Origin of the sequence: Erwinia sp. Eh17-17 (assembly GCF_039675725.1) — a bacterium.
In the GTDB taxonomy this organism is placed as follows: Bacteria; Pseudomonadota; Gammaproteobacteria; order Enterobacterales; family Enterobacteriaceae; genus Erwinia.
The window spans coordinates 287,083-344,227 of the sequence record NZ_JBDFQT010000004.1; the positions used below are offsets into that span (position 1 = coordinate 287,083).

General features: G+C 54.1%; 51 protein-coding genes, 1 tRNA gene and 1 pseudogene. 26 read left to right on the plus strand and 27 right to left on the minus strand.

The annotated features are described in order from the left end of the window. Positions 1-308: 308 nt before the first annotated feature. The 8 genes from dppF to ABEH87_RS13775 all read right to left on the minus strand — a co-directional run bounded on the left by dppF (position 309) and on the right by ABEH87_RS13775 (position 9,638). Positions 309-1,310, minus strand: a complete 1,002-nt coding sequence (dppF, locus tag ABEH87_RS13740; protein ID WP_346576937.1) for a dipeptide ABC transporter ATP-binding subunit DppF — start codon at positions 1,308-1,310, stop codon at positions 309-311. After that, positions 1,300-2,286 carry a dipeptide ABC transporter ATP-binding protein gene (dppD, locus tag ABEH87_RS13745; RefSeq protein ID WP_346576938.1) on the minus strand — a complete coding sequence of 329 codons (987 nt, stop codon included), beginning with the start codon at positions 2,284-2,286 and terminating at the stop codon, positions 1,300-1,302. Before dppD ends, dppF begins: the two co-directional genes overlap by 11 nt. Positions 2,287-2,294: 8 nt before the next feature. Then, positions 2,295-3,197, minus strand: a complete 903-nt coding sequence (gene dppC / locus ABEH87_RS13750) for a dipeptide ABC transporter permease DppC (protein WP_346576939.1) — start codon at positions 3,195-3,197, stop codon at positions 2,295-2,297. Between the two features lie 9 nt (positions 3,198-3,206). Further along, entirely contained in the window at positions 3,207-4,226 is a 1,020-nt protein-coding gene (gene dppB, locus ABEH87_RS13755; RefSeq protein ID WP_346576940.1) for a dipeptide ABC transporter permease DppB, read from the minus strand. 133 nt (positions 4,227-4,359) lie between these two features. Further along, complete coding sequence (dppA, locus tag ABEH87_RS13760; protein WP_346576941.1) at positions 4,360-5,970, minus strand: dipeptide ABC transporter periplasmic-binding protein DppA; 1,611 nt, start codon at positions 5,968-5,970, stop codon at positions 4,360-4,362. Positions 5,971-6,672: 702 nt separating this feature from the next. After that, on the minus strand, positions 6,673-8,340 hold the full coding sequence (gene eptB / locus ABEH87_RS13765; protein WP_346576942.1) for a kdo(2)-lipid A phosphoethanolamine 7''-transferase: 1,668 nt from the start codon (positions 8,338-8,340) through the stop codon (positions 6,673-6,675). A gap of 322 nt (positions 8,341-8,662) precedes the next feature. Beyond that, complete coding sequence (locus tag ABEH87_RS13770; protein ID WP_346576943.1) at positions 8,663-9,091, minus strand: organic hydroperoxide resistance protein; 429 nt, start codon at positions 9,089-9,091, stop codon at positions 8,663-8,665. An 88-nt stretch (positions 9,092-9,179) separates the two neighbouring features. Then, a complete protein-coding gene (locus ABEH87_RS13775; protein WP_346576944.1) occupies positions 9,180-9,638 on the minus strand; it encodes a MarR family transcriptional regulator in 459 nt (152 codons plus the stop codon). Positions 9,639-9,700: 62 nt separating this feature from the next. On the opposite strand from ABEH87_RS13775, the gene ABEH87_RS13780 reads away from it, so the two are divergent. After that, complete coding sequence (locus tag ABEH87_RS13780; RefSeq protein ID WP_346576945.1) at positions 9,701-10,285, plus strand: HD domain-containing protein; 585 nt, start codon at positions 9,701-9,703, stop codon at positions 10,283-10,285. A 130-nt stretch (positions 10,286-10,415) separates the two neighbouring features. Then, the gene (locus ABEH87_RS13785; protein WP_346576946.1) at positions 10,416-11,087 is read left to right on the plus strand and encodes a hypothetical protein; all 672 of its coding nucleotides are present in this window, start codon (positions 10,416-10,418) and stop codon (positions 11,085-11,087) included. On the opposite strand, the gene ABEH87_RS13790 is transcribed toward ABEH87_RS13785, so the two are convergent. Further along, the gene (locus tag ABEH87_RS13790) at positions 11,049-11,513 is read right to left on the minus strand and encodes a CaiF/GrlA family transcriptional regulator (protein WP_346576947.1); all 465 of its coding nucleotides are present in this window, start codon (positions 11,511-11,513) and stop codon (positions 11,049-11,051) included. The genes ABEH87_RS13785 and ABEH87_RS13790 overlap by 39 nt on opposite strands. A gap of 73 nt (positions 11,514-11,586) precedes the next feature. Then, complete coding sequence (locus ABEH87_RS13795; protein WP_346576948.1) at positions 11,587-14,778, minus strand: autotransporter outer membrane beta-barrel domain-containing protein; 3,192 nt, start codon at positions 14,776-14,778, stop codon at positions 11,587-11,589. A gap of 782 nt (positions 14,779-15,560) precedes the next feature. Here ABEH87_RS13795 and ABEH87_RS13800 point away from each other — a divergent pair. From ABEH87_RS13800 to ABEH87_RS13820, 5 genes are read left to right on the plus strand one after another with little or no spacing between them, the layout of a single operon-like run. Next, positions 15,561-16,664 carry an ABC transporter ATP-binding protein gene (locus ABEH87_RS13800; protein ID WP_346576949.1) on the plus strand — a complete coding sequence of 368 codons (1,104 nt, stop codon included), beginning with the start codon at positions 15,561-15,563 and terminating at the stop codon, positions 16,662-16,664. 28 nt (positions 16,665-16,692) lie between these two features. Beyond that, the gene (locus ABEH87_RS13805) at positions 16,693-17,973 is read left to right on the plus strand and encodes an ABC transporter substrate-binding protein (protein WP_346576950.1); all 1,281 of its coding nucleotides are present in this window, start codon (positions 16,693-16,695) and stop codon (positions 17,971-17,973) included. Positions 17,974-17,983: 10 nt separating this feature from the next. Then, positions 17,984-18,895 (plus strand): sugar ABC transporter permease, encoded by a 912-nt coding sequence (locus ABEH87_RS13810; protein ID WP_346576951.1) that lies wholly within the window; start codon positions 17,984-17,986, stop codon positions 18,893-18,895. Next, entirely contained in the window at positions 18,892-19,731 is an 840-nt protein-coding gene (locus ABEH87_RS13815) for a carbohydrate ABC transporter permease (RefSeq protein WP_346576952.1), read from the plus strand. The genes ABEH87_RS13810 and ABEH87_RS13815 overlap by 4 nt, the downstream gene beginning before the upstream one ends. Before the next feature lie 11 nt (positions 19,732-19,742). Continuing rightward, a complete protein-coding gene (locus tag ABEH87_RS13820; RefSeq protein WP_346577150.1) occupies positions 19,743-20,708 on the plus strand; it encodes a metallophosphoesterase in 966 nt (321 codons plus the stop codon). 116 nt (positions 20,709-20,824) lie between these two features. On the opposite strand, the gene ABEH87_RS13825 is transcribed toward ABEH87_RS13820, so the two are convergent. From ABEH87_RS13825 to ABEH87_RS13835, 3 genes are all read right to left on the minus strand, one after another. Next, positions 20,825-21,505, minus strand: coding sequence for an oligogalacturonate-specific porin KdgM family protein (locus ABEH87_RS13825; protein ID WP_346576953.1), 681 nt, complete (start codon positions 21,503-21,505; stop codon positions 20,825-20,827). A 26-nt stretch (positions 21,506-21,531) separates the two neighbouring features. After that, the gene (locus ABEH87_RS13830) at positions 21,532-23,607 is read right to left on the minus strand and encodes a right-handed parallel beta-helix repeat-containing protein (protein WP_346576954.1); all 2,076 of its coding nucleotides are present in this window, start codon (positions 23,605-23,607) and stop codon (positions 21,532-21,534) included. Between the two features lie 86 nt (positions 23,608-23,693). Further along, entirely contained in the window at positions 23,694-25,268 is a 1,575-nt protein-coding gene (locus ABEH87_RS13835; RefSeq protein ID WP_346576955.1) for an MFS transporter, read from the minus strand. A 516-nt stretch (positions 25,269-25,784) separates the two neighbouring features. Between ABEH87_RS13835 and ABEH87_RS13840 the strand changes: the two genes are divergently transcribed. Then, positions 25,785-26,966, plus strand: a complete 1,182-nt coding sequence (locus ABEH87_RS13840; RefSeq protein WP_346576956.1) for an oligogalacturonate lyase family protein — start codon at positions 25,785-25,787, stop codon at positions 26,964-26,966. A gap of 3 nt (positions 26,967-26,969) precedes the next feature. Next, a complete protein-coding gene (locus tag ABEH87_RS13845; RefSeq protein WP_346576957.1) occupies positions 26,970-27,290 on the plus strand; it encodes a cupin domain-containing protein in 321 nt (106 codons plus the stop codon). A gap of 72 nt (positions 27,291-27,362) precedes the next feature. On the opposite strand, the gene ABEH87_RS13850 is transcribed toward ABEH87_RS13845, so the two are convergent. Together ABEH87_RS13850 and kduD are read right to left on the minus strand one after the other, a co-directional pair. Next, positions 27,363-28,001 (minus strand): RpiB/LacA/LacB family sugar-phosphate isomerase, encoded by a 639-nt coding sequence (locus ABEH87_RS13850; protein WP_062743994.1) that lies wholly within the window; start codon positions 27,999-28,001, stop codon positions 27,363-27,365. A 58-nt stretch (positions 28,002-28,059) separates the two neighbouring features. Then, positions 28,060-28,821 carry a 2-dehydro-3-deoxy-D-gluconate 5-dehydrogenase KduD gene (gene kduD / locus ABEH87_RS13855; RefSeq protein ID WP_346576958.1) on the minus strand — a complete coding sequence of 254 codons (762 nt, stop codon included), beginning with the start codon at positions 28,819-28,821 and terminating at the stop codon, positions 28,060-28,062. Between the two features lie 336 nt (positions 28,822-29,157). Between kduD and ABEH87_RS13860 the strand changes: the two genes are divergently transcribed. Together ABEH87_RS13860 and ABEH87_RS13865 are read left to right on the plus strand one after the other, a co-directional pair. Then, the gene (locus ABEH87_RS13860) at positions 29,158-30,369 is read left to right on the plus strand and encodes an aromatic amino acid transport family protein (protein WP_346576959.1); all 1,212 of its coding nucleotides are present in this window, start codon (positions 29,158-29,160) and stop codon (positions 30,367-30,369) included. Positions 30,370-30,480: 111 nt separating this feature from the next. Further along, a complete protein-coding gene (locus ABEH87_RS13865) occupies positions 30,481-30,963 on the plus strand; it encodes an anti-virulence regulator CigR family protein (protein WP_346576960.1) in 483 nt (160 codons plus the stop codon). Between the two features lie 60 nt (positions 30,964-31,023). Here ABEH87_RS13865 and ABEH87_RS13870 read toward each other — a convergent pair whose 3' ends face one another. From ABEH87_RS13870 to ABEH87_RS13900, 7 genes and pseudogenes are all read right to left on the minus strand, one after another. After that, entirely contained in the window at positions 31,024-32,058 is a 1,035-nt protein-coding gene (locus tag ABEH87_RS13870; RefSeq protein ID WP_346576961.1) for a hypothetical protein, read from the minus strand. A gap of 104 nt (positions 32,059-32,162) precedes the next feature. Continuing rightward, positions 32,163-32,570, minus strand: a complete 408-nt coding sequence (locus tag ABEH87_RS13875) for a type II toxin-antitoxin system HicB family antitoxin (RefSeq protein WP_346576962.1) — start codon at positions 32,568-32,570, stop codon at positions 32,163-32,165. 131 nt (positions 32,571-32,701) lie between these two features. Next, positions 32,702-33,070, minus strand: a complete 369-nt coding sequence (locus tag ABEH87_RS13880; protein ID WP_346576963.1) for a SymE family type I addiction module toxin — start codon at positions 33,068-33,070, stop codon at positions 32,702-32,704. Between the two features lie 322 nt (positions 33,071-33,392). Further along, a complete protein-coding gene (locus ABEH87_RS13885) occupies positions 33,393-35,354 on the minus strand; it encodes an RNA-binding domain-containing protein (protein ID WP_346576964.1) in 1,962 nt (653 codons plus the stop codon). A gap of 641 nt (positions 35,355-35,995) precedes the next feature. Then, complete coding sequence (locus ABEH87_RS13890) at positions 35,996-36,643, minus strand: hypothetical protein (protein ID WP_346576965.1); 648 nt, start codon at positions 36,641-36,643, stop codon at positions 35,996-35,998. Positions 36,644-36,912: 269 nt separating this feature from the next. After that, positions 36,913-37,242: pseudogene (locus tag ABEH87_RS13895) on the minus strand (winged helix-turn-helix domain-containing protein); the annotation flags it as partial. Positions 37,243-37,282: 40 nt separating this feature from the next. Then, a tRNA-Sec gene (locus ABEH87_RS13900) sits at positions 37,283-37,377 on the minus strand. 170 nt (positions 37,378-37,547) lie between these two features. Between ABEH87_RS13900 and ABEH87_RS13905 the strand changes: the two genes are divergently transcribed. The 3 genes from ABEH87_RS13905 to ABEH87_RS13915 all read left to right on the plus strand — a co-directional run bounded on the left by ABEH87_RS13905 (position 37,548) and on the right by ABEH87_RS13915 (position 39,649). Then, the gene (locus ABEH87_RS13905) at positions 37,548-38,090 is read left to right on the plus strand and encodes an isochorismatase family protein (protein WP_346576966.1); all 543 of its coding nucleotides are present in this window, start codon (positions 37,548-37,550) and stop codon (positions 38,088-38,090) included. A gap of 1 nt (position 38,091) precedes the next feature. Then, positions 38,092-39,012 (plus strand): helix-turn-helix domain-containing protein, encoded by a 921-nt coding sequence (locus ABEH87_RS13910; RefSeq protein ID WP_346576967.1) that lies wholly within the window; start codon positions 38,092-38,094, stop codon positions 39,010-39,012. A gap of 199 nt (positions 39,013-39,211) precedes the next feature. After that, the gene (locus ABEH87_RS13915; protein WP_346576968.1) at positions 39,212-39,649 is read left to right on the plus strand and encodes a SemiSWEET family transporter; all 438 of its coding nucleotides are present in this window, start codon (positions 39,212-39,214) and stop codon (positions 39,647-39,649) included. On the opposite strand, the gene ABEH87_RS13920 is transcribed toward ABEH87_RS13915, so the two are convergent. Further along, on the minus strand, positions 39,642-40,637 hold the full coding sequence (locus tag ABEH87_RS13920; protein WP_346576969.1) for an acyltransferase: 996 nt from the start codon (positions 40,635-40,637) through the stop codon (positions 39,642-39,644). The two genes, ABEH87_RS13915 and ABEH87_RS13920, sit on opposite strands and share 8 nt — an antisense overlap. Before the next feature lie 230 nt (positions 40,638-40,867). Here ABEH87_RS13920 and glyQ point away from each other — a divergent pair, with 230 nt between their 5' ends. Together glyQ and glyS are read left to right on the plus strand one after the other, a co-directional pair. After that, positions 40,868-41,779, plus strand: a complete 912-nt coding sequence (glyQ, locus tag ABEH87_RS13925; protein WP_154753307.1) for a glycine--tRNA ligase subunit alpha — start codon at positions 40,868-40,870, stop codon at positions 41,777-41,779. A gap of 9 nt (positions 41,780-41,788) precedes the next feature. Then, positions 41,789-43,858: a glycine--tRNA ligase subunit beta gene (gene glyS, locus ABEH87_RS13930; RefSeq protein ID WP_346576970.1), complete on the plus strand. Its 2,070-nt coding sequence runs from the start codon at positions 41,789-41,791 to the stop codon at positions 43,856-43,858. 59 nt (positions 43,859-43,917) lie between these two features. Here glyS and ABEH87_RS13935 read toward each other — a convergent pair whose 3' ends face one another. Continuing rightward, on the minus strand, positions 43,918-44,211 hold the full coding sequence (locus ABEH87_RS13935) for an HTH-type transcriptional regulator (RefSeq protein WP_346576971.1): 294 nt from the start codon (positions 44,209-44,211) through the stop codon (positions 43,918-43,920). Positions 44,212-44,461: 250 nt separating this feature from the next. Further along, positions 44,462-44,728: a hypothetical protein gene (locus ABEH87_RS13940; protein ID WP_346576972.1), complete on the minus strand. Its 267-nt coding sequence runs from the start codon at positions 44,726-44,728 to the stop codon at positions 44,462-44,464. Between the two features lie 251 nt (positions 44,729-44,979). Here ABEH87_RS13940 and ABEH87_RS13945 point away from each other — a divergent pair, with 251 nt between their 5' ends. The 8 genes from ABEH87_RS13945 (at position 44,980) to ABEH87_RS13980 (ending at position 53,985) form a co-directional block, all read left to right on the plus strand. Beyond that, complete coding sequence (locus ABEH87_RS13945; RefSeq protein ID WP_346576973.1) at positions 44,980-45,696, plus strand: DUF3053 domain-containing protein; 717 nt, start codon at positions 44,980-44,982, stop codon at positions 45,694-45,696. 462 nt (positions 45,697-46,158) lie between these two features. Then, on the plus strand, positions 46,159-48,087 hold the full coding sequence (locus ABEH87_RS13950) for a PTS mannitol transporter subunit IICBA (protein WP_346576974.1): 1,929 nt from the start codon (positions 46,159-46,161) through the stop codon (positions 48,085-48,087). A 99-nt stretch (positions 48,088-48,186) separates the two neighbouring features. Further along, positions 48,187-49,335 carry a mannitol-1-phosphate 5-dehydrogenase gene (mtlD, locus tag ABEH87_RS13955; RefSeq protein ID WP_346576975.1) on the plus strand — a complete coding sequence of 383 codons (1,149 nt, stop codon included), beginning with the start codon at positions 48,187-48,189 and terminating at the stop codon, positions 49,333-49,335. An 80-nt stretch (positions 49,336-49,415) separates the two neighbouring features. Then, complete coding sequence (mtlR, locus tag ABEH87_RS13960; protein WP_346576977.1) at positions 49,416-49,961, plus strand: mannitol operon repressor MtlR; 546 nt, start codon at positions 49,416-49,418, stop codon at positions 49,959-49,961. A gap of 72 nt (positions 49,962-50,033) precedes the next feature. Further along, positions 50,034-50,396 (plus strand): YibL family ribosome-associated protein, encoded by a 363-nt coding sequence (locus tag ABEH87_RS13965; protein WP_346576979.1) that lies wholly within the window; start codon positions 50,034-50,036, stop codon positions 50,394-50,396. 431 nt (positions 50,397-50,827) lie between these two features. Further along, the gene (locus ABEH87_RS13970) at positions 50,828-51,463 is read left to right on the plus strand and encodes a LuxR C-terminal-related transcriptional regulator (protein ID WP_346576980.1); all 636 of its coding nucleotides are present in this window, start codon (positions 50,828-50,830) and stop codon (positions 51,461-51,463) included. Positions 51,464-51,631: 168 nt separating this feature from the next. Then, on the plus strand, positions 51,632-51,952 hold the full coding sequence (locus tag ABEH87_RS13975) for a hypothetical protein (protein ID WP_346576982.1): 321 nt from the start codon (positions 51,632-51,634) through the stop codon (positions 51,950-51,952). Next, the gene (locus tag ABEH87_RS13980; protein ID WP_346576984.1) at positions 51,949-53,985 is read left to right on the plus strand and encodes an FKBP-type peptidyl-prolyl cis-trans isomerase N-terminal domain-containing protein; all 2,037 of its coding nucleotides are present in this window, start codon (positions 51,949-51,951) and stop codon (positions 53,983-53,985) included. Before ABEH87_RS13975 ends, ABEH87_RS13980 begins: the two co-directional genes overlap by 4 nt. Positions 53,986-54,098: 113 nt before the next feature. Here ABEH87_RS13980 and ABEH87_RS13985 read toward each other — a convergent pair whose 3' ends face one another. After that, complete coding sequence (locus tag ABEH87_RS13985) at positions 54,099-54,359, minus strand: FaeA/PapI family transcriptional regulator (protein ID WP_346576986.1); 261 nt, start codon at positions 54,357-54,359, stop codon at positions 54,099-54,101. 373 nt (positions 54,360-54,732) lie between these two features. On the opposite strand from ABEH87_RS13985, the gene ABEH87_RS13990 reads away from it, so the two are divergent. Both ABEH87_RS13990 and ABEH87_RS13995 read left to right on the plus strand, forming a co-directional pair. Next, a complete protein-coding gene (locus ABEH87_RS13990) occupies positions 54,733-55,521 on the plus strand; it encodes a winged helix-turn-helix domain-containing protein (RefSeq protein WP_346576988.1) in 789 nt (262 codons plus the stop codon). 158 nt (positions 55,522-55,679) lie between these two features. Continuing rightward, positions 55,680-56,000, plus strand: coding sequence for a FidL-like protein (locus ABEH87_RS13995; protein ID WP_346576989.1), 321 nt, complete (start codon positions 55,680-55,682; stop codon positions 55,998-56,000). A 68-nt stretch (positions 56,001-56,068) separates the two neighbouring features. Here the strand turns inward: ABEH87_RS13995 and ABEH87_RS14000 are convergent, their stop codons facing one another. Next, the gene (locus tag ABEH87_RS14000) at positions 56,069-57,136 is read right to left on the minus strand and encodes a sugar ABC transporter substrate-binding protein (protein WP_346576991.1); all 1,068 of its coding nucleotides are present in this window, start codon (positions 57,134-57,136) and stop codon (positions 56,069-56,071) included. Between the last annotated feature and the right edge of the window lie 9 nt (positions 57,137-57,145).

Here is a 57,145-nt window from a genome sequence, read left to right on the forward strand (position 1 = left end):
CGGCCCCTACAAATGGCCGGGTGGTCATCGCAGGGGATACGATGATCTGTAGGGGTCGACCTTCCGTTTCGGTCGACCCACAGGCAACGGGATACGGTATTCGTAGGGGTCGACCTTCTGTTTCGGTCGACCCAAAGACAACGGGATACGGTATTCGTAGGGGTCGACCCACAGACAGCGGGATACGATATTCGTAGGGGTCGACCTTCTGTTTCGGTCGACCCACAGACAGCGGGATACGGTATTCGTAGGGGTCGACCTTCCGTTTCGGTCGACCCACAGGCAGCGGGATACGGTCGACCCGCTGGTTAGGCCGCCGGGTTCTCGTCCTGCTCGACGGCGAAGCAGGCCACCTGATGACCACCGTAAGACTTCAGCTGCGGCTGCAGCTGCACGCAGGTGCCAAACTGGCGATGGCAGCGCGCATTAAAAGCACAGCCCGGTGGCGGATTCAGCGGGCTTGGCAGCTCGCCGGTCAGCTTGATGCGCTCGCGGCGATCGTCCGGGTTAAGACGCGGGGTTGCCGACAGCAGCGCCTGGGTATAAGGATGGCGCGGGTCAGAGAAAATCTGCTCTTTGCTGCCCTTCTCCACACAGCGGCCCAGGTACATCACCATCACTTCATCCGCGATATGCTCCACCACCGACAGGTCGTGCGAGATAAACACGTACGACAGCCCCAGCTCCTGTTGCAGGTCCATCATCAGGTTCAGCACCTGCGCACGCACCGAGACGTCGAGCGCGGAGACCGGCTCATCGGCAATCAGCACGTCCGGGTCCAGCATCAGACCGCGCGCAATGGCAATACGCTGACGCTGACCGCCAGAGAACATATGCGGATAGCGGTCGTAGTGCTCGGTTTTCAGGCCGACCTTCGCCATCATTGCCAGCGTCTTCTCCCGGCGTTCCGCTTTGGTGAGGCTGGTGTTAATCAGCAGCGGCTCTTCGAGGATCTGGCTGACCTTTTTGCGCGGGTTCAGAGAGCCGTACGGGTTCTGGAACACAATCTGGATTTTCTGACGCCTGAGCTTCTGCGCCTCCGGATCGTGCTTCAGCAGGTCCTGCCCCTGATAGAACAGCTGACCTTCCGTCGGCGTTTCGATCATGGTCAGCAGACGGCCCAGCGTTGACTTACCGCAGCCGGACTCCCCGACCACCGCCAGCGTTTTTCCGCGCTCCAGGTCGAACGACACGCCGTCCAGCGCTTTCACCAGGCGTTCCTGACCAAACAGGCCTTTTTTCACCGGGTAGTGTTTTTTCAGATCGATGGCCTGCATCAGCAGGGTCGCTTTATCGTGTTCAGGCTTCATAGGCTGGTCTCCCGGCATCGTCCAGTGGGAAATGACATTTGGACTGACGCCCGGCAATATCACGCAATGGTGGCTCTTCGCTGCGGCAGCGATCTTTGGCATACGGGCAGCGCGGGTTCAGCAGGCAGCCGTTCGGGCGGTCGTACTTGCCCGGCACCACGCCCGGCAGTGACGCCAGCCGGGCTTTATCCGCCGCAAACTCCGGCAGCGCACGCAGCAGCGCCTGAGTATAAGGATGACGCGGCGCTTTAAAGATATCGACCGCCAGGCCGGTTTCCACGACCTGACCGGCGTACATCACAATGATGTGCTGAGCGGCTTCCGCCACCAGCGCCAGATCGTGAGTGATCAGGATCAGCGCCATATTCTCCTGACGTTGCAGATCGAGCAGCAGCTCGATGATCTGTGCCTGGATGGTGACGTCGAGCGCGGTGGTCGGTTCATCGGCAATCAGCAGCTTCGGACGGCAGGCAATCGCCATTGCAATCATGACGCGCTGGCTCATGCCGCCGGACAGCTGGTGCGGGTAAACATCCAGACGTGACGCCGGGTCAGGAATACCGACCTGATTAAGCAGGTCGATCGCCCGCTGGCGACGGGTGCGCTTGTTGCCGCCCTGATGCACCTTGATCGCTTCCATGATCTGGAAGCCCACGGTGTAGCACGGGTTAAGGCTGGTCATCGGGTCCTGGAAAATCATCGCCACGTCCGAGCCCACCAGCTGGCGGCGCTCTTTTTCGGAGATGCGCTTCAGGTCGCGCTGGTTAAACACCAGGTTGTCGGCCATCACTTTGCCGGGGTAATCAATCAGCCCCATAATCGCCAGCGAGCTGACCGATTTACCGGAGCCGGACTCGCCAACGATACCGACAACCTGCCCCTGCTCTACCTGATAGCTGATGCGGTCAACGGCGCGGAACGGTGCTTTATCGTCGCCGAAATGCACCGAGAGTTTATCTACAGTTAATAGTGCCATCTCGCCGCCTACTGTTTGAGTTTCGGGTCAAGAGCGTCGCGTAAGCCGTCGCCCATCAGGTTAAATGCCAGTACCGTCAGCAGAATGGCAACACCGGGGAAGGTGACCACCCACCAGGCACTTTGCGCGAACTGCAACACGTCGGAGAGCATGGTGCCCCACTCCGGCGTTGGCGGCTGCGCACCCATACCCAGAAAACCCAGCGCGGCCATATCGAGGATCGCGTTGGAAAAGCCAAGAGACGCCTGCACGATCAGCGGTGCCAGGCAGTTCGGTAAGATATTGATGAACATCTGACGCACCGCACCCGCTCCGGCCACGCGCGAGGCGGTGACGTAGTCGCGGGTGACTTCCACCAGCACTGCGGCACGGGTCAGACGGATATAGTGCGGCAGTGCGACAAAGGTCAGCGCTATCGAGGCGTTAACAATCGACGGGCCAAAGATGGCCACCAGCACCAGCGCCAGCAGCAGGCTTGGCAGCGCCAGCATGATATCGACCAGACGCATAATCGCCGCGTCCACTGCGCCGCCGACGTAACCGGCGATCAGACCGAAAATCACCCCGAAGATCAGCGACAGTACCACCACCAGACAGCCAACCAGCAGCGACAGGCGGGCACCGTACATCAGGCGCGACAGCACATCGCGGCCCACGTCATCGGTGCCGAACACATACTGCCAGCTACCGCCTTCCTGCCAGGCCGGTGGCTTGAGCAGCGCATCGCGGAACTGTTCGGCAGGGGCATGCGGGGCCAGAACGCTGGCAAATACCGCGATGAAAATCATAACAATGACGTAAACCAGGCCGATCACCGCCCCTTTGTTACGCTTAAAGTAGTGCCAGAATTCCTGTAACGGGGTCATCGGCTTGGGTGCAGCGTTGACGCTGCCTGGATCCACAACAGACATGTTGGCCCCTTATTTCTTGTGACGAATGCGCGGGTTAACCACGCCATAAAGCACGTCGACCAGCAGGTTGACGACGATAATCAACGTAGCCACCATCAGCACCCCACCCTGTACTACCGGGTAGTCGCGGCGCTGCAGTGCATCGATTAACCAGCGCCCCAGACCTGGCCAGGAGAAGATGGTTTCCGTCAGAATGGCACCCGCGAGCAGCGTTCCGACCTGAAGACCAATCACCGTGACCACCGGCAGCATGGCGTTGCGCAGCGCGTGTACCACGATCACCCGCATCGGCGTCAGCCCTTTGGCGCGCGCGGTACGAATGTAGTCTTCGCCCAGCACTTCCAGCATCGCGGAACGCGTCATACGCACGATCACCGCCAGCGGAATAGTTCCCAGCACGATGGCAGGCAGGATCATATGCATGACGGCATCTTTGAAGTCGCCCGGCTCACCCCAGAACAGGGTGTCGATCAGCATAAAGCCGGTCAGCGGCATGCTGTCATCCAGGAACACGGTGTCACCGATACGCCCGGATACCGGGGTCAGGTTAAGCTGCACCGAGACCAGCATGATCATCATCATGCCCCACCAGAAGATCGGCATGGAGTAACCGGTCAGGGAGATGCCTACGGCGGTGTGGTCGAAGATGGAACCGCGTTTAACCGCAGCCAGAACGCCCACCGGGATACCGACGGCGACGGCAAAGAGCATGGCGCAGATGCCCAGCTCCAGCGTGGCCTTAAAGCGCGGCACAAATTCGTCCCACACCGGCACGCGGCTTTTCAGCGACATACCAAGGTCGCCGTGCATCACACCTTTAATATAGTTGAGGTACTGCTGCCAGAGAGGCTGATCCAGACCGAGCTGGGCCATTAACTGGGCATGACGTTCAGGGGAGATACCGCGCTCGCCCACCATAATCATCACCGGGTCACCGGGGATCATATGAACAAACGCGAAAGTTAACAGGGTGATACCGATAAACGTCGGGATGACAAGTCCCAGACGTCGGAGTATGAACTGCAGCATAATCCGTATTCTCTTTTATTTCCTGCAGCCGTAACCGACAGGATTATTATTGCTCACATCTTGCGAAAGAGGGGCCAGGCATGCCTGACCCCCTACGCAAATTACGTGGGTTAACGATATTCAACCCGCCGTATTATTCTTTGATATCGACCTGAGCGAAGTAGTGACCACCCAGCGGATCAACAACATAGCCGGACACTTTCTTACTCACCGGCTCGTAAACCGTGGAGTGCGCCACAATCAGCGCAGGCGCCTGATCGTGCATCACCACCTGAGCCTGCTTGTAGAGTTCGATACGCTTGTTGTGATCGTCGGTCGCACGCGCAGGCTGGATCAGGTCTTCAAACGACTTGTCGCACCAGCGTGAATAGTTAGAACCGTCTTTCGCCGCCGCGCAGCTGAACAGGGTTGCGAAGAAGTTATCCGGGTCCCCATTATCGCCGGTCCAGCCCATCATCACGGTCTGGTGTTCACCGGCTTTAGCGCGCTTCAGATACTCGCCCCACTCGTAGGTGACGATTTTGGCTTTCACGCCAATCTTCGCCCAGTCGTTCTGGATCATCTCAGCCATACGACGTGCGTTCGGGTTGTACGGACGCTGTACCGGCATCGCCCACAGGTCGATGGCGAAACCCTCTGCCATGCCGGCTTCTTTCAGCAGCGCTTTGGCTTTTACCGGATCGTACGGGTAGTCCTGTACCGCGTCGTTATAGCCCCACATGGTTGGCGGGATCAGGTTTTTCGCTTCCTGCCCTGCGCCCTGGTAGACCGCTTCGATAATCGCTTTCTTATTCACCGCCATGGTCAGTGCCTGACGCACTTTCAGGTTATCCAGCGGCTTTTTCTCAACGTTAAACGACAGATAGCCGACGTTCAGACCTGGCTGCTCCAGCAGGTTGATATTTTTATCTTCCTTCATGCGCGCGATATCAGCCGGGTTCGGGTACGGCATGACCTGGCACTCGCCTTTCTGCATTTTGGCATAGCGCACGGAGGCATCCGGGGTGATGGAGAATACCAGGCGGTCAATCTTCGGCTTGGTTCCCCAGTAGTCGGCGTTAGCTTTGTACAGGATGCGGGAATCTTTCTGGTACTGCAGCAGCTGGAACGGACCCGTACCGACCGGATTCAGGTCGACTTTTTCCGGGGTGCCCGCTTTCAGCATGTTGTCGGCGTATTCCGCAGACAGAATCGACGCGAAGTCCATTCCCAGATCGGCGAGGAACGGCGACTCCGGGCGGCTGAGTTCGAAGCGAACGGTGTTTTCATCGACTTTGACGATTTTGGTGATCAGCTTCGGCATGTCCATGCCTTCGAAGTACTCGTAGCTGCCGCCGGATACGCCGTGATATTTGTTGTTTTTATCCAGCTGGCGTTCGAAGGTGAACACCACGTCATCGGCATTAAAGTCACGCGTCGGTTTAAAGTCTTTGGTGGTCTGCCACTTCACGCCTTTACGCAGATGGAAGGTATAGGTTTTACCGTCTGCACTCACATCCCATTTTTCTGCCAGCGCAGGGTGTAACTCAGTGGTACCGATGGTGAACTCCACCAGACGGTTGTAGATCTGACGCGAGCTGGCGTCATAGGTGGTGCCGGAGGTAAACAGCTGTGGGTTAAAACCTTCAGGCGAACCTTCAGAACAGTAAACCAGGGTCTTCGCCTGAACACCTGTAGCCATCAACAGCGCGATAGCGCTGAGACCGACTTTCAGCATCCCGGATTTAGCCAGGGAAATACTCATGCTTATGCTCCAATAGTGATGTGATGTAGTGAGTGCTTGTACGCCGACCGATAATTTTTGTGAGTGGTCTGTGCGTGGTGCCTTGCGGCGTCAGTCAAACGGACGGGAGTGGAAGGATCTGACGATGAAGAAACTATCAGACAAATCCCCTTACCTTTTGTACTGAGGGTCCAATTTGTCAATAGTTTCAGTTAACGTCAATACAAGCGCGGGGTATTTACTCTTTCTGTGAGAAACAGCAAGCAAATATAAAAAAAACAATTTTGTCACATTTGCAGCGTAAAACATCAGCTGTAACTGATATGGCCAGATTTAAAACTGGATGATAAACCTTTGACCAGTGCATCACGTTGAAAAAAAACGCGTAAAATAATCCACAAAAGGTCGATTAACACCCGATAAAGTTGTCTATATGGCTAACTTATAGATAAAAATGCTGCAACGCAGCCATAAGCAATCAGCAACAAGTCGGAATCGGTCATAAGCAGAATGCGCCACGAATTAAGTCCTTAATCCCGGCAGGATAAGGCGTTTAAACACATTCACGGCGTTTTCTTTGTCGGCAAGGGGCGAAGAAGAGGGGTAAACAGCAGCATATTATTCGGTAAAAAAACCGCAGAGGACGACCCTGTTTTCAGGCGTCCCCTGCGGGTAGTTCAGGGCTGACAGGAAAAGAAGGTCAGCCCCTACGGCGGCGTTGAGTTACGGTTTAGCACACCAGTTGTTCGCCTGCTTAATTCCACCGTCCGGGGAGGTATAACCCAGGCAACCCATGATGGTGTCAAACAGTTCAACGTGACGATGCGTTCTGCCTGCCTTCTGCTCGGCCTGTAACTGCTCAAAAGCGCTTTTGTTAGTCGGGTCAGCCAGATACTTATCGGACGCCCAGACGATCATCGGCACACGGAACTGCTCCGGCGGAGCCATATTGCGTGGCGTTCCGTGCAGGTGCATGTTTTCGCTGATCGACTCGCCGTGGTCGGCGGCGTAGAAGACAATCGCTTTCTTGTCACGCAGCTGGTCAAACACGCTGTCCAGCATGGTATCAACGTACAGGATGGAGTTGTCATAGGCGTTAATCAGCATCGCCTTACTGCAGGTATCATCCACGCCCATACACTCTGGCTGGTAGCGCGCAAACTCACGCGGATAGCGCTGAGAGTAGAGGTAATGGGAGCCTTTCGTGTGCAGGATCACCAGATGCTTACCCTTAGGATGGTCATCAATCGAGGCTTTCAGCTCCGGGATCAGCAGCATATCGTCCACTGATTTCCCCTGGTTACGCTTCTCTGAGCCAATCTGCTCGCGGAAGGCGTAGCTGTCTGCATCGGTGTTGTTATAGAACCACACCTCACTCTGCATGGCGAAAAGATCGGAGCTGAAGCCCAGCTCTTTCAGTACCGCAAAGACGTTTTGCTCTTTCAGCGTGCGGCCTGGGTTATCCATCGTGCCACCCTCGCGCACAAACATGCAGCGCAGAGAGAGTTTGGTCGAGGTGTCGCAGGACTCGCCGCGGAACGCCACCAGGTTTTTCTCTTTCGACAGCTTCGGCGTGTTATCGCGCTCGTAGCCCAGCAGGCCCATATGATCCCAGCGGGTGGTTTCACCAATCACGAACACCACGTAGGTATCGTCCAGCCCTTCAGGCGCCTTGTAGGTGAACTTTTTCGCCGGATCGAGCAGGTTACCGCTGTCCATACGCTCGTCGTAAGTGGTGTAAGCAAACAGCCCCACCGCACTCAGCCAGTTGGACGGCAGATAAGAGTGCGCCACCACGCCGCCATAGCTCGGCAGGTCAACGTTAGTCACCTTCTCGTTGGCGCTTTGCAGCTTGTCGAAATAGCGGATCGGTCCCCACGTCAGCAGCAGCGCCAGCAGCATCAACAGCAGCGGTTTAATACGCTGGCCGGGCGTTTTTAGCTGCTCCAGCAGCGTCATGCGCAGGCTGCTCCACCAGATTAAGACCAGCGGGATCAGGCTGACCAGCACCATCCAGAGGATAAAGTGATAGCCCACCACCTCTTTCGACAGGTCGGTATCGGTGGTCATCACCGAGGCGACAATGCCGTAGCCAATCACCACGTTAAAGAAGGCCATGTAATAGCTGGCAGAGACCGAAATCACCACCAGCAGGCTGGCCGTTATGCGCCAGAACACTTTCCCACCCAGCGACAGCAGGCGGAACAGGAAGAAAGTGAGCATCACCGCCGCCACACCCTCTGCCAGCGCAGACAGCCACTGCATTACTTCAAATTTATCGAGGAAAGGACTAAACCGACGATAAAACACCGGGAGATTCAAAATCAGCCCGACGTAAACAGCCAGCAACAGCGATAACTTTTGCTGGGATAACACTTTAATAGAATTCATTCGACCTTAATCCTGGCGTAACCTAAACGATTGCTAACACGATCTGAACGCTAATCAGACCCTGGCACTGCGCCAGAGTTCGGCAATAAAGCCGATAAACCTTGAGGCCGTCCATAACCAGAGGATTCTGACAAAAAAAGCGGGGGGATCAAGCCCCATTGCAGGGGGCGTAGTTAAACACACTCAGGAACGTTAGTCTGTGAACAACGCATATTTCGCTATTTAACGATCTGACCGGCAGAGGGTTGGGTTTAAAGAAGAGGAAGCGGGCTGGGGAGGGAGCCAGGGGGGATAACCGGGGCCGCAGCCCCGGTCAGACGGCTTAGTTAATGATGTTTAACGTCACGTCGATATTGCCCTGAGTGGCATTAGAATAAGGGCAGACGATATGGGCAGCATCCACCAGCTTCTGTGCCTCCGCGCTGTCCATTCCCGGCAGGTGGATGTTCAGCGTCGCTTCAATGCCAAAACCGGTTGGCAGCGGGCCGATACCCACTTCCCCTTCCACGAAGGCTTCTTTCGGCATGGCGAATTTGTCACGCCCGGCAACAAACTTCATCGCGCCGAGGAAACAGGCTGAGTAACCGGCAGCAAACAGCTGTTCCGGGTTGGTGACGTTACCGCCCGCGCCGCCCATCTCTTTTGGCAGACCCAGCTGGACATCCAGCACACCGTCGGATGAGGTTGCACGGCCTTCACGGCCGCCGGTGGCTTTGGCTTTTGCACGGTAGACAACTTTTTCTAAAGACATGGTGAGTTTCCTTATGGTTTATTTATGCACTATTTAATAGCGCACTATATATAATAATGCAATTTTACTGCAGATCACCCTCACCGCCTTAGCGGTTCAGGTTATCGCGAAAATGTTCCAGTTCACCCTTCATCGACTGGAGTTTTTCCAGTTCGCAGGCTGAAGCACAGCGCACAGATTCGGGAATATTCAGCGCCTTTTCACGCAGCTCACGGCCGGCGTCGGTCAGTGTCACCACCACCTGACGTTCATCTTTGCGCGAGCGCAAACGGTGCAGCAGGCCTGCTGTTTCCAGACGTTTCAGCAGCGGCGTAAGCGTGGCGGAATCCAGAAAAAGCCGCTCGCCGATGTCCGACACCGTGACGTCGTCGCGCTCCCACAGCACCATCATCACCAGGTACTGTGGATAGGTGATCTCCAGCGGCGCCAGCAGCTGTCGGTAGAGCTTATGCAGCGCCAGGTTGGCGGAATAGAGCGCGAAGCACAGCTGTTGATCGAGCAACAGTGGCGCATCCGCCGCTTTTTTGTCATCTTTACCTGTAGTCATGAAAAACAATATAAATAGTGCGCTACATAATAGCAAGAAATTTTAATGGCAGGGAGTGAACCATGCAGACACTGGAAGAGAAGGCGCAGCGTTACGCCAGCAAAGCCCATGCCGAAGCAGGCCAGCGCCGCAAATATACCGATGAACCCTATATCGTCCATCCGGCAGCGGTGGCCGAACTGGTGCGCAGCGTGAGCGATGATGAAGAGATGCTGGCAGCGGCGTGGCTGCACGATACCGTTGAGGATACGCCCAGCACGCTGGAGGATATCCGTTCACATTTTGGCGCGAGGGTGGCATCGCTGGTTGAAATGCTGACCAATCAGGGAGCCGTCGCCGGGCAGAACCGCACCGCCCGTAAAGTGGCGCATTTTCGCCACACCCAGCAGGCCTGTGCTGAAGCGCAAACCATCAAACTGGCCGATATTATCGATAATACGCGCTCGATCGTTCATTTCGACCCCCATTTTGCCAGGGTGTATCTGATTGAAAAACGCGTGCAAATTCGTCTGCTGACTGACGGCAACCCCACCCTGCACCAGATGGCAGAACAGATTATTGAGCAGGGCATCGAACAGCTGCACCAGCCACCCTGGAATGTCCCGGCAGACTGGTTTGTCAGGCAGGAAGAAAAATACCTTCTGTAACAGTCATTTAAATTAGACAATAATGGCATTCATGGCAATACGTGCTGTAAATCACGTCAACCGCATAAAATGTCCAATTATTACCGGTAACATCCCTATCATGGCCCCCCAATTCTTTAAGGGGGGTTGTATGCCTGTAGACGTCACCATAATAAAAAATAAAACATTCGCATTTTTAGGCGCCGCGCTGTTTCTCAGTATGATGATGGGGCTGGTATTTATCGATGTTGTCTGGTTAAACAATGCGCTGCATGAAACCTCATGCACTGAAATTGCTCAGGAAGTCATGCTGGCGGCGATAGCCCTGATGTACTTCAACCGCGCCAGACATTCTGCGGCGCAGCGCCCGGTGATGGTGCTGGTTGCCGGTTTCTTCAGCTGTATGCTGATCCGCGAGCTGGATTTTCTGTTCGATGAGATTTTCCACGGCAGCTGGTTCTGGTTTGCCCTGGCAACGGCGCTGGCCTGCCTGGCCATTGCGCTGCGCGAACCGCATCGCATACTCCCCGGCCTGGCGGCCATGATGAGTCACTCTTCGTGGAGCCTGATGTCCGCCGGTATGCTGACCACGCTGGTTTTCTCACGGCTGTTTGGTATGCATGAACTCTGGGAACACCTGATGCTGGATGGCTACAACCGAACGGTGAAAAACATAGCAGAAGAAGGGAGCGAACTGTTGGGTTATTCACTGTGCCTGTTCGCGACCTTCAGCTACGTGTGGCAGGGAAAGCGTCAGGTTTCCAGCCAGAAAAACGTGTCGGGTTCAGCTAACAGGCTTGCCGGTACAGCAGCGGCTCAGTAACCAGCGGATTTCGCTGTGGCAGGTATTTTCTTGAGTGGGCGTTTGAACACAGTGTGGCCTGGCGGTTTTTTTCCGGGTTTTAGGCGTTAAAAAAACGTGCTCGATAAAGAGCTCCTGGCAAAGATGGCGTGAACCTGCCGTTTTGATTTTACGTGTCTGGCAGCGAATGGTCTCGCTTTTGCGAAGAATGTAGGAGATCTGGAAGGAGGCACGGCGTTCAGTAATCGCAAACGCGGCGGAGATCTGTTTGCTGCCCACCCAGCTTTTCTGGCGGCAGCACCACAGAGCAATCAGGATGTATAACGGTCTGTCAGCATGTTCACTCAGCTCTTCAGGTATACGCCCGCCGTCATGGTTGCTTTGTGCGACGACTTTGTGAATTCCTGTCTGTTTTTTTTCTGCGTACGCTGTGATTTTTTTCATCATATAGCTCGCTATCCATAGCTGGAAAAATATCCCCCCTCTTACTGCAAAGAGGGGGGATAGTATTAACAGACAATTACCAGGAGTAACTCACCCCAACGTTTGCCTGCCATGGACGTTCGATATCGTCACCTTTGGTGTAGTTAAAGCTGGCGTAACCACCGACGTCTTTCATCAGTTTCACTTCGGCACCGGCGCCGACCTGAACGGCAGCACCATCAATGCTGTTGTTCATTCTGACGTTGTTCAGCTTCATCTCATTGCTGTCAACGAACTCGTTGATGCCAGACAGGTGGAAGTAAGGCTTGATATAACCCTGATTAATTTCGAAGGTGTAACCCACATCAGCACCGATCTCGCCCTGCAGAGATTTGTAGTCGTCAGCTCTGACGACCATGCCGTTGTTCATGGTGTAATGTGCGCCATCAAATGTACGGCCAGTGGCTTTAATGTACGGTTCAGCGAAGTAGCCCTGCTCACTCCAGGTGTAGCCCACTTTCATGTTCAGACCATAGCCGTTGCCGGAGAAGTCAGAACGTGAACGCTGGCCGTCGAGCATATGCGCGTCGCCGCTGTTGCTGAAGTGGTCGAACTGGGCGTTGGTATCAACAAAGATGCCGTTATCGAAGTGGCGTGACAGATAGAACTGCGCGCCATAGCTGTCCAGATCGCCGCTGCTGTTCATCACTTTCATATCAGAACGTGCAGAAGAGAACGCCAGACCCGCTAACCAGCTGCCACCGTTTTTCGCATCAAACAGGTTATCAACACCGAGGATGACGCCGTTGGTATCCAGTTTGTATTTGGCGCCCGCACTGGTGGTATTTTTGCTCTTGCCACCGAAGTAGGAAACCCAGACACCGCCCTCATCACCCGCGTGACGTGACGCGTTCATGTGCTGAGTTAACGCATCGGTTTCCAGCGTGGCCACGTTCACTTCAGAAGCGGCCATGCTCAGCGCCGTTGCGGCGCTGTTAGACAGGTGGCCGTTATTTTTGAAGTACACGTTATGTTCGTCATGAACGGTATCGTTGAACTCGTCAACCGCGTCATACTGCCAGATACCCATTTCAGTACGGCCGTAGAAGTATGCGTCGCTGCCTTTATCCTGATAGTTCACAAAGCTGTGCGGGTTATAGGTGCTTTCACCCCGGTCCGCGATGTAGCCCTGTTTCACGTAAGGTTCAACCCCGGAGTTGGCAATCGCCAGCTGGTATGACCCCTGTGCAGCCCCTTTCACCTGCATCGAACCGTACGTGTATTGTCCCCCCAGGTTCAGCAGGGGTTCAGCCACGGCTTTACCTATATTAATCAGGGACGTCAGATAGTTGCCGTTACTGTCTTTATCCTGCGACAGATTGCCATGCACCACCACACGCGCCGCGCCAAGGTCTTCATAACGACCGCGATCGCCCAGGGTTGAACCGTCGGTATCCACGTTAATCATATTCAGCGTCGAGGCAGACAGATTCAGGTCGTGGACATCACTGACCGCAAGACCGCCATTGGCGGTGGCTGCCGCATTCCAGACTGAACCGTTCTTCACGTTGAGGTCCGGGTTCCAGGAAATCACGTTGGTACCGCCCACAATGAACTCCGGCTGAGCGACTGAAGTGATACCCGCAACACGACCATTCAGCGTGCTCTGATCCATGTTAATGGTGGTCGGTGTCCATGCGCCATCCACATTGGCCAGCAGAGTCTGGTTAGCGCTGCTGACGGCATTTTGGTAAATCGCCGTCGCTGAGGCCGAACCGGTAATAACGTTTTCTGCCAGCGTGACCGGTGCATCGGCCACCGTCACGTCCACCAGCTGCACGTGGTAACTTGTCTGACCGGATGCAGTGATGTCACCATTGATCACGCTGTGGTTAGCGATATTCATGGTGGTGCCGTTATGCTGACGATCGAGCAGGTGCGTGTTGGTCACCGCACCGCTGGCGCTGTAGTCACCGGTTTTCTGGTCACGGACGACGTTCACGGTGATGGTTGGCTGATAGCCGTCGTGATTCAACTGCACATTGCCGTTGAGCGTTGAGTTATTCACGTCCACACGGTTGGCATGACCCGTCATGCTCAGAGCATTACCGGCATTGTTCACGCCGCCGGTCAGGGTGGACTGGTTGCCGATAGCGACAAACAGGCCGGATCCGGTGATGGCAACCGCAGTAGAATGTTTGTCCGCCAGACGGTCGTAATCGCTGCCGTGAACATAGCCATTCTTGTTATCGTCCACGCGTACGGCGGCGATATTCTTCGCGGTGATCTGCGCATTATCCAGCACCACATTGGCGGTGTTCGCGACCTGATGGGTCAGCTCGCTGTTATTAACAACATGGCCGTCTTTATCAAACTGGTAAGCCACACTGCTGCTGTTAATGCTCAGACCGGTAGCGAAAGGACGCTCGCTGTGGGCATGCTCGTCACCGGAAACATTGCCGGACGCGCCGACGCGAACGGAGTCCTGATCCAGCGTGTTATCGATGGTGGTATCTTTCACCACCAGAACATCGCGGGCACGATGGTCTGCGGTGTTTTCCTGCAGATTGCCGTTAACCGCAACCGCAGCGGTCACGTCGTTTTGCAGGCTGACGACTTTGGAGTAGAGTTCCGCATTTTGCAGACCAAACTCGCCGCCTGCGGTGGTGACCGGTCTGATATAGACGTCAGAGTTACGGTCCAGCACCAGCGTTTTTGTCACGGTCAGTGGGATTGGATTATTTTCTTTATCCAGTGCCAGGCTGCCGTCAGCATTTTTCTTATACTGGATAGCACCCGCTGCATCACGCTGATACAGCGTGACCGACTGGGTTTTCTGATAGCGCTGATCGGCGGTGCCCATTTTCAGGCCATCAACCACGCCAACCGGCGCAGAATAACCGTCTTTAACGCTTGCGTGGGCCAGGCGCTGGCCGTGAACGGCGCGCTGGTAATCTTCATCGATCGGATAGTGAACGTCACCGCCCAGGCTGGGTGCGTTCATATCCATATAGGCTTTATAGCCGCTGCTGTTGATCAGCGCTTCAAATCCGGGGGTGTTGGGATTGATGCCCACCCAGCGGGAACCGGTAACCGTTTCATTAACCACGGCCAGATTATCACCACCAATAAATACCGACCCGCCGCCGGTATATTCTCCCTGGCCATTGTGACTCAGTGCCGTGGTGTCATTTACTGCCGGCGTGACGCCCGCTGCGAATACCGCTCCGCTAAAACCGACGATAACTGAGACCGCCAAAGCACTCAGTCTGAAATTGTTTTTTTTCATCACTGCAATTCCTTTTCATAAAAACGATTGAACAGTCGCCTCACTGGCAGCTGCTTTTACTTATCCTTTCTTTTAAAAAAGGTTCTCCGCACCAGAAAAAAATATTCTGGTGACAGAAAATGACACAACATAAATTTCATGCGAACAGTTACACCGAGTCTTAATAGCCTCTTTAAAATAGATAGAGTGCGAGCGAGTTTGTTGATTGCAGCTAATTTGTGTAAAGTAAGAATAAATGATCATATCGATCGAATTTATTTATCGTTATGGGTGGGACCTCCACTAAGAAAGACACTCAAGATCAAACACCAACATACTGTTTTTTAACATATTTAATTATTTACCCAGCAGATTTAAGAAAGATGAATATTCTATAATATTTTTTAAAGCGATAAAAAATATCGCTTTAATTTAATCAAAAGCTAACCTGACCACAGGTCGTTAAATTGAAATTAATTAAATGAAAGATACACCGCACTTATGACTAAAGATTTTTAAATTAGCTTAATGTCAGATGCATTAAAGGTTCAAATAATGAAACCAACAGAGAGGCAACATAAAGCCCTGAAAAAAGAGAGGAGGTAAAAATGAAAATTCTGAAGAGGAGAGCGGCGAAAGGGTATTAGCAGAAAAAAAGTGGATTTTTATCCCTATATTCATGACGGGAATCAATATCTCCTGTCAGGACCGGCCATATTAGAAGTGTCACGCGGGATTAATAAAAAGTTCATACAGGGTCGCTAGCTTAGGCCCACTCCTTATTGCAAAGACACAAAGCTGGCATGAGCTATCTCTCTCTTCACCATATTCACAAAGCCTGGGGCAGTAAAACCGCGCTTAACAACATTAGTTTTGAGGTTGCTGAGGGTGATTTTATCGCGCTGCTTGGTCCTTCCGGCTGCGGAAAATCGACCATGCTGCGCACCATCGCCGGGCTGGAATCGGCTGACAGCGGAGCGATCTGCTTTCAGCAGACCGACGTCACGGCGCTGCCACCGTCGCAGCGTAAGCTGTCGATGGTATTCCAGTCTTACGCGCTGTTTCCGCACCTTAACGTGCGCGAAAATCTGCTGTTCGGCCTGCGCGCCCGCGGTGAAGATAAGCGCCATTTCCCTGCCCGCCTGGCCGACGTCAGCCGCCTGATGGAGCTGGAACCGCTGCTCGACCGCCTGCCGTCGCAGCTCTCCGGCGGTCAGCAGCAGCGTGTGGCGCTGGGCCGTGCGGTGATTGCCAACAATAAGCTGTGCCTGATGGATGAGCCGCTCTCAAATCTGGACGCCAAGCTGCGCCAGAGCATGCGCCGCGAGATCCGCGCGATTCAGAAAAAGCTCGGCCTGACGATGCTCTACGTCACGCACGATCAGACCGAAGCGATGAGCATGGCCGACAAAATCATTTTGCTGAATGACGGCGCGATTGAGCAGCACGACACGCCGGATAACCTTTATAACAATCCCGCCAGCATTTTTGCCGCGCAGTTCATTGGCGCGCCGCCGATGAATATCATCCCGCTGCGCGGCGAAGGCCGCCATCACTACCTGGGCGAGATGCCCGTCCCGGTGGTGGAGCACAGCGCTGACACCGGGTTGAGCCTGGGACTGCGCGCGGAAGATATTCAGCTGACGTCCGCCGAACACGCAGCGCTCACTGGCCGGGTGATAAGCTACGAATACATGGGTGCCGACACCCTGCTGGTGTGCCAGATTGCCGCCTGCAGGGAGCCGATTACCGTTAAGGTCGCCGGAATGAGGCGCTTCAGCGAACACAGCCTGGTCGGGCTGCAATGGTCCGCCACCAGCCAGTATTTCTTCGTCACCACCAGCGGAAAACGCTGCTACGGGGCGGAACAGAACGTTTTACCGTCAGAACAAAAATATGCCGTTTAACCCCACTTTTATCGCCTAAGGGAAATCCATGTCTCCAGTTCTCCGTTTCTCACGCCTGACGTCTGCCCTGCTGCTGTGCGCTGCTTCTTCAGCGTTCGCCGCCGATCCTGTGAAACTTCAGATGTATTATCCGATTGCCGTGGGCGGCAAGATCAGCCACACCGTGGATACCCTGGTCGCAGACTTTGAAAAACTGCACCCGGACGTCAGCATTCAGCCGGTGTATACCGGCGATTACGCCACCACGGTGACCAAAGCTCTGACCGCATTCCGCGGCGGTAATGCGCCGCAGATGGCGGTGATTGGCGATATTGAGGCCTATTCCCTGATCGACGCCGGGGCGATAACGGCCGCCAGCGATCTGGCGAACGATGCGGAAGGTAAAAAGTGGATCGACGGTTTTTACCCGGCATTCCTGCGCCATATTGAAGGCAAGGTGTGGGGCATTCCTTTCCAGCGTTCTACGGTGGTGATGTACTGGAACAAGCAGGCGTTTGAAAAAGCAGGACTGGACGGCAACACGCCGCCAGCCAGCTGGCAGCAGGTGGTGGAGTTCGGCAAAAAACTGGTCGTGAAGGACGATAAAGGCGTCAGCCAGTGGGGCATTGAGATCCCGTCCACGCCGAACGGTTACTGGAACTTCCAGGGGCTGGCCGCCACCAACGGTGGCCGTCTGGACAACGGTAAAGGCACCGCCGTGACCTTTAACACGAAGGCCAACGTGGAAACCTTACAGTGGCTGACCGATCTCGGCCAGAAGCAGGGCGTATCACCGAAGGGCGCTATCGCCTGGAGCACCACGCCGCAGGACTTTATCAGCGGCAAAACCGCCATGATGGTGACCACCACCGGCAACCTGACCACCGTGCGTGAAAATGCAAAATTCCCGTTCGGCGTGGCCATGCTGCCGGAGAAAACCCAGCGCGGCAGCCCGACCGGCGGCGGTAACCTTTACGTCTTCAAAAATGCCACTCCGGAGCAGCAGAAAGCCGCGATGACCTTTATCCGCTGGGTGTCGGCGCCTGAACAGGCGGCCCGCTGGAGCATCGCCACCGGCTATGTGGCCACCTCTCCTGCCGCCTGGGACACCGCCGTGATGCAGGACTACGTGAAGCAGGTGCCGCAGGCTCTGGTGGCGCGTGAGCAGCTGAAATACTCCCAGCCGGAGCTGTCCACCTATAACAGCGTGCAGATCCAGGAAACGCTGAACCACGCGATCGAAGCCGCCGTCACTCAGGAGAAAACTCCAGAGCAGGCGCTGGAATCGGCGCAGAAGCAGGCTGACCGTCTGCTGAAACCTTACCAGTAACGGACCAGACATGAGCGCTCTTCACATCACCACGCCTGCCGCGCGTCAGCGCGGTCTTTCGGCACAGATTTATGGCTATCTGCTGCTGTTACCGGCGCTGGGTTTTTTACTGACGTTTACCCATTATCCGGCCGTGGCCACGATGTGGGAGAGCCTGTTCTCTGCGGCGCGCAACGGACATCCGGCCCATTTTGTCGGGCTGGATAACTATGCCGCGCTGCTGGATGACGATATTTTCATGCTGTCGCTGCGCAATAACCTGCTGTACGCGGCGGTCACCATTCCGCTGGCGGTGGGTCTGGCGCTGCTGATGGCGCTGGCGGTCAACCGCCGCCTGCGCGGCAGTGCGCTGACCCGCGCCGCCTTTTTCATTCCCTCGCTGCTGCCGATGATCGCGATTGCCAACCTGTGGCTTTTTTTCTACACCCCGCAGCTCGGTCTGCTGAATCAGCTGCTGGCGCTGTTTTCGCTACCGCCCGTCAACTGGCTGGGCGACCCCGACAGCGCGCTCTGGAGCCTGATGGCGGTTTCCGTCTGGCGCGAGGCCGGGTTCTTTATGATCTTCTATCTGGCCGCCCTGCAGCAGATTGACCCGCGTCTGAGCGAAGCGGCAGAGATTGAAGGCGCCTCACGCGGCTATTTCTTCCGCCGCGTGCAGTGGCCGCTGCTGATGCCGACCACGCTGTTTATTCTGATCAACGCCTCGATGAATGCCTTCCGCATCGTTGACCAGGTGATCGCCATGACGAACGGCGGCCCCAATAACAGCAGCAGCCTGCTGCTGTTTTACATCTACCGGACGGCTTTCAGCTTCTGGGATTTACCGGCTGCCTCGGCGATGACCGTGGTGCTGCTGGTGATCCTCGGTGCCATTGCCTTAGTGAAATTCAACCTGCTGGATAAGCGAGCGCACTACCAATGAGCCTGACTATGACGCTGCCCGCACGGCCGTTTTCACCGGGACGCCTGTGCCTGAATCTGGCGATCTGGCTGGCGGCGCTGCTGTGGTTTTTACCGATTCTGGTGGCGATATGGGTTGCCATTCATCCGGCGTCCGATCAGGGCACCTTTGTGCTGTTTTCACCGCTGACCCTGCAGAACTTTATGGATGCCTGGCACGCCGCGCCGTTTGCCCGCTACTTCCTCAACACCACGCTGCTGGTGCTAATGATTGTCGTCTGCCAGCTGGTGCTGGCAACGATGGCGGCCTATGCGCTGGTCAGGTTCCGCCTGAAATTTTCCGGGCTGCTGTTTGCGCTGATCCTGCTGCAGCTGATGATCAGCCCTGACGTGCTGATCCTGAACAACTATAAAACCGTGGGCGCACTCGGCCTGCGCGACACGCTGTGGGGGATCGCGCTGCCCTATTTCGCCTCGGCCTTTGCTATTTTCCTGCTGCGTCAGACTTTTAAGAGCATCCCACTGGTGCTGGAAGAGGCGGCGATCGTCGAAGGGGCCAGCCGCTGGACCATTCTGCGCCGGATTTATGTGCCGCTGGCAAAACCGGTTTATATCGCCTTTGCGCTGGTGTCGATCAGCTTCCACTGGAATGACTTCCTCTGGCCGCTGGTGATCACCGATTCCGTCAACGTGCGCCCGATTACCGTCGGGCTACAGCTGTTCTCCGCCCCGGAGCAGGGCGTACAGTGGGCGCTGGTCGGCGCCGCCACCCTGATGACCTCATTACCGCTGCTGCTGCTGTTCCTGGTGTTTCAGCGCCAGTTTGTTCAGTCTTTTATGCGTGCCGGTATTCGCTAACGGAGTTCATGATGTCCTTTGAAGCCACGCCTCACCCGCTTTCCGACCTGCAACGCCAGGCGCTGGGCGCCGCCGCCATGATGTATCAGCCACCGCTGCTGCGCTCCACCCATCCGGCCGACAGCACGCTGCGCTTTGGGCTGATTGCCGACCCGCAGTACGCCGACGTTGAGGCGGATGTTCCTAAAAATCTTTACTACCGCCATGCGCTGCACAAGCTGCCAAAGGCGATTGCCACCTTAAACCGCAAGCCGCTCGATTTTGTTGTGACGCTGGGCGACATGGTGGACCGCCACTGGTCGAGCTATCAGGCACTGCTGCCGCTGTATGAAACGCTGCACCATCCACATGCGATGGTCATCGGCAACCATGACGCACAGGTGATTTCCGACCGCCTGGCATCGGCACACACGCCGCCCGCCGGTTTACCAAAAAGCTATTATCAGTTTCGCCTCGCAGGCTATCGCTTTATCGTTTTCGACGGTAACGACATCAGCCTGTACTGCAATCAGGGTAACGGCGATGACCGTCAGCAGGCGAAGGCGATGCTGGCCGATCTGATCGCACGCCAGCAGCCGCAGGGCCAGCTGTGGAACGGTGCAGTCGGCAGCGCTCAGTTCGCCTGGATTGAAGAGCAGCTGAAACAGGCCCGGCTGCTGGGAGAAACGGTGGTGGTGTTCGGCCACTATCCGCTGGCCCCGCATACCGGGCATATCCTGTGGAACGGCGGCGAGCTGGCTGAACTGCTGTGCCGCTATCAGGTACGCGCCTGCTTTACCGGGCACGACCACCGCGGCGGCTACGTGCGGCGCGAGAATACCGACTTTATCATCATGAAAGGGATGCTCGACGGCGCGGAAGACGTGCCGTTTGCGGTGGTGGAGCTGCTGGATGGGGTGCTGACGGTGCGGGGATATGGCAGCGAAATCAGCCGCATACTGACGGCAGACGCCCAGGAGCCTGACGCTTTCTCATAACGTCCGGCGGGAGTCGGTCTTATCCGACCGGTCTGCTGCGCCGGGCGCTGATGACGCATGACAAAACCGCCCGCAGGGTCGTCCGGCGGGCGGTTTACGTCGCGGGTTAAGCCGCCTTAAAAATTATACTGAATGCCGACGCGCAGCCGCGTCTGACGGTCATCCGCCGTTTTCCTGACGGAGACATCGCCCACCTGCACATACGGCGTCCACTGCTTGTTGATGTTGTACGCCACCTTGAGATCCTGCTCGTAATCCCACTTGTCGTTGTCATACAGCACCTGATCGCTGTGTTTATAAATATAGTTATATTCAAAGCGCCAGTCGGCCATGCGATAACCCAGCCAGAATTCCCCGCGATTGGTTTTCTTATCGTCGGTATTTTCTTTGGTCGAGCGCGTATATTCATAGCGGTAGCGCACGTTGAAATAGACGCCGTTATCAAACTGATAGCCGGTGGTTAAAAACGGCTTATAGATACTGCTGTCCGAACTGGATTCCAGCGTGAACCCCGGCTGCAGGAACCAGGCTGGGGTCACTTTATACTGATAGCTGACGGTGCTCTCGGTGCCGTTATCCACCAGATTCGTAAAGGCTTTATTCTGGCTGTCACCGCCCGACTTCCATTTCGCCTCCAGCGAGAAGCCAAAGCCGTTAGCAAAACGGTGTGACACCATCGCCCGGTCTTTATGTTGTTTACTGTCGTCCAGCCACTCATGGCGGAGGTCAATCGTCACGGCCTGGCTGCTGGCGCTGGCCAGCAGCAGACCGCAGATCAGCAGTCTGTTATTTTTCATTGAGTCATCCCAAGAGAGTATTGATATTATTTTTGTGTCGTCGCTTTAATTAATTCACTCGTTGCCACGCGGTAAAAAATATTGCTGTCACCAACCCTGCCGCTCACCACGTCGTCATAGCTTCCCGCCACCGTGCGCAGCGAAATATTGCCGCTGAAGGTGCCCTGTTTATCGGGAGGGGTGTAAGGCGATGGCCGGAACAGGTAGTTGAAGCGCCGGTTGTCCAGCGCGCGGTTGCCCTCAACCACCAGCGCACCGGGGTTGAAGTTATCGCTGAAGCCGTCCATGCCGTTAGCCAGCGCCACGCTGCTGCGTACCACGTGTGCCACCGGCAGCCCCTCGCCGCCCAGCTTGAAGCCGTTGCTGCCGTTGTTGACGGCAAGGCTGTTTTCGATGGTGACGCTGCCGTTCGGGCCGTCTTCGATTTTGTTAAACAGGTCAAAACCGTCGTCGATGTTGTCGTGCGAATAGCAGTTCACCAGGCGGTTGCCCTCACCCACGCGCATTTTCACCGCAAAACCGTCGGCATTTTTCCGCCCCGGATCCTGATTGCCCCAGGATTCCGAGTTGCTGATCAGGTTATGGCTGGCCCACAGCGCGCGGCCGATACCGTCCGGTGACGCCACCCAGATGCCGGTATCGTCGGCGTGATGGGCGCGAACGCGGTCGATATGGTTGTAACTTCCGGCAATATGGAAGCTTTTCTGCGTGACGGTGATCCCCTGAATCTGCCAGTAGCTGGCGTCGAGCTTCAGCCCGTTAAATACCGCATGGCTGCCCTGCGGGCGCAGGATCTTCGGCTGTTTTTCACTGCCGCTGGCCGTGGCCGGGATCGTGCTGGCCGGGTAGTCGCCATCCGCCAGCCACAGGGTGCCGCCCGGCGCTAACAGATTGACCGCGCTGGCGAAATCCAGCGGATGTGCGCGTGAGCCATCGTTGCCCGTCGCACCCTGCGGCGACACGTACAGCGCCAGCGGATCGCTGACCTGCGCCAGGCGAACCGGGAAGGTCTGCGTCAGGGGCTGGCCGCTGTCCGGCGTAAAGGTCACGCTCAGCTCGCTGCCGGCCGGGGTCGCCTGCACCGGCAGCGTGATGACCTCCCCGCCGCGCACCGGCTGGCTGAGCAGCACGTTGCCCCCCTGTTTCACCGCGAGCTGACCGTTGCCGTTAGTGCGCAGCCGGAAGTCAGCATCAGGACGGGTCAGAACCGGGGACGACATCACTTCAATACGCGCGGGCAGCGCCGGGGCGACATACGGCGCGCCGGGCTGCGTCTGCGCCGCGCTGAGCGTCAGCGTGGCGCGATGCACCGTGATGCTGGCGTTGCGTGCGGCGAAGAAGCCGACGTAGTAACCGCTGTTATCAAGCTGCGTGACGCGGTCAGCGCCCGCCACCGTTTTGCTGCTCCACGCGCTGCTGCCCTGGGGAGCATACGCGGCCTCAAACCCGCTGTTCGTGCGGCTCAGACGCAGTGAAAAGTGCTGCGCGCCGGTCAGCGTATGATACGGCTCGCGCACCATGCCGATGCCGGTATTGCCCCACGGCTGCTGCACGCCCTGCCGGGCAAACAGCGCCACCTGCGGCGGTTTATCGCCCACAGCTACCACGGTGTTCATCACCATATTTGAGGCGGCCGGTAACTCTTCAATGCCCGGTTTCACCACCGGAGAACGCGCAGGCCCGAGAATGTCGCGCACCAGCAGCCCCGCTCCCTCCTGTCCGGCGGGTTTTGCGCCGTTTTCGGGGCCGAACTGGTTCAGCGTGATCTCCGCTTCCAGCCGGAAGTTGGCCGCAGCCGGCAGGCGGGTGTAGTAATACGTCAGCCCGTCGTGGCTGTTGCCGATCTTGCCGCCGCGGCTTTCCAGCGTGAAGGGCACGGTCAGCGCGCTGCCCGCCTCCGGCACCACGCTGCCGCTGGCCAGCCGGGTGTCATTGCGGCCGATTTTTTCCGCCAGCACGTTGGTGGCAAAATTCACGTCGGTTGACTGACCGAAGGTGATGCTGTGCCAGACCAGCTGGCTGCTGTCCGGCAGCGTGGCCATCACGGGCGCACTCAGCCCGAAAGACAGCGTGACGATACACAGTTGACGTTCCCACATCATGGTTCTCATCCTTAGTGCGCAGGGGGCCACTGGCCGGTTTCCCGGCCAGTGGGTGAGTGAGTGAATGCGTTGGGTAAAACGAAGGATTACGGGTGCTGCGTGCGGCTCACCAGCGGTTTAGATTCAGGCTCCGGGGCCAGCTCAACGGCAGGCGTATCGAAGATTTTGCGGCACACTTTACTGTTGCCCCAGCACTCTTCATACGGGTAGCCGATCAGCTCTTCCATCACCGCGCGCACCTCCGGCTGGATGTGGCCGATCAGACCGCCGGATTTGATCCTGGCGACCTCGCCCAGTACCACCAGGTGGGTTTTACGGTTCAGTTTCATCTGGTGGCTGAAGACCATCGCCATCAGCGCCAGCGCAATCACGCCGACGCAGAACACCAGGGCAATCGCCGTGACGGCGCTTTCCGGCTGCGTCTGGGATTTAGACTGGAAGCCGTAGAAGCTGAGGATCGCCCCCATGGCGAAGACAATCACCGAGCGCATCAGCTTGCCGGAGAAGGTCATCGCCCCGGCGTAGATGCCTTCACGGCGACGGCCGGTAAAGGCTTCATCAATGTCCGCCAGGAAGGTGTAAACCGTCCACGGAATGTAGTACACGCCGCCCGTACCGATGCCGAACACCACGGTGATAGCCAGCATCGCCGCCGTCGCGTACTGCTGCGGCAGGTGCAGGAAGTGCAGCAGGCTGTAACACACCACGGAGAACACCACGATGCCCAGCGCCAGAATGTAAGGCTTGCTGAAACCGTGCTTCACGCAGATGCCGATGAAGATGGCGGTAGAGAACAGCTGTAACAGGGAGTTCAGGCTGCTCAGCCCCGCCACCATCGCCGGGTCATACTGCAGCACAAAGATAATGAAGTAGGTGAAGACCGAGGCAAACAGCCACTCTGCGCCGAACCCGCACAGGTACATGCCCAGGTGCTTGCGGAACACGCGCAGATGGAAGGTCGATTTCATATCGCGCACCAGCGTCACCATGGTTTTCGCCAGCGTCATTTTCTTCTCATCGACCGGCGTGGTCTCTTCCACCGGCCGCTCCCAGGAGGAGATATACAGCATGATCATCGCCACGCATAAGATCACCCCGTAGGTCAGCGCCGTAAAGAAGAACGGTTCTGCGGACTCTTTGCCGTAAATCAGGATAAACTGGCCGGGAATAAACGCCGCGAGGAAGTTTGCCACTTTGCCGAAAATCGCCTTGTAACCGGTCAGCTTAGAGCGCGCCGAGAAGTCGGTGGTCATTTCGGTGGCGAGGGTTTCGTACGGCACCATGACCGAGGTGTAGATCAGCTCGAACAGCACGTAGGTAGAGAGGTAGTACCAGAAACCGAAGCCCTCCACCCACAGCAGCGGATAGACCATCATCAGCGGAATGCCGAGCAGGATAAAGAAGCGGCGGCGGCCAAAGCGTTTGCCAAGGCGCGTTTTGCCGAAGTTATCTGAGAGATAGCCCATCAGCGGGTTGCTGATGGCATCGATGATGCTGGCGACGGAGAAGATCGCCGAAGCCTGCAACAGCGTCAGCCCGCAAAAGGTAGTATAGAAGTAGAGTAACCAGATACCGGCAATCGCCAGCGCCCCGCTACCGAGTAAATTACCACCGCCGTATGCCAGCTGATGTCTGAAGAGAATTGGTTTTTCTGCGTTCATGTGAGCCCCGCCCAGAGAGATTTTGTAAAAATGAACCGTTGTTTTATTTTTATAGATACGGTGTTTTATATAGATCTCGCGGCTGAATAGATGTGAATTAACTCACAGTTAAAACAGCAGGCGGTGATTTCTCAGACAGATTTGCGATACGTGTAGCATTCTTATTCGTAAAACCTCCCTTTACCCTATGCCTGCGGGGCATCCGCTGCAATGAGCCTGGCCGCTGCGGTGTTATTTTTTACCACAATACAGACACTTAAAAGCAACATCAGCGCCCAGACCTGGCCATAAAGAGCGCGACACGGCAGAGCCGTACAGCAGGGGCAGTGAGCAAATCCTCCTGCTTTTCTGCAGGACACCGGGCGGTTTTGTGATCGCCTTTGCATTTCTGGCAGCAACTGACGCTGTTTCATTCGTCACAGTGGTAATCTGTTTTCATATTTATGAAACAGCATTTCATTTTAATAAGTGAAGCCCGCCACAGGGTAACGCTGATTGCCACCGATGGAGTGAATCATGGCTAAAGGTTCTCAGATCTCGTTCAGCTTCCACACCGTTCAGGATGCGCACACCGGCGCACGGGTCACGCGCTTAACGCCGCCTGACGTGCTGTGCCACCGCAACTACTTCTACCAGAAGTGCTTTACGCGCGACGGCAGCCAGCTGCTGTTTGCCGGGGAGTTTGACGGCAACCGCAACTATTATCTGCTCGACCTGCGCACCCAGCAGGCCGTGCAGCTCACCGAGGGCAAAGGGGATAACACCTTTGGCGGTTTCCTCTCGCCGGACGACCAGTACCTTTATTACGTCAAGAATGAACGCCTGTTGCAGCGCGTGACGCTGGCCGACTTCAGCGAGAAAACCGTCTATCAGGTGCCGGAAGAGTGGGTCGGCTACGGGACCTGGGTGGCTAACAGCGAGTGCACCAGCCTGGTGGGGATTGAGATCGACCGCCGGGACTGGACGCCGCTCTCTGACTGGACGATCTTCCAGACGTTTTACCACAGCAACCCGCGCTGCCGTCTGCTGCGCATCGATCTGCTCAGCGGCCAGTCTCACGTCATCCACGAGAAAAATGAGTGGCTGGGGCACCCGATTTACCGGCCGTTTGACGACAGCACCGTGGCGTTCTGCCATGAAGGCCCGCACGACCTGGTGGACGCGCGCATGTGGCTGGTGAATGAAGACGGCAGCAACGTGCGCAAAGTGAAAACACATGCGCCGGGCGAGAGCTGCACCCATGAGTTCTGGGTGCCGGACGGCTCGGCGCTGATCTATGTGTCCTACCTGAAGGGCCAGCATGACCGCCATATCCGCCGCTTTGATCCGCAGACGGGCGAGGATATCAGCCTGATGACCATGCCTGCCTGCTCGCATCTGATGAGCAATGACAACGGCACGCTGCTGGTCGGTGACGGCTCCGGTACGCCGGTGGACGTGAAGGATACCGCCAGCCACACCATTGATAACGACCCGTGGCTGTATCTGTTTGATGCGCAGACGCGGCAGTACGCGCCGCTGGCCGCGCACAACAGCTCCTGGCAGGTGCTGGACGGTGACCGCCAGGTGACCCACCCGCACCCTTCCTTCTCGCCGGACGATCGCCACGTGCTGTTCACCACCGATTATGAAGGGCTTCCCGCGCTGTATCTGGCTGAGATCCCGGATACCCTGCGCCACTCATTACAGAAGGATTAACGCGTGTTTATCTACAGACAGGACCGACCCCTGCAGGATTTAGGCGACGGCGTCAGCCGTCGCGTTCTGGCGCACGGCGGCAGCATGATGGCGGTAGAGGTCAGCTTTGAGACCGGGGCCGTCGGCCCGCTGCACCACCACGTACACGAGCAGCTGACCTATGTGCTGTCCGGCCGCTTCCGCTTTACCATCGGTGACGAGACGCATGACGTACAGGCAGGCGACACGCTGTATAAAAAGCCGGACATCGTTCACGGCTGCGTCTGCCTGGAGAAAGGGGTGCTGCTGGATACCTTCACCCCGCAGCGCCAGGACTTTTTATAATCTCGCCGACGCAATAAAAAACCGGTGCTCAGTGAGCACCGGTTTTTTTTATCCACGCAAAAAGGAAAAATTTTACGCGAGGATTTCACGCACAAAGTTTTCGATCTCTTTGTTCTGGCTGTTTTCGAAGAAGCATTTCTGGAAACGCTCGCCCGATACCGCGGTTTTCACCAGCTCTTTATCGATGGCGCGCAGCGTATCCAGGTAGTTTTCTTTGACGATCGCCGCCTTCACCTGATTGAGAATACCCGCATTGCGCACCTGCGGCTCTTTACGCTCGGCCGGATAGCCCTGGCCTTTCTCACCCGCGAAGGCTTTTTCAAAGATAAAGCGCACGTTCAGCTCGGCACCCCAGCCAAAGCCTTTGGCGAACGGCAGCGACAGCGCGTTGCCGTTGTTGATCTGGGCAAACAGGAACGCATCCGCCGGGTCAATGCAGTAACCGCAGATCACGCCCGGATGCAGGTTGAGGGACATCAGCGCGCCCTGCCCGGTGCCGCAGCCCGCCACGACAAAGTCCACTGCCTTCGAGTTCAGCAGAATGCTGGCCATGATCCCCAGATGGATATAGGTCAGGTGGTGGTCCTGCTCGTCGGACATGCCGACGTTGTACACCGGATACTCTTTTTCCCCGGCGACCGCGTTCAGCTCTTTCAGGATAATCGCGTTTTTTGCCGCCTGGCTGTTTTCCATCATCAGTGCAATTTTCATCGGTAGCTCCTCGTGGTACAGCGGGATCGCCCGCTGCACTTTAGTGAATGAAGGTCAGTTAACGCGCCAGCCAGCCGCCGTCGACGGCGAGGGTGTAGCCATTAACGTAGTCAGATGCCGGGGAAGAGAGGAACACCACCGGCCCCATCAGGTCGGCCGGCAGCCCCCAGCGCCCGGCCGGGATGCGGCCGAGGATCTCTTCGCTGCGCGCTTCATCCGCCCGCAGCTGCTGCGTGTTGTTGGTGGCCATGTAGCCGGGTGCAATGGCGTTAACGTTGATCCGGTGTTGCGCCCATTCGTTCGCCAGCAGGCGGGTTACGCCCATCACGGCGCTTTTCGACGCGGTATACGACGGTACGCGGATGCCGCCCTGATAAGAGAGCATCGACGCAATATTAATGATTTTCCCGCCCGTTCCCTGGGCGATAAACTGCTTCGCCACCGCCTGCGACATAAAGAACACCGACTTGATGTTCAGGTTCATCACGTCGTCCCAGTTCTTTTCGCTGAAGTTGATGGCGTCTTCACGACGGATGATCCCGGCGTTGTTGACCAGAATATCCAGATGGCCCATCTCCGCGACCGCGCGCTCCAGCAGTGCGGGGATCGCTTTGGTGTCGCTGAGGTCAGCGGTCAGGCTGAGAAAACGGCGCCCGGTGGCCGCGATGCGCTCGATGGTTTCCACCGGCTCGACGATATTAATGCCAACAATATCGCAGCCTGCTTCCGCCAGGCCCAGCGCCATCCCCTGCCCTAAACCGGTGTCACACCCGGTCACCACCGCCACTTTTCCCGCCAGGGAGAAATTATCCAGAATCATGCTGTTTCCTTGAGTTAAACCAAACATGTTCAGGCGCTTTCCGTGACCCTGCAGGTGGCGGAGCGTGCCCGATAGCGTAACTGATAAAACCAGCTTAGCGGCAAATCGGGTCAAATTCAATAAAATGAAACAGCATTTCATTTTATATGAACCTTAGTATTGGATTTTGTCGCTGGGATCACATCATGGGGAGTCAGAACGGACATGCTATCCTACGGCGTACCCTGTCGGCCTGACCTGCGCAGGGAGGAGTGACAGGCTTCATCGCGCCTTCAAAGCATGACTCTGAGAGACAATTTTAACCCGCCCTGCCGGGATTTTTTATGGTGTATAAAGATGCAGAAGTACAGTAACAGCGCGTTTCACGGCACCGTCCTGATTGTTGCAACGATTGTCGGCGGTGGGATGTTTGCGCTGCCCGTCGCGTTAGAAGCACTGTGGTTTACCAAAGGCGCCATTTTTCTTATTTTTTCCGCCCTGTTTATGCTGGCCTCAGGACTGATGCTGGTCGATGTGAACATGAGGTTTCCGCAGGGTTCGAGCTTCCATACGTTTACAAAACATCTGTTAGGCCGAAAAATTAATTTTATCGTCGGGCTGAGCCTGGTGTTTGTGCTCTACCTTGTCACCTATGCGTATCTTTCCGGGGCCTCCGCTGTCTTTTCAACCCTGCAATCTGACCTGACGGGAAAACGCTATCCGGTGATTTCCGTTATCCTGATCACCCTGTTTGTGTCGGCAGTGGTTTGCAAGGGCGGGCGATTTTCTGCCCACATCATCTCTTTTTTCATTGCCGGGAAGTTCACCGCCTTTTTTATGGCAACGGCAGGCCATGTAAACCGTATCTCGCCGGAACTGGTGCTGAGTAATCCCGCGTTTGGCAGCCTTCCGGCGATATTACTGACACTTCCGCTGTGTATTATTTCATTCGGATTCCACGGCAGCATCCCCTCGCTCATCAAGATTTATGGCGGTAAGCAACATCAATTCGTCGTCAGATCCCTGTGCTTTGGCGTGGGTATTTCAACGCTGATTTATATTTACTGGCTGGCGATGACGATGGGCATTCTTGACCGCAGCGCGCTGGCCGCCATCAAAGATCAGGGGGGGAATATTAATGTCTTTATGACCGCCCTGAGCCAAAATGAACTGAGCCACTACATCAACGCGCTGTTATTGTTCTTTGCCTTTTTTGCCGTGACCTCGTCCTTACTTTCCGCGTCACTCGGCCTTTTTGACTATCTTCACGATCTGATGGCCTCTTTTTTTGGCATTACATCGTCTTTCCCTGCGGCAGCGATGACCTATCTGCCCCCTGCACTGCTGTGCGTCATCACCCCGGACGGCTTTATCCCGGCGCTGGCCTATGCAGGCATTGCGCTGGTGATCTGGAGTGTGCTTCTTCCCCCTCTGCTGCTGTTAAAAGCAAGAAAGTCGGGCATTGAGGGGCCGTATCGGTTCCCGGCGGGCAATAAATTTCTCTATGGCTACTTCCTGTCAGGCTTTCTGCTGTGGGTAGCCATGCTGGTCAACATGATCAAAGTCTGAGGAGATGGGATCAGACACGGGCGCTGCGCAGTGAAAATCAGACGACAGGATAGGGTGATTTACGCGCGCTTCTCCTAATCTTATTAAGATAAAACCACTGGGGAAACGATCATGTTCAGACGCCGCAGTTTAACGGCTGTTTTAGCCGCCATTATCTCCTGTTCTCTGCTGGCCGCACCGGCGCTGGCGAATCCGGGCAACGGAAACGGCAACGGGAATGGCGGAGGCAATGGCAAGCACGGCCACAGCCAGAAAGACAAGCAGGGCAAAAAAGAGGGCGGCCCCTCCGGGCAGCGTAAAAATTACGGCAAGCCGGACCGGGTGAATGCGGATATCAGCTTTGATGCCGCACGCCACCTGGCGCTGAACTATGGCCTGACCGGCTACCGGTCCCTGCCTCCCGGCATTGCGAAAAACCTGGCGCGCGGCAAGCCGCTGCCGCCGGGCATTGCGAAAAAAGCCGTTCCCGCCTCAATGCTCGACCAGCTGCCCTATTATCCGGGCTATGAGTGGAAGATTGTCGGTGACAATCTGGTGCTGATTGCGCTGAGTACCGCCTTAGTGACGGCGGTGATTAACGGGGTATTTGATTAAAGAACAGGCGGGCAGCCCTGCCCGCCTTATTTCCGTGGTGCCGTACAAGACGCTGGAACGTTACGCGCAACGGCGCTTTATTTTCTCCAGTACGGCGTCTTCTCCATACCTGCGCAGATATGCCGTCACCTCCCGTGCCCAGCTTTCCCCCTCACCCAGCACGGCGCGGCTCTGGCCTGGGGCGTAAATCTCCGCATTGTCATACAGGTTGATCAGCGTCTGATTCATGCCGTCGATACTGCTGGCAGGGTTCTTTTGCTGCTGTGCTGCCAGCGCAGCCACGATCTTCGCCTGATGCGCCGGGTCTGTCGGGAATGTTCTTTCCGCCAGTTCACTGAGCACCAGGAACGGTGGCGGGAGGTGCTCTTCGATAGCGGCCTGTAAGCGGTAGTGACCATCCAGAATAACGAACGACCCCAGCCCGGCAAAGTAGCGCACCAGCACCGGCGGCAGCGCCCCTTCCCGGCTTTTTTTGCGCCACCACTTCAGACGCCCGGCGTCCGGCCGGACCGCGTAGCGCGCCAGCAGCGGAATGCCGTTCCACCACCAGTCAACCTGCGAGACGCGAACCGGGGCCGCCAGGTCCGGGATATCCTCCCCGAAGAGCGACCAGCTAAACCCGATATTTCCGCTCTGCGCCGGGGCGTGAAAACGCCAGTCTTCTACCGGGGACCGTCGCTGAAGAGAGTAAGGCGCAACGGGGGCGGCGGGCAGCATCGGGCGCAGCAGCCAGCGCCCGGCAGGCAGTTGCAGGGCATCGGACGACAGCAGTTGGCGGGCAAAATAGCGGCACCACTCTCCGATCCACGGCGCCGGCCCGCTGCGGCGAATGGACTCCAGCGCCTGAGAGGTGACGGGCGGTAATAAACCCTGCGGGTCAGGATGCTCCGTGTTCAACACCAGCCATACGCCGGAGTGGTCCTTCAGCATGGAGGCCCAGAACAGCGGTACGCCGCGCAGCGACAGCGCCATGCGGCCATGATGGCCGCTGTGCATTTCCATTACTGGCTGCGCCAGGGGCGTCGGGCTGTGTAAGTCCAGCCCCAGCCAGGCATGATTGCGGTCGTGCAGGTCCTTCCACCAGGCGTGTGACATCCGATATTCCCTGAGCCAGAAAGAGGGAAATTTTAGGGCAGCGGGGGAAAGATGCAAGAGAGGCTGAATACGCCGTCTTTCCAGACCCGGTTTTCACAGGGACATTAAGAGTGTTTTAACAACTCCCGTCGGGCTAACTCTGCAAAAAAACCACTACGGCTGGAAAAATCGCCATGGCGACTCACATAGCTGTCTATTTTTATTAATAAATTCTGCGGCAATGTAATATTTAGTTTTATCGCTTTGCCCTCATATCTGGACGTATCAATATCAACGAAACCCCAGATGCCGCCCTGGCAATCTTCATCGTCTCTATGATCGTTGAGCGTTCGGGCTACAGGTACGTCTTTACCCTGCTCGCTTCGATAGTCAAGGTAGGTCTCAATAGCAGCATGAGCATCGATAATCGCGTCATCAATCGTGCTACCCGCAAAGTAACACCCTGACAGGTCCGGAACAAAACCGGACCAGGTGCCGCTTTCTGCCTGATGTAAATAGACCGGATATTTCATCACTCTTCCTCTCTTAAAATTATTCCTTAAACTTCCCGGCGTTGTCTGACAAATCCATTCCGGTCCGGGGAAGAGTGAGTAAGCCCGGCTTACCTCACTCTTGCCCTCAGTGCCAGAGCCCGCTGTGGGTTTTAAACCGCCACCTTGCCCAGCCCTTCGCGGATCAGCAGCGCTTCCATAACCGTGCGCAGTTCCTTCAGTGCCGCTTCCGGCAGCGCTTCGCTGCGCGCCAGCAGTTGACGGGCAGGCGTAACGGGCGGCGGCGGCGGGTTTGCGGTGATCACCAGGCAGCCCGGCATCACCCGCACCGTTACGGGCGTGTCGGTGGCAAAACCGCACTCTTCCAGCCACAGACCTTTCAGATTCAGCGACGGACTGCGCGAATAATAACTCGTTCTTCCCATTTTCCCGGCGAAATGCCGGATGCTGACGTAGCCCACTTTCAGCTCGCGCTGGATTTTGGAAATAGCGGGTTGTGACTTACAATCGTATTTAGCCATGATAACTATCCTATCTAGTTGTTGTGGTCAGCGGCGCTGGCGGGGTGCGAACCCGTTAGCGCCGCGATTATTAAAATCACCTTCCTGTATAAAAACACACTGATGACTAACGCTAAAATAGCGGAAAAAGAATGATAAATCGCTGTAACAGGGGAAATAAAATGCGAGAAGGATTCCAGAATGGGGAAATAATGGACAGGAACTATTTTCAACAGTGAGGATTTAAAAATTGAGTTGAATAAATAATAACAACTGGCATTTCCATCCCTTTTTAATGACTCATGAAATATCCAAAAGGTTTTAAAAATCCAGTCTTATATAATTAATAACGCGTATATCCTTGCTTTGGCGAGTTAGGCTTATTAGGGAATGCCAGCCTGATCTGTTTCGCATCAACCATCGGCTTAAGATAATTCTGGCGAATGCTTTGTGATTTTCTCCCAAGCAATGTCTCCATAACCGCAACGGAAAGATAGTGACCATCACAGAGCTCAATGATAATTCTTTTCATGACTTCCGTATCCATACGCCCATTATTTCTCGACAATTCGGTCAAATCTTCCAGACGCTGACGGAATTCATGGGTTAATAAATCGACACTATCAATAAACGGTTTATCCAGTAACTGACTGATAAAACGTCCATTATCATCTCTCTCATGCTGTTCTGATTGACGATCTTTATGCGTTAAGTCATCGCTACTATGCGTTAAGTCGCTTCCACTATGCGTTAAGCTTTGTGCCACACTTAACGCATTAGCGAATACGTCTTCAGGTGAAGGGGGCTCCATTCCTGGAAGGCTGTAGGATTTGTCGCGCTTTTCGCCACTGGCGACAAGGAAGCCTTTATCGACCAATCTTGGCAATGTTAAGGTCACATCACGAGGGTGCTTAGTTGTCATCTGACAGGCCCGTTCGTGATTGACCCACCCTTCAATTGCAGCGGTGACCACTATCATTCTTTCGAAATCATCAAGTTGATAAAAACGTTTTCCAAATAATGCTTCAAGTAATTCAGTAACTTCATGGGGAATCAAACTGACAGTGGATAGTTCGAGTAGTGTCTGTTCTGAAGGTTCGGTTTTTTCATAGAGCTTCGGCATCCTCTGATTAGCCCATTTCCAGCCACTAATGATCTTGGGCACACCCGATCCTGCTCGTTCCCCGGCCCCTATCATCAAAAACATCTGATGCATGCGGCGGTTGCGACAGTCGCTTTCCCCTCCCATCATGGCGATATCTGGTGGAATTCTCATCAAACCAGGATTACGAAAGCCAAGAAGATCGGGCCGCTTAACAATTAATATCGAACTTCTTCCCGTATAGTCAGCGTGAACCAGGGTATTCACTAATGCTTCCCTTATAGCTTCATGAGCTTTAGTTTCATCAAGGCGAATACCATCCCGAATCTCAAAAGGCACTTTAAGATCTGTTATCAATTTTCGATAAGTACGCCTGTAGAAATCGAAAACATTTCCAGACCAGGAACCATCGGGATAAAGACGATCACTCCAGCGCAAATCAGGTTGAGCCTGGTCTCGCTCACGGTAATCAACAAAATAGTTTGGAACGGCATCCTGAATAGCAGACCAGGTACCAAACATTAAAATACCCGCTAAAGTGACACCCTCTTCTGCGTCCTGTCTGTTTTTTCTCCAACCACCTAAGTGTTTTAATAAATCAAAAATATCCAGTTCAAGCCAGGGATGCTGCGGTTTAGCCAGCGCAAACAAATTTCGATATGCGCGGAGGCTACTTTGATCTATATCAGTGAAGTCAAAGCCCGATAGAATTTTATCATCACGACAATCTTCTATCTGTTCAGCTATCATTCTTTTTATTTGTTCATCTGAACAGTGGCAATCACCTTCATGACGCCGAATATAGGTTTCTGTCATGGGTTGATTATTCAGGTAAACGGGTTTTTGTTCACGTCTGGCAGCACGAATTTCCACAACCAGTATAGTTTTAGAATCAATCGATACACATTGAACACACTCTTCAACGATGAGATTAACATTGACCTTTTTCTTATTATTAGAGATATCAAAAATTTGCTTCTTTACTGTATTAAAATCTTCAATGCCTTCTATGTAAAAACGACCTTTTTTCTCCCTGACACCCAGAACGACATAGCCTCCACGGCTATTAGCCATAGCGCTATAACTCCGCCAGAAGTCGTCGGGTAACTTTCCTTTGCCATCAGCGCCTTGTGCCAGTTTAAACTCAAGTTCTGACGATTCAGAAAGGGCTTGTAAATCAATAAGATCGTTAATCTTAAACATGCAAAAAAATCCCTGTCATTCTTATCTAAAGACACTCTACACTTTTTAAAAAATTTAACAAACGTCGGCAAATTTGGATAACGCCAAAAAATGGTTGAGATCACAGGAGTGATAAAAACACTTTAATTTCATGTTTTTACTGAAGTTTCCGTAAATAAACATTTATTCCTATACACAATCTTATACACAAGCAATCTGGTTGAGATCATTCTTCTGAGTAAAGGACTGAACTAATGCCAAAGAAAAATGATTTTCTAGAAAACTGTTCACCCTGTTCACATTTGCTATTTTTGCAATAAATTTCAATAGTTTAATCGATGATCAGTTAGACCGTGACTCTTCACCACTCTTCACCCCGGGTGAACACTCCTATCTCAAAGCCCAAAAATCTGGCCTAAGCCGGTTCAGTGGTTTTGGGTGGCTAAGGTGCTCAGACTGAGCTGGTCACATTCAAGCAGAGAGTTAAGCCATCGTAAAAGTTGTATGACGGCTATGAGCGAGGAGCTGACTTTGTGGTTCCTTGTGAGAGCTAATGTTGTATTCTTAATAATTAGGTCATGAGGTAGCTGTATGGACTAAAGATTTAAGTGTTATTCGATTATAATCCATACAAAAAAATTGAATCCCACATAAGAATAGTTTTATTTTAAATATATCTTTCTAATTTCATCCCCTCGGTTAAAATCAACCAAAAAATTGAAATAGTCTACGAACTGATAATCTTTAAGGCCCGCAGTCAAAGCTCTATTTTTATATTCATACGGGTCAGGTCTAAATATAGTTTTTATTTCTTTTAAAGCATCAACATTGATATAATTCAACTTTTCCTGATCCCGGTCCTCTCGTGTATAAACTTCGTAAAGATACCATCCTCTTACTGAAAAGCCCCTCTTAGCTAACATCCAGTCAATCTGATGTTCCGCCTCCTCAGGATCGTTAAAAAACCACTCTGAGTCCCGCTGAGTTCTTACATGTTTTATCGCCCCACCAAAAGTGCTTCTGCGATGAAAATAGTTCTCGATATCATTCAACTCTTTTTGCGAGCATCCCCAAGTACAGGCTGAGAGTTGATACGTTGTAAATAATTCAAGAAATGGGTTATAAGTTTTACCTTCACTTATTCTTTTTAATGGATCTTCTTTAGTAGTAAGTCCAATTTTACACATATTCATATCACGAATATCAATAGCGATATAAATCCATGCATTCGGTATCGTAGGATAATGGGCGTAATGTGGATCCTGCGAAGCCTTTTCAGTATATTTCCCATATAACTCATCGTAATCCATTCCTTTCCCCCATAGTTAAATTTCTGAAATATTATAACAAGTATCGGCTATCACTCGGAATCCTTTATTTTTCTACCAGTCTTTGATGCTAATCTATCTTAAGTTCGGAAATAAATTCATAAACTGCTCACGTTGGAACTGACAAACATTCGGTTGGAAACTCACTACTTTCTGTTAACTCTTTTACATAGTATAAGCAACACAAGTTAGAGTTAACGTCCGCTCTTGACACAAACCGGCCTAAGCCGGTTTGATCTTATCGAGAGTAATTAGCCATCACAGCGCGGCAGCCAGTCAGACTCGCAGTCCTCACTCAGCTCCAAACTGGTCTGAATGCCGTTCTTCGTCTTGCGCTTCAGCAGCGCTATCTCGTACTCCTTTAACGTCTGCGGGATAGCCTGGCCGAATGCCGTCAGGCTCATGGGATGCTGGTGCCCCCTGGACTCCATAAACGACAGGTACGCGTGGTACAGGTAGCGCTTCGGGTTCAGGGGCCGGATGTTGGCGTTGCCAATAAACAGCCCGGTAGGACTTGCCAGCGGCATCAGATGGTGCACGATCACCGCCAGCTCCAGGCGGATTTTATCCAGCGGCTGCGGGATACAGATATGCAGTTTTTCTCAGGCACATGAAACTCTTTGGCGGAAGATCACAGGAGTCGAACCTGCCCGGGACCGCTGGCGGCCCCAACTGGATTTGAAGTCCAGCCGCCTCACCGGAGACGACAATCTTCCCTTTTGAAGAGGGGCTGAGTATACCATCGCCAATGACCACAAATAAACTCCGGTTTTTAGCGAACTTCCTCTCATGTCCCCCACCGACAGCAAGCTGTCCGTTTTTGGCCTTCTTTCCTTGCCTTATCCCGTCCATCATAGCGTTAATCCCATTCCGCAGGAGTCCAGAAATGACCGATACCGTACTGTTAGTGATTGATGCCCAGCAGTCCTTCTATGAGCGTGGCTACAACGAAGCCCCGGAAACTCCGGCCTTCGAAAACGCGTTAAGCACGCTGGTTGCAGGCTGCCAGGCGAAGGGGATTCCGGTAGTGGATGTGTTCCATGTGGAAAGCGAAGGGGCCTTTGCGCCGGAATCCGGCCTGGTGGTGCGTCTGCCGTTCCTGACTCACCAGCCGGTCGCCAGCTTCCGGAAAAAAGTGCATAACGCCCTGACGGAATCCGGTCTGCAGCAGTGGCTGGAACAGAACAAGGTGAAGCATGTGATTATCAGCGGCCTGCGCTCTGAGCAGTGCTGCGAAACCACTGCCCGCGTGGCGTCGGACTTCGGCTACCGCGTGACCTATGTCACCGAGGCGACGCTGACCTTCCCAATCACCCACGATGGGATTACCCTGAGCATTGCCGATTTACGCCACCGTACCGAAAGCGTGCTGATTCATCGTTTTGCCGATATCCGCACCGCTGAGGGCTGCCTGCAGGAGCTTGCCTGATATGACGATCCCGGTGTGGTTTTTAACCCTGCCCGGTGTGATGACGCTGGACCTCACCGGTCCGGCGGAAACGCTGAAGCTGGCGGCGGGGGCGTTTTCGCTGCGCTATATCGGCCCGGATGAATCCGTACTCACCTCCACCGAAATGTACATCAGCCGCATTGAGCCGCTGCCGGAGTCACTCCCGGCCGGCAGCCTGCTGGTGATCCCCGGCGTTCATGACTCCACGGTGTGGTTCGACACGCCGCAGGCGGTGGCGGCACGTCACTGGCTGATGCGCATCCAGCCCGCCATTCATGCGGGTGATGTCTCGCTGGTGTGCATCTGTTCCGGATCGCTGCTGGCGGCAAAGGCCGGGCTGATGAACGGCGTGCAGTGCACCACGCACCATGCGGTGATCGACCGGCTGAAAAAAGCCGAACCGGGGGCGATCGTCAAAGAAAACCGCATTTTCGTCGAAGATCGCGGCATCTGGACCAGTGCAGGCATCACCGCCGGTATCGACCTGTCGCTGCATCTGATCAACCGCCTGTGCGGCGCGCAGACGGCGATGGATGTGGCACGGGAAATGGTGGTCTATTTTCGCCGTTCGGGGGAAGATCCGCAGCTGTCACCCTGGCTGCGCTACCGCAACCATATTCACCCGGCCATTCACCGCGCGCAGGATCTGCTGACCCTGCAACCGGAGCAGGAGTGGCCGCTGGACGAGATTGCCGCCAGGGTTCACGTCAGCGCGCGCCATCTGACGCGGCTGTTCCGCCAGCATCTCGGCATCAGCGTGCGTGACTATCACGAACAGCTGAAGCTGACGATTGCCCAGCAGCGCCTGCAGCAGGGCGAAGGCAACGAGCGCGCCGCGCTGTCGGCCGGGTTCTCCTCCTCGCGCCAGCTGCGCCGGGCGTTACAGCGCTGGCAGGGGTGAAATCAGATCCCCAATACCAGGAGATCGACAGCAGCAACAATCTCGCCGCTGAGGTCGCGGGCATTCGCCACGCGATTTCAATTCATTCAACGCCTGTGCTAGTGTTACCAGTAACATTGCGGTGTTTTTAACTGAAAAGCTAAACCGCTTTAGCTGAAAGCCGCAAAGCGACTTATTACAGACACGAGGCACGAACGTTATGAAGAACCTGCTCATTGTTGCCGCCACCGTGGTGCTGGCACTGCTGTCGATTTTTTTTCTCTCGTCGTGGCCAACGTGGCTGGGAACGCTGGCGGCCTGGGTCACCACCGGGTCGTTCTGCCTGCAGGTGCTGCACATTATTAAAAACAAGGATACCAGCAGCCTGTCGCTGGGGATGTGGGCCGCGCTGTTCTTTGGCGTATCCTGCTGGTGCGGGTACGGTTACCGCCTGAATGATGTGCCGGTGATGGTTGCCAACGGTATTACCGCCCTGCTGGCGCTGACGGTGATTATGCTCAAGCTGTGGCACGAGCGGCCGGTGCGTAACCCCAACCGCCGCAGGCTGGTGCGGATGCCGAAGGTGATCCTTAACCCACGCATCCGGCGGCTGCGCCCGCTGAAAGCCCCACAGGAGCAGCAGAAAGAAGTCAGCTGACCAGGCGGCGCTTATCCAGCTTCTGCAGGCCCAGCGCCAGCAGCAGGCTGCCGCCCAGAGTAATGCCGAAAATCAGCGGGATGTCGATCAGCGGATGGTCGGTGTTATCCAGGCCGTGGGTGCGCATATAGTGAATAAACAGCGCGTGAAAGCCGTAAATCGGCAGTGAGCAGCGGGAGATCAGCGCAAAGAACGGGTTCACACGGTCGCTGAGGGTGTTTTTGAACAGCACCAGCAGGCTGACGGCGGCGAAGAACACCGCCGGGCCGCAGTACAGATACCAGGTGTCGGCAAACGCCCCGTTGATGGCGAACTGGCGTTTGGTGCCAAAGGCAATCATCAGCACGCAGAGCGCAAACACACTCCCCGCCAGCCAGGAAATACCGCGTTTCTGCGTCTCCATCATGCCAATCGCCCGGCCAAACAGCGCATACAGCAGATAGTAGATGGTGTCCCCGTTGATATACAGGTTGATCGGCAGCCAGTGGAAGCGGGCAACCGAGCTGTCGATGGTGTTCGGGTTGGCCAGCAGCGCCAGCACCAGGGTCACCACCGCCAGGTAACGCGCCCGCACCGGCTTAACCTGAATCAGCGGTGACAGCAGGTAAATCACCATGATCGCGAAGAAGAACCACAGGTGATAAAACACCGGCTTCTGCAGCAGGTTTTTGACCGACATCGCTTCATTAATCGGCGTCAGCAGGGTGATATAAACCAGCGCCACCGTGCTGTAGAACAGCAGGCACAGCACAATGCGCAGAAAATGCCGCCCCTGCGCGCTGCGCTCGCCAAAGAACAGGTAGCCGGAAATCATAAAGAAGATCGGTACGCAGACGCGGGAGGCAGAGTTCAGCAGGTTGGAGAGATCCCAGTTGTGTTCCCCCACCGACATGCCGGTGGTCACATACCAGGTGGTGGTATGGATCATAATCACCATCAGGCAGGCAACTGCGCGTAAGTTCTCTATCCATCCAATCTTTTGCGACATTTCATCTCCATTTCACGGCCACATCTGCACTTATGCGACACAGAGGGTAGCCAGGTGGCTGCGCTTCAACAACCGCGAAAGGCAAAAATAGGACCAGGATGAAGGGATTATGTGGTGCGGGCAGCAAAATTTTCATACAGGAATCATCACGGCATTTTGGTAATAGGTACGGTCAAAGGGTATACTGACGCCCACTTTTTATAACTACTCGTATCGCGTGCGAAATCAACATGCCAAAGTTTGATACCAAGACTTTTCAGGGGCTGATCCTGACCTTACAGGATTACTGGGCGCGCCAGGGCTGCACCATCATCCAACCGCTGGATATGGAAGTGGGCGCTGGTACGTCTCACCCGATGACCTGCCTGCGTGCGCTGGGCCCGGAGCCGACCGCCGTTGCCTACGTGCAGCCTTCGCGCCGTCCGACCGATGGCCGCTACGGGGAAAACCCGAACCGCCTGCAGCACTACTACCAGTTCCAGGTGATCATCAAGCCGTCCCCGGACAACATTCAGGAGCTGTACCTCGGCTCCCTGAAAGAGCTGGGTATGGACCCGACCATTCACGATATCCGCTTCGTGGAAGATAACTGGGAAAACCCGACGCTGGGTGCCTGGGGTCTGGGCTGGGAAGTGTGGCTGAACGGCATGGAAGTAACGCAGTTCACCTACTTCCAGCAGGTCGGTGGCCTGGAGTGTAAGCCGGTGACCGGTGAGATCACCTACGGTCTGGAGCGCCTGGCGATGTACATCCAGGGCGTGGACAGCGTTTACGATCTGGTCTGGAGCGACGGCCCGCTGGGGAAAACCACCTACGGCGACGTGTTCCACCAGAACGAGGTGGAGCAGTCCACCTACAACTTCGAATACGCTGACGTCGATTTCCTGTTTACCTGCTTCGAGCAGTACGAGAAAGAAGCGCAGAGCCTGCTGGCGCTGGAAAAACCGCTGCCGCTGCCGGCCTACGAACGTATTCTGAAGGCCGCACACAGCTTTAACCTGCTGGATGCGCGCAAAGCGATCTCCGTCACCGAGCGCCAGCGCTATATTCTGCGCATCCGCACCCTGACGAAAGCCGTGGCTGAAGCCTACTATGCCTCCCGCGAGGCACTCGGCTTCCCGATGTGCAATAACAAGAAATAAGAGGCAGCCATGACTGAAAAAACCTTCCTGGTGGAAATCGGCACCGAAGAGCTGCCACCAAAAGCCCTGCGCAGCCTGGCGGAATCCTTTGCAGCCAACGTGACCGCTGAACTGGATGCCGCCGGCCTGGCCCACGGCGAAGTCAGCTGGTTTGCCGCACCGCGCCGTCTGGCGCTGAAAGTGGCGAACCTGGCCGCTGCACAGCCCGATCGCGAAGTGGAAAAGCGTGGCCCGGCGATTCAGGCCGCGTTTGACGCTAACGGCGTAGCGAGCAAAGCCGCTGAAGGCTGGGCGCGCGGCTGTGGCATTACCGTTGACCAGGCCGAGCGCCTGAGCACCGATAAAGGCGAATGGCTGCTGTACCGCGCTCAGGTGACCGGCGAAAGCGCCCAGACCCTGCTGCCCGCGATGATCGCCACCTCCCTGGCGAAGCTGCCGATCCCGAAACTGATGCGCTGGGGCGCATCCGAGGTGCAGTTCGTGCGCCCGGTGCACACCGTGACGCTGCTGCTGGGTGATGAACTGATCCCGGCGAAAATCCTCGGTATTGATTCCGCGCGTACCCTGCGCGGTCACCGCTTCATGGGTGAGCCTGAGTTCACCATCGATAACGCTGACCAGTATCCGCAGATCCTGGTCGAACGCGGCAAAGTCCAGCCGGACTTCGAAGTGCGTAAAGCGCTGATCAAAGCCGGTGCAGAAGACGCGGCCGCGAAGATTGGCGGTATCGCTGACCTGAGCGAAAGCCTGCTGGAAGAAGTCACCTCCCTGGTCGAGTGGCCGGTGGTGCTGACGGCTAAGTTTGAAGAGAAATTCCTCGCGGTGCCGGCCGAAGCGCTGGTGTACACCATGAAGGGCGATCAGAAATATTTCCCGGTGTACGACAAGGCGGGCAAGCTGCTGCCGAACTTTATCTTCGTCACCAATATCGAGTCGAAAGATCCGCAGCAGATTATCTCCGGTAACGAGAAGGTGGTACGTCCACGCCTCGCCGACGCCGAGTTCTTCTTTAACAGCGACCGCAAGCGTCGTCTGGAAGATAACCTGCCGCGTCTGGAAACCGTGCTGTTCCAGAAAGATCTGGGCACCCTGCGTGACAAGACCGATCGCATTCAGGCGCTGGCAGGCTGGATTGCCGCGCAGATCGGCGCAGACGTCAATCACGCGACCCGTGCCGGCCTGCTGTCGAAGTGTGACCTGATGACCAATATGGTGTTCGAGTTTACCGACACCCAGGGCGTGATGGGCATGCACTACGCGCGTCACGACGGCGAAGCCGAAGACGTGGCCGTGGCCCTGAACGAGCAGTATCAGCCGCGCTTTGCCGGTGATGAACTGCCGTCCAACCCGGTGGCCTGCGCGCTGGCGATTGCAGACAAGATGGATACCCTCGCGGGGATCTTCGGTATTGGTCAGCATCCGAAAGGCGATAAAGACCCGTTCGCACTGCGCCGTGCCGCGCTGGGCGTGCTGCGTATTATCGTTGAGAAGAACCTGCCGCTGGATCTGCAAACCCTGACGGAAGAAGCCGTGCGCCTGTATGGCAGCAAGCTGTCTAATGCCAAAGCGGTTGATGAAGTGATCGACTTTATGCTTGGCCGTTTCCGTACCTGGTACCAGGAAGAAGGCCACAGCGTCGATACCCTTCAGGCCGTGCTGGCCCGTCGTCCGACGCGCCCGGCAGACTTCGACGCGCGCATGAAGGCGGTGTCTCACTTCCGTTCGCTGGAACAGGCAGCCAGCCTGGCCGCCGCCAACAAGCGCGTGTCGAATATTCTCGCAAAAGCCACCGAACCGCTGAACGACAGCGTGCAGGCGTCACTGCTGAAAGAGAATGAAGAGATCAAGCTGGCGACCTATGTGGCGGCCCTGACCAGCAAACTGCAGCCGTACTTCGCTGAAGGGCGTTACCAGGATGCGCTGATTGAGCTGGCACAGCTGCGTGAAGCGGTGGATAACTTCTTTGATAAGGTGATGGTGAATGCCGAAGAGAAAGAAGTGCGTATCAACCGCCTGACGCTGCTGGCGAAACTGCGCGAGCTGTTCCTGCAGGTAGCGGATATTTCTCTGCTGCAGTGATGTGATGGCGTTCTGGCTACTCCGGAAATACAAAACCCGCCGTTGGCGGGTTTTTTCTGTCAGCTCAGCAGCTGTCTGCTGATGCACGGATTCGACTGAATCAACTGCATTAACTTCTGCGCACTTCCGGACGGTTTGGTACGTTTCGCTTCCCAGCTTTTCACCGAAGAAACGCTGACACCTAATGCCTGAGCAAATTCATCAATCTGCATGCCGGTAATTTCCCGAACTCTTTTTGGCTCGGGCAACGCCACTTCATTTTTCAGGGCGGGAATGGCCTGCATCACATTACGGGTCAACACAATCTGCTCCAGACTCAAGAGCAGTTCGGACATAGGATCTTTAGTCTCCATAAAAGCACCTCATAAAACTCACTTCAACGTGAACAACCAGAGGAATAGAGCCTGACACTCAGGCTCTGAATACTGGCGAACATCACCCACTGGGACGCTTTTTCGAGGCAGCACAGGGAAACGCCAGGATCACAAGTATGGGATCAAATCTGTGAAGGCGGACAATATTTTTTGAGTATTTTTTCATATTGCGGACAAAGCAAAAGGACCACTTTATCGTGGCCCTTATATATCATAACGTTAACAGTTTTCAGGCGAATTGTTTGTACCATGTTAAAAGGGTACCAAAACCGCTTCCGCCAAACTGATCGATCATCTTGGTTAAGGGTTTGCTGATACGTGGATCAACCGCTGCGATATAGTGAGGGTCTTTACCCGCATACCTTTTCTCAGCCTTTGAATAGATTGATGCAAGTTGCAAGAAAGATTCAATGGCATCACCAAATGAAGGATCGCCTGGATACATACCACCACTTACCTGAGCTATTTCTGTTGTATTTAAATCACGAATACTCATTTTATTACTCCATTAATTGTAGTCCAACTGCTAACTCATTGAGTTAACGGTTATAAGAGTAAAATTAAATTTGAATTGACATCATCGTAATTGGTCCAATCTATCAAATTTCAGGCAAGTTCAAAGGAAGATATCGCAAAATTAACTTTCACAAACAACGGCTATCCAATAAAAGCGATTTCGACTATTATTTACTCATGATTTTACCTGCAGCTAATCAGGTAAATGTTTGTTAACAGGAGTTATTTTTTATGAGTACAGGAATATCACGCATCTGGATGCGTCTGCTGGTCCCGTTTATAGCACTGTTTCTGGCGGTGCAGCTGACCGGCTGCGGCGACAGCGAAGCCGATCAGCGCAAAGCGTTTATCGATTTCCTGCAAAATACCGTGATGCGCAGCGGTGAGCACCTGCCAGGCCTGAGTGAAGATCAGAAGCAGAAGTTCGGCCCCTATGTCAGCGACTACGCCATTCTGTTTGGCTTCTCCCAGCAGGTGAACCGTGCGGTGGATTCCGGAATGAAACCGGTGGTCGATGAACTGTCGGCAATTCGCAGCCCGCAGGACTATCTGACCCGCCGTGATGCACTGCGTCAGGCAAGCGGATCGCTTGGCGTGCTCACCCAGCAGATTCAGTCAGCGAAGAGCCAGGCCGACAGCAGCAAAGCCGCGCTGAAACAGCCCTCTGAACTGAAAACCGTGTACGACAATGTGTATACCAAAGTCGTCACGCAGCCGGCAGCAACGTTAGCGCCGCTGCTGCCTGCCTTACAGGCTCTGAGCCAGGATGCGGTACAGGCCGGTGATTTCCTGCAGCAGCAGGGGGCCAACGTCAGCTTTAACGGTTCTGCTATTCAGTTCCCGACCCAGGAACAGGCGAACCAGTACAATACGCTGATGAGCAACCTCAGTGCCAATGCCCAGGCGCTGACCCAGGCCCAGGCGGCCCTGAAAAACAGTTTCCAGTAAGCGTTTATAACAGAGCGGGTTTTTTTACCCGCTCTGCTTCCTTCTCTGCCTGCCGCTGTCATTTTCTTACATAAGACTTATCGCACTATTTTGCTGCCGGAAGAAGTGTGATCGCACGCATTCACCCTGAAAATAATTTGTGATTTACATCACAAAATACAAACAAAGCGCCAACACTAATTTGTGACACATATCACATCACACCGCTTTTCCTGCATAAAAAAACCGCGAAGTCCTTTTGCTACAGCGCTTAAATGTGATGAACATCACTAAAACAACCCCAACCCCCACCCTGTAAGAGTGATCTGGATCACACTTATCCCACCCGCTACGCAGCGTCATATTCGCGTGATAGAGTCCGCCTGCATACAGTGATACTGATGGCTTCCCACTGTCAGGTCTAAAACAAAAATTCAACGCGCTCTCTTATTTGTCGGCGCGAACTAATAAGGGGTGTTTTATATGTCCTCATCAGATATCAAGATCAGGGTCCAGAACTTTGGTCGTTTTCTGAGCAACATGGTAATGCCAAATATCGGGGCGTTTATCGCCTGGGGTATTATCACCGCGCTATTTATTCCAACCGGATGGCTGCCAAACGAAACCATGGCGAAACTGGTTGGCCCAATGATTACCTACCTGCTGCCCCTGCTGATCGGTTATACCGGTGGTCGCCTGGTCGGTGGCGATCGCGGCGGTGTGGTGGGTGCTATCACCACCATGGGCGTGATTGTCGGTGCCGATATGCCGATGTTCCTCGGCTCGATGATTGCCGGTCCTCTGGGCGGCTGGGCGATTAAAACCTTCGACCGCATGGTTGACGGCAAAATCAAAAGCGGCTTCGAAATGCTGGTTAACAACTTCTCTGCCGGTATCATCGGCATGCTGTTGGCTATCCTCGCATTCCTGGCGATTGGCCCACTGGTGGAAGGTCTGTCCCATATTCTCGCGGCAGGCGTGAATCTGATGGTGCAGAACAACCTGCTGCCGCTGACCTCTATCTTTGTGGAACCGGCGAAAATCCTGTTCCTGAATAACGCCATTAACCACGGTATCTTCTCGCCGCTGGGTATCCAGCAGGCCAGCGAAGCCGGTAAGTCGATCTTCTTCCTGATCGAAGCCAACCCGGGTCCGGGTATGGGCGTGCTGATGGCGTATATGTTCTTCGGCCGCGGCAATGCGAAACAGTCTGCCGGTGGCGCTGCGATTATCCACTTCCTCGGTGGTATTCACGAAATCTACTTCCCGTACGTGCTGATGAACCCACGCCTGATTCTGGCGGTGATCCTCGGTGGGATGACGGGTGTCTTCACCCTGACGCTGCTGAACGGCGGCCTGGTCTCTCCGGCCTCTCCGGGTTCTATCCTCGCGGTACTGGCCATGACGCCAAAAGGAGCTTACTTCGCGAACATCGCCGCGATCTTCGCTGCCTTTGCCGTCTCCTTCGTGGTCTCTGCCATTCTGCTGAAAACCAGCAAAGTGAAAGAGGATGACGATATCGAAGCCGCTTCCCGCCGCGTGCAGGAAATGAAAGCCCAGTCTAAAGGCCAGTCTGCCACCCCGGCCGCTGCTGATGGTCTGCACAGCGACCTGAGCCACGTGCGCAAAATCATTGTTGCCTGCGATGCCGGAATGGGTTCCAGCGCCATGGGTGCGGGTGTGCTGCGTAAGAAGGTGAACGATGCCGGTCTGACGCTGATTTCCGTCACCAACACTGCAATTAACAACCTGCCGGGCGACGTTGACCTGGTGATCACCCACCGTGACCTGACTGAACGCGCGATGCGCCAGGCGCCTCATGCCCAGCACATCTCACTGACCAACTTCCTCGACAGCGGCCTGTATAACGACCTGACGGCGCGCCTGGTGGAAGCCGGACGCAGTGCCGATCACCGTGAGAAAGTCAGCAGCGCGCTGAGCGACAGCTTTGATGAAGGCCAGGATCACCTGTTCAGACTGAGCGCCGCTAACGTGTTCCTCGGTAACCATGCCGCAGATAAAGAGCAGGCCATCCGCTTTGCCGGCGAACAGCTGGTGAAAGGCGGTTACGTTGAGCCGGAATATGTTGAAGCGATGCTGGCACGTGAGAAGCTGACGCCGACCTATCTGGGTGAATCCATTGCCGTCCCGCACGGCACCGTGGAAGCGAAAGACCGCGTGCTGAAAACCGGCGTGGTGTTCTGCCAGTACCCGGCCGGGGTGCACTTCGGTGAAGAGCCGGACGACATCGCCCGCCTGGTGATTGGTATCGCCGCACGTAACAACGAGCATATTCAGGTGATTACCAGCCTGACGAATGCCCTGGACGATGACAGCGTGATCGCCCGTCTGGCCACCACGACGGATGTACAGGAAGTGCTCGACCTCCTGTCAGGTAAACCCCGCGCGTAAGCCGGTTTAACCATCATACCTCTGTGTAGGGCTGGGCATGCCCGGCCCTTTTTTGGTTTGGGCATGCCCGACCTTTGCATCATTGATACGGGAACAATTATGAAAGCATTACATTTTGGCGCCGGTAATATCGGCCGTGGTTTTATCGGCAAACTGCTGGCGGATGCCGGTATTCAGCTGACTTTCGCCGACGTGAATCAGGTGGTTCTGGACGCACTCAACGCCCGCGGTGAATACCCGGTACACGTGGTGGGCGAGCAGGCACAGGTTGAGGTAGTAAAGGGCGTGAACGCCGTGAACAGTACCAGCGATGACATCATCACGCTGGTGGCAGAGGTTGATATCGTTACCACGGCGGTTGGTCCACAGATCCTTGAGCGCATTGCTGCCAGCATTGCTAAAGGGCTGGCGAAACGCAGTGATAACGCTAATACCCGTCCGCTGAACATTATCGCCTGTGAGAATATGGTGCGCGGCACCACGCAGCTGAAAGGCCACGTACTGAACGCCCTGCCTGCGGAATATCACGCCTGGGTGGAAGAGCATGTTGGCTTCGTTGACTCCGCCGTTGACCGCATCGTCCCCCCTTCTGAAGCAGGCAGCAGCGACCCGCTGGAAGTGACTGTGGAAACCTTCAGCGAGTGGATCGTCGATAAAACCCAGTTCAAAGGCGACCTGCCCGCGATTGCCGGGATGGAACTGACGGACAACCTGATGGCATTCGTTGAGCGTAAGCTGTTTACCCTCAATACCGGCCACGCTATCGCCGCTTATCTTGGACAGCTGGCGGGTCACCAGACCATTCGCGATGCCATCCTGGATGAGAAAGTGCGTGCCGTGGTGCAGGGCGCGATGGAAGAGAGCGGTGCCGTGCTGATCAGGCGTTATGATTTTGACCCGGTGAAGCATGCGGCCTACATCCAGAAAATTCTCGGCCGCTTTGAAAATCCTTACCTGAAAGATGACGTTGAGCGCGTGGGCCGTCAGCCGCTGCGTAAGCTGAGCGCCGGTGACCGTCTGATCAAGCCAACGCTGGGGGCGCTGGAATACCAGCTGCCGCACGACAACCTGGTCACCGGGATTGCCGCCGCCCTGCACTATCGCAGCGACCAGGATCCCCAGGCGCAGGAACTGGCTGCCCTGCTGGCGAAACAGGACGTTGCCACCACCCTGGCGCACATCTCCGGCCTGGAGAGTGACAGCGATGTGGTGAAGGCGGTAGTGAAGGCCTGGAACGCTATGGCATAATGTCTGCGCAAGCGCTCCTCACGGACGAACAACCAGGGCACAGCACCTCCGCTGTGCCCGCGCAGGCGTTATTACGCCATATGAATGATATGCAGGCACTCATGGAACAACCACAGGCTTTTGAAAATCGGGTGCTCGAACGCCTGAATGCCGGGCGATCGGTAAGAAGCTTTCTGATCGTCGCGGTTGAACTGCTGGCAGAAGCAGTGAACATGCTGGTGGTGCAGGTGTTTCGTAAGGACGACTACGCCGTTAAATACGCCGTAGAGCCGCTGCTGCTAGGTGATGGCCCGCTGGGCGAGCTGTCGGTGCGGCTGAAGCTGATTTACGGTTTAGGGGTGATTAACCGCAGCGAGTACGAAGACTGTGAGCTGCTGATGGCACTGCGCGAAGAGCTGAATCATGACGGCAACGAGTATCGTTTTACTGACGATGAAATCCTCGGCCCATTTGATGAGCTGCACTGCGTCAGCGATCTGCCGCCGCGTCCTGATTTAGTCAGTGATGATGCCGGGCTGCGCGCGATGCAGCAGCAGCGTTATCAGCAGGTGGTGCGTTCCACGATGGTGCTGTCTCTGACCGCACTGATCTCGCGTATCAGTATGAAGCAGGCTTTCAAAAAGTAACCCGCCCTTTCCCTCTTTGCCCCGCTTTCGTGTATCCTTTGCAGTAATGAATCAATTTAATGGTCAATCGTGATGAAAGAACAAGTTAAAGCAGAAATCAAAGAGCTCAGCGACAAGCTGGATGCGCTTAATCATAAAGAACCGGTGCTGCTGGCATCCGGTGAGAGCGAAAAACTCGGTGAACTGCTGAAAGAAAAAGACAAATTAGAAGCAGAGATCGAGCGTCTGCGCGGTGTACGTGCGGAGAAACTGAGCAAAGAAGCTCAGGATTTGCAGAAGCTGCCGTTCAGCCGTGCCATTACCAAGAAAGAGCAGGCTAACATGGGCGCACTAAAGAAAAGCGTACGCGGTATCGTGGTGGTACATCCGACCACTGCGCTGGGCCGCGAGATGGGTCTGAAAGAGATGACCGGCTTCGCAAAAACGGCTTTCTGAACCGCACTTCATGATGAAAAAACAGGATCTCAGCATCCTGTCTTTTTTGCTAAATCTCCCTCCCCTTCACGCTCCGGCACCCAGGAAACATGCGGTGTCAGCCTGCTATTTCAGGCACATTCTTTCTTTACCTGAACCTGCCAGAATCATTACTCCTACTGATATTTTAAAACAGCGATGTCGCCTGTCGTAAAACATCGATATTTAGTGTCGAAAAAAATAAATTAAATCCCAATTGCGATTCATAGACCCGACATAATATCAAAATATAGGATTAAATATCGCAGTGACCAATTAATAAGAACATTGATACCGTTAATCTCGAATTTTCAATATAATGTGTTAAAGGTATGCTGTTCAGGAGTCACGAAGAGGCGTCTCTCAGAGTAGACCATGACGTCTTTGTTAAGGATAACTTCAGGTAATGAATCATGAGAAAGAATAACATCACTATTGTCATCAATGATCCGAATCGCTATTACGTTGCTGGATTAGCGGATTGTCTTTCTGAAGATTTTTCCAGCCGTGGAATTCACGCTGATTTTACCGATTGTGCCTTCAACAGTAGGGCAAAGGTGATATTCCTTGCCGAGGAATCGCTCTCTATTGCGAACATTCACTATCTGAATCGCCGCATGTCGATGCGCCCTCTCTGTATCTTTGTCATCAAAGATAGCGCCAGCGATCCCATCTCTCCCGATGAAAAAGCCCCTAAAATTAACCATTACGCCACGCTCTACCGCGATCAGTCGGTGGAAAGCCTGTTGCTGGTGATTAACAGGCAGCTGGAGCAGCTGCAAAACCTGCGCAGTATATTGATCCAGCCGTGTTCGAACCGTACCAACAATAATCTGACCCGTCGTGAAACTGAAATTCTTCGCTATCTTGCGCGCGGTATCAGTAATGGCGGCGTGGCACGTTTTCTTCATATCAGTGAGAAAACCGTCAGCGCTCATAAAAGAAATATTATGTCCAAGCTTAATATGATTCGCCCTGCAGAACTGAACTACTGGTTAATCCAGGAAGGCTGGTGTGAGTCAATACGCAGCAGTGACGCATTTCATTAATTCCGGCAGGGGCGTGAATCGGGACAACAGAAAATAACGCCCAGCCCTGTCGTGATGATCATCATTCGTTAAGTGATTAACCAGAGCTATTTCATGATAACAATCTGCAGAGTTTCAATAACCCACTTAGTCGCCGTACTATTGGTTTTCCTGGTTTCAGGCTGTCAGGTGACGCCGCACTCTTCTGACTCGCCACAGCAAACTGAGCACAGTGCCAAATACAATCAGGAAAATGAAAATCTGAAAAGATGTCAGGCTCAGCTTGAAGCACTGAAAACCATGAATCAGCCTGATTACAATCGGTTGAATAATTCCTTCATTTATCTGATGACCAGCGCAGCCCAGTACAGCGGGATGCGTAAAAATGTGGATGCCAATACCCAGGATACAGTGGACTCCCTTTATCATTACCGCGCCAACCTGATTTGTTCGAAAATTGCACAAACCTTAATGGACAGCCTGGCAAGTAAGGGTGAGGCACATCCATGATGGAGAAATATCGTTTACCGTTTGCTCTGTCAGCAGTCAGCATGCTGGTAGTCAGTCTGTTGGGGACAAACCACCTTTATGCCGCAGAAACCGAAGCCCCTGCCGTTTTGGAATTTGCGACCTCACTGGCAAACCAGGAGAAAAAGCAGGAGGCTCCGGTCACTCACATGCTTTCGCCTCCTGACCAGCAAAGCGGTGCCAGACCCCACGTCGAACGCCCTGTCTCTGCCCTTGATAGCGATCAGTTGGAAAAGCTGCGACAGAGCAACGTCGAAAACGTCTCGCAAAAAGACCGTGAACGGATCCAGCTGAGAAAGCAGCAGCAGGCTGCAGCTGCCGAACGGCCCCCTGCCAATCCGCGAGCGCACAAGGCGCTGGTCGCTAAATTAACCCAGTCGAATGTGCAGAAAGACCGCAAAATTAATCAGCTAAAAAAACAAATTGCGTTACTGCAACATTCTGCGGCTATCCCCGCAGCCAATACGCCAACGCATGATGCACTGGTGGGTAAATTAGCCGAAGTTAATAAGCAGCTGAAAGACGTGCAGGATGCTGAAAAAGCTCTGCGTATTCAGCTTCAGGCCGCTAACGATGCCGCAAAAAATACCGCCAGCCCTCAACAGGCCGACCTGAAAAAACAGGTTGAGCAGTATCAGAAAAAAATTGCCCAGCTGGAGAGCCAACTCGCGGCCAGCAGCAGCAATTTAGAGAAGCTGACGGCCGAGCGGAAGATGCTTCAGTCCTCTATGGCGGCGTTAACCGCGAAGAATGCCAGCGCCAGCCTGGCGGCAATCAAACAGCAGGGTGAGCAGTATCAGAAAAAAATTGCCCAGTTGGAGAACCAGCTCGCGGCCAGCAGCAGCAATATAGAGAAGCTGACGGTCGAGCGCAAAACGCTTCAGTCCTCCATGGCGGCGTTGACCGCGAAGAACACCGGCGAACAGCAGAAGTTTGACCAGGAAAAACAGCGGTTGTTAAAACAGATTTCAGAGGCTCACCAGGCCGACAGCCAGGCCGAAAAAAACCAACAGCAGCAGCTTCTGGCACTTAAAGAGAAACTGACTGAGTCGCAGCAGCGCCAGACCCTGTTGCAGAATGACAAAGCAAAACTGCAGTCACAGCTCGCCGCACGTCCAACTTCTGAGGAACTGGCGAAAAGCCAGCTGACTGCGACCTCGCTTCAGGCGAAACTGGATGAGCTTCAGCTTCATCCTGCCGTGCCTGTTGAGGCCGCCAGCAGCGCTGCTGAGAAAGAAAAAGCAGAGAGCGAACGTCGTGCCCGTGATGAGAAGCTCGCCGCATTGCAGACGCAGCTGGATAGTACGCTGGCAAAGCTGGCGACAAGCGAGAAACAACGTGCGGAAATGAAACCTCAAAGTCGTGTTACCGCGCTGACGCCAGAGAAGCTGAACCAGAAAAACAGTCGTGAGGCTTATGCCATAGGTATGTCTCTTGGGGACGAAATTTTGCAGATACAGGCAGAAAATAGCGACTGGGACGGCAAAATCGATAAACAGGTGGTCCTGAGTGGTATCATCGATGCTTTCCAGGGGCAGGCAAAACTCTCTGCGGAAGTCATTACTAAGACGCTGGCAGAAGTCAGCAACCGTGTAAAAAAAGATCAGCAGGCAAAAGTCAGCAGTTTAGATAAAGCGACCAGGCAGTATCTGCAGCGCTTTACAAAAATGAAAAATACGAAAAAATCGCCCTCAGGATTTTGGTATAATATCAGCTATCAGGGTGATACGCCGCTGCCCAAAAATGCCACGCTGGACGTTGTGGTAAAAGAAAGTCTGACGAATGGTCAGGTCATTACTGATATGGATATCAATGGATCCGTCCTCACTCAGCCTTTATCCGCTTTTCCCCCGGTCTTCAGGGAAGCGCTGCAAAAATTAAAAAATCATGGTTCCGTCACCCTCGTCGTGCCACCTGAACTGGCTTATAAAGATAAAGGGATGCCGCCCAAAATCCCACCTAACGCAACCATGGTGTATGACCTGAGAATTGCAGAAGTTTATCCGGGAAAATAACGGTTACCTGAAAAGGTAAAAGCTGTAGTGCACCGAAGCAGGGTCACAGACTCGGTGAGAAAAAGGGCGTATCCCCGCCGCGCAGTGGATACGCCTGAATCAAGGCAACATCGTTATGCCCGGAATGATTCTGTTTTATTCCAAAACAAACTCTTACTATTTTCTTTCTTAGTCGAGGTGATGACACCCTCTTTCTCCAGTTTTATCAAAATATGTCTGGCGTTATAAATACTCAATTCTGAACGGTTAGCCACGTCTCTGGTGCTGGCTAAAACGGATGATGAAGTGTTCTCTTCAAAAAAATCCTTCAATGCCGTTATCACTCGTTCAACAGATGCTCTTCTTTGAATAGTCTTAGTTACCAGCTCACTCATTTTCGTGCTCCTTATAGTGCATTTTGCTCCTGCAATTTAGATAATTGAAAATATCAACCCTGTGAAGTTCCAACGAAGCCATGATAGTACGCAATTCCACCAAACAAAACTTAATATCAATTATTAAATAATAACAAAATTAAAAACCATTAAATTTATATAATTCGATATAAAATACCAAAAAGTGACCTTTGGAGCAGCAGAATTAAGTCATTTGCCTGCAACAATTAATCTTAATTTGAAATTAATAATAAAAATTAAACGAGACATTAGAATATCATGTCTACATCTGCTTACCGGGTAGACATTGACATAACCGCTTAGGATTAAGATAATCACACGTTAAATGATGGAATCCTGCTGAAAATAAAAAATGGAATATTTTATTAATCAGACTATCCATTTCGATTCGCTCAATGGATTACTGAGCCTAATAGATAAAGATAATTCTACGGTGCAACTCTCCAGGCCGAGCACCAGACTCTTGACTGAATTAATTACCTGTTGCGGTAAAACAAGGACCCGCGAAGCGTTACTCAAAGCCGTTTGGGAAGATCACGGACTTCGGCCATCAGGAAATAATCTCAGTAATCACATTAGCTTTTTGAGAAAAATATTTTCACAGCTGGGGGCTAATGAAAACATCATCACAACCGTACCCAAAAAGGGATTTCGACTGGAGGCTGAAGTTACACCGGGCAGATCTGATGAGGATCAGACCGAAGAGCTTATTACCAATAAGCGTAAAGGAATTGATGCGCTTATTTCGGCGAAAAAAACAAAAAGAACATTAACCCCCTCAACGGTAAAGCTACTTTTCATTACGCTGATAACGCTCGTTGTTTTTTTTAGTGTAACCTATAACTTATCCATTCAGAAAAAAGGCGTTTTACTTCCTATCGACTCATGCAAAATAGTCGATTTAGCAGAAGACAGCGCGGGCTATACTGAAGAAAAACGAAATTTATTAGATTTATTTATCCAAAAAAATCACATCAACTGCAAAAAAAACAACAGGACAGTTTACTTTCGATTTATAAACTATTTTCCGAGAAGAGATTACGATGAGGGCGTCATTTTTCTCACTCAGTGCCACCAGATTAACAGCAAGAAACTCACACATTGCGAAAGTTACCTTTCAGCGACTATAAAAAAACCATGAAAAATATCATTTTAGCCAGCGGAGCCATCATTGTTTTAACCGCTATATATCTCATCAGCTTAACCAGAGAAAAAAACATTTTAGAGGATCCCCAGCTGGCAATATCCTGCAAAGGGAATGTGCATTTCAATCTTGATATACCGGATTCAACCGTAAAGATGGAGGGAAGCATCAGCCTGGTGACGCTGGGCAGCAAGCGTATGGCCGTGGGCTTTTCCGGGCAGTTATCCACGGAGAAAGGCCACTTTACGCTAAGCAGAACGCTGATCATGAACTCTCTGTATCACCCGGAGAATCATATTCTGGAGTTGAATTACGCCAGCAGTATTGTCAGCGCTGTCGATACCACCTCGGATGACGACTTTTACCATGCTTTTATGAAAAAAAATGACTTCATCCTGAAGTTGTCTCAGCTGAGCGATAATGCCCTGCTGGTTTCCGATCGTACCTCACCGCTTTATGTCTGTATCGCACAATGAACCGCAATAAAAAAACGGCTTACCCACCCACGCAGATAAGCCGTTAGTCATTTTATTGCTGCCAGCAATTACTTCTTCGCGTACTTCGCTTCCAGGGTGGCGAACCACGGCGCGACGAAGTCGCTGGACGTGCCCCAGCCGGGAATGATTTTATTCAGGTTAGCCACGTTAACAGCCCCGCTCTGTGCGGCCAGCTGCTGCTGTGAGATAGCGGAGGCAGTAAACTGATAAGTCGCCGGCGTGGCTTCGCCGCCAATCTTATTCGCGACCAGGCGCATATTCGTTGCCCCAATCAGCTTGCTGTCGACCGCCACAGTCTGTTTCCACGGGCTGTTCTTCTCATGCATCAGCTGCAGGTCCTGGTTAGAGACATCAATGCTGTACAGCTTGATCTCCGTGCGGCCATTCTCCTGCAGGGCTTTATACGCGCCCTGGGCAAAGGCATCCCACGAGCCCCAGATAGCATCAATCTTGCCTTTCGGATATTTCGCCAGAATCGCGCCAATCTTGTTGGCCGTGTCGCCCTGTACATCGGAAGAAACGGCACCGATAGATTCCAGCTGATGGATACCCGGGTTGGCTTTCAGCACTTTCTCGTACACCACCTGGCGACGTTCCATCGCCGGGAAGCCAGCCACCCAAAGTTTGACGATATTCGCCTTACCGTTCGTGTCTTTCACCAGCTGGTCCAGGGATAGCTGTGCCAGGGAAGCATCGTCCTGGGCGGTCACGGTCACGCCGTCGATCGGTTTGTTCACCGGCGTGTCGAAGACCGAGACCTTAATCCCGGCGTCGGTAATACGTTTTACCAGCTCGGTTGAATACGGATCTTTACCGTGCGACAGGATGATACCGTCATATTTCTGGCTGATGGCCTGATTAACGAAATCCTGGAAACGCGCGTCATCCCCGTTGCTGAGGAAGGTGCTGACTTTAAAGCCCAGCTTGCGCCCTTCCTGGATGGCTCCGGCCACAAACTGCGTGGTGTTGTCGTCAGAGCCGAGGTTGCGGATGACCGCAATACGTACCGGGCCTTCATGGTTGGCAATCGCAGCAGGCACCGCCGTATCAGCAGCAAAAGCAGGTAATGCCGTGAGCAGGCTCAGAGCCAGCAGCGATGTGGTGATTTTTTTCATTATATTAAC

What these genes read in the sequence shown, in the direction of transcription:
- ABEH87_RS13840 (WP_346576956.1), top strand. Translation starts at nt 25,785, where the DNA reads ATGGCTAAAGGTTCTCAGATCTCGTTCAGCTTCCACACCGTTCAGGAT.
- ABEH87_RS13790 (WP_346576947.1), bottom strand. Translation starts at nt 11,513, where the DNA reads ATGATGAAAAAAATCACAGCGTACGCAGAAAAAAAACAGACAGGAATT.
- ABEH87_RS13830 (WP_346576954.1), bottom strand. Translation starts at nt 23,607, where the DNA reads ATGATGTGGGAACGTCAACTGTGTATCGTCACGCTGTCTTTCGGGCTG.
- dppB (WP_346576940.1), bottom strand. Translation starts at nt 4,226, where the DNA reads ATGCTGCAGTTCATACTCCGACGTCTGGGACTTGTCATCCCGACGTTT.
- mtlD (WP_346576975.1), top strand. Translation starts at nt 48,187, where the DNA reads ATGAAAGCATTACATTTTGGCGCCGGTAATATCGGCCGTGGTTTTATC.
- ABEH87_RS13850 (WP_062743994.1), bottom strand. Translation starts at nt 28,001, where the DNA reads ATGAAAATTGCACTGATGATGGAAAACAGCCAGGCGGCAAAAAACGCG.
- ABEH87_RS13910 (WP_346576967.1), top strand. Translation starts at nt 38,092, where the DNA reads ATGACGATCCCGGTGTGGTTTTTAACCCTGCCCGGTGTGATGACGCTG.
- ABEH87_RS13770 (WP_346576943.1), bottom strand. Translation starts at nt 9,091, where the DNA reads ATGTCTTTAGAAAAAGTTGTCTACCGTGCAAAAGCCAAAGCCACCGGC.
- ABEH87_RS13995 (WP_346576989.1), top strand. Translation starts at nt 55,680, where the DNA reads ATGGAGGGAAGCATCAGCCTGGTGACGCTGGGCAGCAAGCGTATGGCC.
- ABEH87_RS13890 (WP_346576965.1), bottom strand. Translation starts at nt 36,643, where the DNA reads ATGGATTACGATGAGTTATATGGGAAATATACTGAAAAGGCTTCGCAG.
- ABEH87_RS13985 (WP_346576986.1), bottom strand. Translation starts at nt 54,359, where the DNA reads ATGAGTGAGCTGGTAACTAAGACTATTCAAAGAAGAGCATCTGTTGAA.
- ABEH87_RS13950 (WP_346576974.1), top strand. Translation starts at nt 46,159, where the DNA reads ATGTCCTCATCAGATATCAAGATCAGGGTCCAGAACTTTGGTCGTTTT.
- ABEH87_RS13775 (WP_346576944.1), bottom strand. Translation starts at nt 9,638, where the DNA reads ATGACTACAGGTAAAGATGACAAAAAAGCGGCGGATGCGCCACTGTTG.
- ABEH87_RS13990 (WP_346576988.1), top strand. Translation starts at nt 54,733, where the DNA reads ATGGAATATTTTATTAATCAGACTATCCATTTCGATTCGCTCAATGGA.
- ABEH87_RS13870 (WP_346576961.1), bottom strand. Translation starts at nt 32,058, where the DNA reads ATGTCACACGCCTGGTGGAAGGACCTGCACGACCGCAATCATGCCTGG.
- ABEH87_RS13945 (WP_346576973.1), top strand. Translation starts at nt 44,980, where the DNA reads ATGAGTACAGGAATATCACGCATCTGGATGCGTCTGCTGGTCCCGTTT.
- ABEH87_RS13935 (WP_346576971.1), bottom strand. Translation starts at nt 44,211, where the DNA reads ATGGAGACTAAAGATCCTATGTCCGAACTGCTCTTGAGTCTGGAGCAG.
- ABEH87_RS13965 (WP_346576979.1), top strand. Translation starts at nt 50,034, where the DNA reads ATGAAAGAACAAGTTAAAGCAGAAATCAAAGAGCTCAGCGACAAGCTG.
- ABEH87_RS13825 (WP_346576953.1), bottom strand. Translation starts at nt 21,505, where the DNA reads ATGAAAAATAACAGACTGCTGATCTGCGGTCTGCTGCTGGCCAGCGCC.
- ABEH87_RS13875 (WP_346576962.1), bottom strand. Translation starts at nt 32,570, where the DNA reads ATGAAATATCCGGTCTATTTACATCAGGCAGAAAGCGGCACCTGGTCC.
- ABEH87_RS14000 (WP_346576991.1), bottom strand. Translation starts at nt 57,136, where the DNA reads ATGAAAAAAATCACCACATCGCTGCTGGCTCTGAGCCTGCTCACGGCA.
- ABEH87_RS13820 (WP_346577150.1), top strand. Translation starts at nt 19,743, where the DNA reads ATGTCCTTTGAAGCCACGCCTCACCCGCTTTCCGACCTGCAACGCCAG.
- ABEH87_RS13920 (WP_346576969.1), bottom strand. Translation starts at nt 40,637, where the DNA reads ATGTCGCAAAAGATTGGATGGATAGAGAACTTACGCGCAGTTGCCTGC.
- ABEH87_RS13835 (WP_346576955.1), bottom strand. Translation starts at nt 25,268, where the DNA reads ATGAACGCAGAAAAACCAATTCTCTTCAGACATCAGCTGGCATACGGC.
- ABEH87_RS13800 (WP_346576949.1), top strand. Translation starts at nt 15,561, where the DNA reads ATGAGCTATCTCTCTCTTCACCATATTCACAAAGCCTGGGGCAGTAAA.
- ABEH87_RS13880 (WP_346576963.1), bottom strand. Translation starts at nt 33,070, where the DNA reads ATGGCTAAATACGATTGTAAGTCACAACCCGCTATTTCCAAAATCCAG.
- ABEH87_RS13780 (WP_346576945.1), top strand. Translation starts at nt 9,701, where the DNA reads ATGCAGACACTGGAAGAGAAGGCGCAGCGTTACGCCAGCAAAGCCCAT.
- dppA (WP_346576941.1), bottom strand. Translation starts at nt 5,970, where the DNA reads ATGAGTATTTCCCTGGCTAAATCCGGGATGCTGAAAGTCGGTCTCAGC.
- ABEH87_RS13810 (WP_346576951.1), top strand. Translation starts at nt 17,984, where the DNA reads ATGAGCGCTCTTCACATCACCACGCCTGCCGCGCGTCAGCGCGGTCTT.
- ABEH87_RS13860 (WP_346576959.1), top strand. Translation starts at nt 29,158, where the DNA reads ATGCAGAAGTACAGTAACAGCGCGTTTCACGGCACCGTCCTGATTGTT.
- ABEH87_RS13865 (WP_346576960.1), top strand. Translation starts at nt 30,481, where the DNA reads ATGTTCAGACGCCGCAGTTTAACGGCTGTTTTAGCCGCCATTATCTCC.
- eptB (WP_346576942.1), bottom strand. Translation starts at nt 8,340, where the DNA reads ATGAATTCTATTAAAGTGTTATCCCAGCAAAAGTTATCGCTGTTGCTG.
- ABEH87_RS13905 (WP_346576966.1), top strand. Translation starts at nt 37,548, where the DNA reads ATGACCGATACCGTACTGTTAGTGATTGATGCCCAGCAGTCCTTCTAT.
- ABEH87_RS13970 (WP_346576980.1), top strand. Translation starts at nt 50,828, where the DNA reads ATGAGAAAGAATAACATCACTATTGTCATCAATGATCCGAATCGCTAT.
- ABEH87_RS13815 (WP_346576952.1), top strand. Translation starts at nt 18,892, where the DNA reads ATGAGCCTGACTATGACGCTGCCCGCACGGCCGTTTTCACCGGGACGC.
- ABEH87_RS13805 (WP_346576950.1), top strand. Translation starts at nt 16,693, where the DNA reads ATGTCTCCAGTTCTCCGTTTCTCACGCCTGACGTCTGCCCTGCTGCTG.
- ABEH87_RS13795 (WP_346576948.1), bottom strand. Translation starts at nt 14,778, where the DNA reads ATGAAAAAAAACAATTTCAGACTGAGTGCTTTGGCGGTCTCAGTTATC.
- glyQ (WP_154753307.1), top strand. Translation starts at nt 40,868, where the DNA reads ATGCCAAAGTTTGATACCAAGACTTTTCAGGGGCTGATCCTGACCTTA.
- ABEH87_RS13940 (WP_346576972.1), bottom strand. Translation starts at nt 44,728, where the DNA reads ATGAGTATTCGTGATTTAAATACAACAGAAATAGCTCAGGTAAGTGGT.
- ABEH87_RS13785 (WP_346576946.1), top strand. Translation starts at nt 10,416, where the DNA reads ATGCCTGTAGACGTCACCATAATAAAAAATAAAACATTCGCATTTTTA.
- ABEH87_RS13980 (WP_346576984.1), top strand. Translation starts at nt 51,949, where the DNA reads ATGATGGAGAAATATCGTTTACCGTTTGCTCTGTCAGCAGTCAGCATG.
- glyS (WP_346576970.1), top strand. Translation starts at nt 41,789, where the DNA reads ATGACTGAAAAAACCTTCCTGGTGGAAATCGGCACCGAAGAGCTGCCA.
- dppD (WP_346576938.1), bottom strand. Translation starts at nt 2,286, where the DNA reads ATGGCACTATTAACTGTAGATAAACTCTCGGTGCATTTCGGCGACGAT.
- dppC (WP_346576939.1), bottom strand. Translation starts at nt 3,197, where the DNA reads ATGTCTGTTGTGGATCCAGGCAGCGTCAACGCTGCACCCAAGCCGATG.
- ABEH87_RS13915 (WP_346576968.1), top strand. Translation starts at nt 39,212, where the DNA reads ATGAAGAACCTGCTCATTGTTGCCGCCACCGTGGTGCTGGCACTGCTG.
- dppF (WP_346576937.1), bottom strand. Translation starts at nt 1,310, where the DNA reads ATGAAGCCTGAACACGATAAAGCGACCCTGCTGATGCAGGCCATCGAT.
- mtlR (WP_346576977.1), top strand. Translation starts at nt 49,416, where the DNA reads ATGAATGATATGCAGGCACTCATGGAACAACCACAGGCTTTTGAAAAT.
- ABEH87_RS13885 (WP_346576964.1), bottom strand. Translation starts at nt 35,354, where the DNA reads ATGTTTAAGATTAACGATCTTATTGATTTACAAGCCCTTTCTGAATCG.
- kduD (WP_346576958.1), bottom strand. Translation starts at nt 28,821, where the DNA reads ATGATTCTGGATAATTTCTCCCTGGCGGGAAAAGTGGCGGTGGTGACC.